We start from the raw sequence: 47788 nt of genomic DNA on the forward strand, positions 1-47788 counted from the left end.
ACCAAGGTTTTTGACAAAGAGCGCCGGGTCAGGAATATCTGCGCCGTTCTGGTCTTTGGCCAGCTTCTCCGCCAGTTTGTTAAGCACCGTGGTCGCAAAATTCGGATCGTTACCGAGGGCATCCGCCAGCTCTTTAAGCGTATCCAGCGTCTCAGGGGCGCTGCCTGCAAGCGCTGCAAGTGCTTTGGCCACAAACTCAGTCGTCGCCAGCTTCTTGCTGTTATCGCTATTTGCAGGCGTGGGCGCTGTTGGCGTGCCGGTGAATGTCGGGCTGGCTTTCGGTGCGTACTGGGTATGCGGGTCTGCTGCCGCGATGTGTTTCGCAAGATCAGAACCGCCTTTTTCAACCTGTTGCATCAGGTACAGCGTGCGGCTGGCCAGTTGTTTACCCTGACGGTTAGAAATTCCGTCAGGCCCACCCAGAACGGGGTCAGAGACCTCAATCTGGTAGATGCCTTCTTCCCACTGCGGGGTTTCAGGTAGGTTTGCCATAATTAACTGCTCCCGTGGTTATAGCTACCGTCATAGTTGACGGTGTTGTTGTAGCGAATGGCGACAGACTGATACTCCAGGCTCGCCAGATGGCAGCGGGCCGGAGCAAAAGCAGCGAGCGTCTGACGTAAAAGTGCTGCCTGATCGTTAGTGATAGGCTGTTGAAGGATGACGCGATAGACCGCCCAGGCTTCCGCATCGCCATGGACGAAAAGCCCGTTGTAAGTGTGTTTGCCGTCGTAGCCAATCTGGCCAGTGCCTTCAATCAGATCCACTTCGCCGAAGCCGAAACGGCGGATAATTTCCCGGATTGACCACGGCGTCCCTTTGTGACGGTGCAGCTCGATAGCGGATTTGATAAGCATGCGGCGAACATCATCCGATTCCGCCAGCTCCCACCCATCGCCGAACAGTGAGAACTGCTCTCCCAGCCATGGCAGCGCGGAACTGTCGACGATATCGACGAGATAGACCATCAGTACGCTCAGGTCGATGTTATCCAGCCGCCCGGCCAGTCTTCCCAGCGTTCTGAGACTGATATCACCCTCAAGCGGCGGCGGGAGTTGTAGCGGCTCAGCCATCAGACACTCCGGTCATGTTAAGAGTGATCGCCGTACAGTTTGCCCATTCGTTTTCTGCCACCACCTTCAGCACCGGTGTCACCAGTTCGACCTGGTAGACCCCGGCAACGGACAGCACGCTGATAATCTGGCTGGGGACAATATCGCGCCCCAGCGTGGCGGTACGGGACGCTACCCAGTTCTGTATGGCGCTGTTGGCGTTGTCCTTTATAGAGTTAGCATCCTGGTCACGATAGATAGTGATGTTGGCTTCAATGGCGTAATCCACCTGCACAGGTGTTTTAGCCCGCACGGTATCAGTGAGCGGCCTGACTTTTTCGTCCGAGCAGAAACTCTCTACAAGCGTAAGGATGCTGTCGTCCGGCAGGCCGGTGCTGAGCAGCGGATACAGTTCTACAGTGCCGGGAACCGGGGAAAGCACGGCAACATCGACAATATTGGGATGGGCCTGCATGGCATGAAAGCGGTATGCCATACGGCTTCCGGCGTTGGTGAATGATTCCGGGGCCAGTTTGATACGCTCGCGGAGCCTGTCATTGTCTTCCTGCTCAGAACCGCCAGAACTGGCTGCCAGATTGGTCACCTGCAGATCGACATTATCAATCTCATCGAGCAACTGACTGACCTGCGCAGGCTGCCAGCCGTTGCCAGCGGCCCCCGGCTCGGTACAGGTGGCCGTGGCATTGACCAGCAGCAATCCGGCTTTCAGTACCACGTCCGTATCGGTGGCAAAAATAATGCTGTCGGAAGCGCTGACGCGGGTGCCTGCCGGAATCAGCACATCAATGGCCAGCGCCTCATCCACGGAGAACTGGAGCGTGGTGGTGGCAGGCTGCGCGGCAAGACGGTATACACCGACCAGTTCACCGAGATAATCAATCATCGGCTCACGGGCAAAGGCGACCAGATTCTGTTTGGCCGCTTCCTGTGCCGCCACCCTGACCAGCATTTCGCGGTATGCCCACAGGTCAATCAACAGGCGCTCAGCCTGAGCGGGGTACAGCGTCTTGCCGGTTGCGGCTTCGTACTGAGCAATCATTTCAGCCGTGATTTTGTCGGCATCACGTTCAATAAAATCGGGTTCTGTCAGCGCCATAGCAACTCCTGAGTCCGGGGCTGTCCGTCAGAGCCTTTCCAGCTCACCCGGAGCGTAAGATGTTCGCCGTCGACGGCGGGTTTGACCGACATAAGCTGGCAGCGAGGCTCCCAGCGGCGGATGGCATCGACGGATTCGCGCACCACATGCGGAATGGCCCGGTCAATAGGCCAGTCGATATAAAGGTGCAGATTGCTGCCGAACTCCGGGCGATGCGGGTCGCTGCCGCGAGGAGTACGCAGGATGATTTGAATGGCCTGCCAGATATCATCCAGCCCCCGGACGATTTCGCCGGGGGCCTGCAGAGCCGGTTGCCAGAATACTGAGGTTGTTTTCATGGGGGCAGTATTGCCCCTGTGCGGGAACGCCGATATTAAAGGTGTTTAAGAAGGTCAGTGGGAGTGATGATTGGAGTTCTGGCCGTCAGAGAGCATGCTGCCTGTCGAGTGGGCATTGCCGTTGATTTCAAGGTCGCCGTTCACCGTGGTGGTGTCAGCGGTCAAATCAATAGTTTTCCCCTTCAGGCTGATACCCACCGCAACCTCGATCACCACATGCTCGATACCGCCTTTAACCGTCAGCGTATGGGTCGCGCGGTTATAGCTGAACTCAGCACCATCAGCGTATTTTGTGCCCCGGACATTTTTGTCGCTGAACGGTGGTTTATCGACGTCTGAGTACACCGCGCCCAGAATGACACCATCCTCGCCGTTGGCATCGAGCAGCACCTCAACCTGCTCCCCCACGTCAGGGAGCCAGTAATCCTTGTTATCCTGGGTATTGCGCTGCAGCACGTTAAGCCAGTTAGTGCGCAGGTTATCGCATTCCGGCAAACGAACTCGGGCCTGAACCTTGTCGGCATCGACGGCGCTGACTGTACCGACCTGACGGGTGACACCTGCCATTATTTCTTCTCCTTTATTACCGTGGAGGTGCTGCCGTCCGGTTTATAGACGGTCAGCGTCTGGGTTTTGCCGGTCTTTTTACCTTTCTTCGCCTTGCCCTGCGTGACCGGCCCTCGTGCCACCTCCAGTTCGGTGATGTAGCCGCTGTTACGGTCAAATGCATGGCGGGCAGTGGTTATCAGCCATGGCCCGGATAACTGACCAAAGCCCACCAGTTCAATTTTGTTGCCTGCAGTCAACTGGGGCGTCCCCATCAGCGTCAGGGAGCCGTTCTGCTGGTATTCGTTATGTCTGGCCAGCGCCGAATCTGCTTTAATCCGGGCGCTGTCCGGGTCACTGACGCGGCTGTTGACCTTCAGTGAGTCGGCACTGGTGACCTTACCGCCTTTGGTTTGTTTGTCGCTTTCGCTGGTGCCGCCATCAGCTTCGTAGACGATCAGCTTTTTATCGCTACTCTTCTGGTGTTTTACCTTTGCGGATTTGTAGACGCGGTTGATGGTGTCACGCAGGGAAAAACTGGCCACATCCTGTGGCTTCAACTGTTTTACCGGCTCCTGACCGCGCAGCGTGGCCAGATGAGAGAAAATCAGCTGGTCGCTGACAACTTTTACGGCATAACCATACTCGCTGGCCAGCCGACGCAGGAAGCCCACGTCCGTTTCAGCGTACTGGGTCACCCGGTCAATTTTGATGGACTCAATGCTGCCAACCATCTTCAGCTGATGCTTTTTGGCAATCCGCCCTGCGATGGCCGCCAGCGTGGTGCTCTCGAAACCACGACTGGATTTAGTCCGCAGGGCGTTGTTGACCGACGTGGCCACACCCCGGATAGCGACAACGGACGCGGGCGAACTCACCTCGATCTCGTCTATCGAGAACGTACCGCAGGACAGCAGCTTCTCGCCCTGATAGCCCATTTTCAGCGTCAGCGTGTCCCCCTTGCCCGGATACCACTTATCCAGCCAGCGGCCATCGGTGTCGTCCAGCTCCACCTCAATGGTATCGGACTCGCTTTTGATGTTATCGCTGTAGGTCACGCGGGTGACATAGGGGGCGATATCGGTGGTGATGTTCTTCTGCAGATACCACAGCGTGAACACCGGACTCAGAACATCACTGACGCCGGTTAACGCTGATGCGGCCTGTGCCGTGCTGTTTATCTCAGCCATGGGGCAATATCCTCTTCTGTGGTGGCTTCTTCAGCCTCGATCACCGGGATCAGTAACAACAACCCGGAGGGCAGCACCGGCGTAATGGCCACGTGCGGATTGGCGGCAATTATCCGGGGATAGCCCAGCGGGTCGCCGTAGTACTGCCATGCCAGAGAATCCCAGCGCTCTCCGTCACGGGTGACATGCTCAAGAAACATCACACACTCCTCGCCAGAATTTTAGCTGCCATGGTGCTTAACCCCGGCGACATCCGGGTGAACGTGGTGCTGGCGGAGTTAAGCTGCCCGGAAACGGCATCCAGCGCCGCTGCGATATTGCTGCCGTCCACTCCGCTCAGCGAAGACTGTGCCTGTTGTACATACGTGGCCGCATCACTGGTGGCTCTGGCCAGACTGATGGCATCAGGCATGGATTCAGAGAGTGCATTAAACGCCGGAACGCTCTGGCCTAACGCCCCGGATAAATTGCCCAGCCCGCTCATCAGCCCCGGTACACGGGTCAGTGCAACGGCGGGGTTATCCTTCATTTTCTGCGCCACCCGAACGGCGCTGATGGTGGTCTGGAGAACAGACTGCGCCTGTTTGGCATAATTGACGCCGTCGCGAACGTACTGCGCCACCCCGGAAGGTGAAGGAACGGCACCGGAGACCGCCCCGACGCCGGGAAATGTTGTGCGTATCGCAGGAGGCTGTAGCGGGTTTTTCGGGTCGCCGATGTACTCCCGGAGAGACGCGGTGGCATTAACGGCCAGCACGTTGCCGGTGCTGTCGGTCTGCTCGCTGGTCGCAGTAACATCGGTAATCACGAACCAGCCGCGATAGTCACCGTTGCCGAAGACCAGCGCCAGCGCCTGATGGGCTTTCATGGCCGTTCTCAGTCTCGCCAGCTCCACGTCGGGCACACAATAATGCTGATGGAAGACCAGGCTTATCTGGATTTCGTCCAGCTTATCGCCGACGAACTGCAGGCCGGGCTTACCCTCGATGCGGGCATGTTCGGCATAATCGACACCGAAAGTGGCCTCAAAGCCGTCCCAGTAGGTAATCAGTTCAAACTCAATATCACCCAGTACCGCAAACATTATTCGTACCCCCGACGTTGTTTCTGAGCCAGCAGACGTTCCAGCATTTTCTCCAGTTCATGCAGGCTCATATTCAGTGCGCCGGTCAGTCCGGCTGGCGCTGCGGTTTCTTTGCCATTGAGGAAAAACTGAGGATTAAAGCTGACCTGAATACCGCCAGACGCTCCGCCACCAGAAGCAGCTGCGCCACGGCCTGAATATCCCGCAGCCATGATTTCCGGCGACGGGATACGGGGAACATCAGGAGTCATCTCTGTTGCCAGGCGTTGTCCGGCAAGCGCTGCCAGCGGTGTGGTGCGCTGCAGGCCGATAGCGGCACCCTGCGCGATGTTGTCACCAAAGCCTATAAACACACGGCTCGGCGAATGAATGCCCAGCTTTTCCTTGAACCAGCCGCCCACGCTGTCGCCCATATCTGTGACGGTGGTTTTGAGCGACTCCCATTTGTTTTTGATGCCGTTTATCAGCCCGTCGATAAGATGGCCACCGAAGTCAGTGAACTTCGCAGGCAGAACAACGCCGAGATATTTCAGCGCAGCCGCAAAGGCTTTGTAGAGCAGACCAACCGGCGACCAGTTAATCAGCAGCTTACCAATCCCCGCGATACCGCCGTTAAAAGCCTCTTTAATGTCAGCCCAGCGCTGTTTGAACCAACTGCTGACAGCCCCCCAGTTGCGATAAATAAGATAAGCCGCCGCCGCGACGGCGGTGATGGCAAGACCAATGGGATTCATCAGCAGCGCCCGACCAATCCAGAGAACGGCACGTCCGGCGATCATAATGCCGCGAACCAGCCCACCTGACAGCACGCCCCCCAGAGTTCTGGCACCCCTGGCGACAACGCTGAAGCCGGTCACCAGCCAGCGGAGTTTACCGCCTTCACCCAGTGCAAGCGTCAGACGAAGCCAGTTGGTTCGCAATAAAATGATGTTTTTCCAGACACTGGTGAAAGGAGAGAACAGCAGATTCAGCCCCAGCTTGAGACCGATAGTGGCCATCTTAAAAGCAAGTAATGCACCGATTACCTGAACCGTACCACTCACGAGTTGCGGATTAGCCGCGATCCATTTTCCAACGCTGTTCATTAATGGGATGAACGTTTCCCCTAACTGGATCAACGCTGGGCGTAATGATTCACCGATACTAATAGCCGAGTCGTTAAAGCCAATCTGCGTTCTGCGCCAGCGCCCTTCGAGCGTATCATTTTGTTTCGCAGCATCCTTGTCCAGCGTCGACATTGCAGAAGGAGTATTCATTTCCTGCTTATTAGACTGGTATTTATCCCAACCCTGACGCATCGACAGCAGATGGTTAACAGTCTGAATATCGGTGAATACTTCCGCCAGTCCGAAGGACTCCATCAGCTTTTGCTGGCCTTCCTGATCGCCTCTTGAGCCTGCAGCTTTCCATTGCTGTACGAATGCCTTGCCTTTACCGTCGATAAATCGGTTGGCAATCATCAGCGAGGCTTCATATTGAGAGAGGCCTTGGGCTACATAATTTTGCATTGACCCCTGGTAATCCACGCCAGCCTTAGCGTATTTCTGCGTGGTATCTCCGCGTCCCATTGCCGCCAGCCAGTTGGACATATTGGTGACAGCTTCTTCCGCTGAGCCGCTGCCTTTACCCACTTCCAGACTGGCGACGATCTGGGTTATGGCGTCTTTACCGTAAATTCCACGAGCAGCGAAGGCTTTGGCCATACCGGGTAATGCTTTCGCCATATCCTTGAGTTCAAACGAGCCGAGCTTGGCCCCGGTTGCCGCAATCCCAAACGCCTGCTCCAGCTCTTTCGCATCGGTAATTTTGAGGGCATCGCTGAAGGCATAGGTCATTTTGGCGAGGTCGGTCATATCCGCTTTGGTAGCCGTGGCCGCTTTACCAAGCATCCCGGCAAAGGTTGCCGCCTGTTGCGGATTCATGCCATCGGCAACCAGTTGACCCACGCCACCCAACAGAGATTCCTGGAGCTGATTGACCTGCAGAGATGCCCGACGAATGGCAGTACCGATGGCCTGTTCCTGCCTTGAATCCAGATCGCCGGTGACACTGATATCTCGTAACTGAGACTCGAATGACGAATATTGTTTGACAGAGGCCATGACCGGTGCGCCCAGCGTTCGGGCGATGCCGTAAGTCTCTGCTCCCTGACCATAGAGCGCCATACGGTTGGACTTCAGCGCATCACTGGTGGCCGACACCGCCGACAGACGGCGCTGCTGGCGCTCAATTTGCTCCATTGTGCGGCTTACCCGCAGCAGCTCGCTGTTGAGGCGCTGCATCCGCGAAGAACCTAACTGGCCATAACGTTCAGTCGCACGGGTTAAGGCGTTCTGGCGCTCCTGCAGGCGTCGGGATGTATCACCCAGGGAATCAAGGGCGCGTCGGGTGCCACTGACGGCTGAGCGGAAGCTGCTCCCGACAATGCCGCCAATAATGACGCCGACTGAAAATTCACTGGCCACGGTGGTTATCCTCTGAAAGCGGAAAAACGGAAGGAAAATGTCTGAAAGCCATGCAGAACAGCCGCGAGTGGCGGCTGTTAAATGATAAGGAGTTACTGATTGTCGCCGAACTCGCTTTTGATTTGCTCTTCAGCCTGCTCCAGCCACATTTCCAGATCGTCAGTGTCGAGGGCATCAATCTCCACAGGCTGAAATCTAAACCACCTCGCCAGCAGCCCCTGCGCCTGCATCAGCGTTTTCGTCGCTCTTGCCCAGCCCAGTGACTTGCTGAAATCGTTTCTGCAGCTCCATATAGTCGGCAAGATCCATGTTATCGAGGTCTTCCGGGAGAATACCGGTACTGCGGGCAATCAGCGGTTCGTCCCAGTCAGCCGGGTCTTTGCTGACTTTGCGCACCTGCTTCAGGTCTTTGACCGTCAGGCGTTTCAGTTCAACCTGCTCAACTCTGGTGCCAGCAGCTGTGGTGAAGGGGAAGGACAGCTTAAAAGTATCGGATTGGGTTTGTGACATGATCGTGCTCCTGTATGGTTTCAGGGCAGTATGTCTGAGTGGGAAGGCGGTGGTTATTAAAGGAAATTAAAGAAAAAGGGGCCGAAGCCCCTTCATGTCATCGAGTGCGAAAGCCTTTGCAGTTACGCAGGAAGGCGATAAGAAGTGCCTTTCCTTCAGATTTGCCTATGCCGGTGAACCAGTGGTCAGGTGGCTCCCATGCCTCAATCAGGTCAGCGAGCTTTCGTGCTTTAGAGCGTGTGCAGTCAATCGGGTCATTGGTTTTACGGGTATTAAAAATGTTCTCCACCCCCGGAATATCGAGGATGGTAAACCAGGTGCCATTCCCCATGCCAATCGAACCACAGTTCCCGCCTTTATCTTCAATCTCGACGGTCACCGTCAGCCCCCGATATTGACACGGTAATCAGTTAACTGGTCAACACCGCCGACGCGGAAGATGTTGGCCAGATAGTCCAGCTCCAGCAGCTCTTCACCATCCAGTACCTGCTTGATGTACGTGCAGGTGAAGCTACTGGAGAACTCGGCGTTCTCGTGCTGTTTGAACGTCCCCAGCGGGTTCTTCTTGAACATAATCGTCAGGAAGGTGACCAGCGGAATTTCGTCAATCAGCCCCTGCGAACTGTAGCGCTGGACGCTGGAGCGACACTGCAGCGCCAGCGACTTATACGGGTTTGCGGCAGACAGCATCGCGTCGCGGTAAAAGCTGTTCCACTTGATCTCGCCCTCAAGCTTGTCGAAGCCTGCCGGGAGTTCCACCTTGCCCACCATCCCCAGCGCCTTATGCTCCTGCATGGTCATGGAGACGTCCGGGAGTTTGACCTCCTCGGCCCGGCCCAGCAGGTTAGCGCCATCCAGGTAGATGTTGGCATTCGTGATGCGGTTGATCTCAATCTTTGCCATCAGCTATTCCCCTTCAGGGTTAACAGGTATTCCGAGGTGATCTCGGTCTCAAACGTCAGTCGCTCCAGCGGTGGTGGTGGCGTGTATTTGTAGCTCAGCAACAGGTGACCGGCGGCAAGCTCCGTCTCTTCGTTGCGGGCCGGATCAAACCAGCAGCTGAAGCCCAGCAGCGCACCGTCGCCAATCAGCTTGCGACCGTAGGCGTTGACCGACTCCGTCAGCGCATCAATCAGCGCCTGGGTAATCGGCATGTCGATGTACTGCTGGCTGAAGTAACGCAGGGACTCGTTGATCACATCACCGGTACGGCGAACGTTCTCAAAGTTGCGCATATGGGTGACCGTTGGCCATGCCGCCATACGGTTGCCCCACAGACGCAGGCCGCTGCCGTAGCTGCTGAAGACCGTGGTGATGCCCTGTTCGTTGAGCAGGTTCACCTCGCTCTGCGGATCGTCAATCATTGCCGACAGCTGGCGCTCCACGCCGGTGATACCCAGAATCTCCTGGTTGGAGGACGACCACCAGTAGCCCTTGTCCAGGTCGACCTTGGCACGCAAACCTGCAGCACGCTGGCTCAGTGGCTCCAGCCGTTCGCTGTTGGTGGCCGCGTCGTATACTTTGACGTGCGGGTAGCACAGACGGACGCGATCGGAGCTGGTATTGAAGTTAATGGTGCCTTTCGGTCCACGCCCTGCCAGTGCCTGCGCAAAAGTGGTACCAATCGGCGCGTCGATGTAGGTCACCGCGCCCAGCTTCTCAGCCATGGCGATAAGCTCAACTGAGACGCTGTTCTGGGTGCAGAAGACCGGGGAAATCAGAATTTTGGCAAAATAGCCAAACAGGTTGAAGCTGTCGTTAAGCAGCTTCATGCCTGTACGGTTGCCTGCGGCGTTAACGGCACCGATGATATCAGCCGGGGTGACTTTGGTCGGATCAGCATAGTTATAGCTGGCCTTCACCGTTGCATCTGCCGCGATGCTCTTACCGAGGTTGGTAATCACCCCGATCTGTGCATCAAGCGAGTAGTCCTGGCCTTCCACATAAGGCTGGCCATCGCTGTCCGGTTTCAGTACCAGCTGCGCGACCACCGGATTAGCCAGCTGTGCCTTGCCCGTCGCCTTGTCGAATGTTACATCTTCATCGGCCACAGCGGTTTTATGCACAGCCGGATCAAGCACGTTAATGACCAGAACGGTGCCTGCCCCATGGTCGTAGATCGCATCCAGTGCCTGCGGAATGGTAAAGCCGGTGAGCTGGTTGCCAAATGCTGCTGCATCTTTCTCGGACAGGCACTGCACCAGCGTATTGACGTCACCCATCGGGGCGGTACCAATCAGACCAATAACGGCAGACTTCACCGTTTTAACCGGGCGGGCACCGTTTTCCACCTCAATGGTTTCGACGCCATGCAGATAGTTAGCTGCCATGGGAGTCCTCCGTTTTCACATCGTTGTCGCCGACGTTCCTGCGCTTTGGTGACTGCACAACCGGTGTGCTGGCGGGTTTAGTCTCTTCAGATACCGGTGTCAGATGCTTCAGCGCCACCAGTACCTTCACATAGTCATGCTCCTCCGGCAGGGAAACATTCTTCCCCGGCCAGAGCAGGATTTCGGTTCCGTCCGACAGCGTGACGCCGCTGGCCGGGCCGGAATAGCGGTATTCTTTCATCACTCGCTTTCCTCATAGTTCACTTCGGTTAACAGCGGGCCGGACGGTAAATCGCTGTCTTCGATAAAGACGCTTTCAGTGGCAAAGTCGAGGGCGTACTGCCACAGCCCCTTGACCTCACCGATAAACACCTCGCGGGTCAGCCAGATGCGACGGCGGCAGTTCGGCGGGGTGTAGCCACCGAGGATGCGACGGATTGCATCCAGAACGTCAATCGCGCCTCTTTTACCGTTGAGCTGCCGGAAGACCACCGTGACGCATAGCTGGATGGTCTGAGCCTGGATAACCGCGCTGGTGTCATTGGGCTTGTCGAAGCGCGACCCGGCATAACTCACCAGCAGCGCTCCTTTCGGATGGTTGAGCCGGTATTCCGCTGGTTTCTCCGGGAAATATTCCACTGCCAGCGTCGGGAGTTTCTCCTTAAGGCGGGCGACAACCGCATCAATAACGGGCAGAACATTCATCAGTATTTCTCCAGTAAGCCATCGCGCCCGCCAAAGGTGGGACGGCGTGCCCGTGCCCGGATTTCACCGGACTCAGGCACATCTTTCTGAGTCGACTGCAGCCCCAGCGTGAGCTTCCCGTCGCGGATAGCCTCCAGTTGCCGCCGTGCCTCTTTGTTGTCGTCCTTGACTGTGTCAGGCAGGTCACCTTCAGGACGGCGGACATACAGGCGGTAACGGGTCAGAGTGATGGCAATGTCGCGCAGAACGGTCGGTACTTCCGTCAGCGGCAGGGTATAGCGCCCACGCAGGTGGGCATCTATCAGTTCACCGGCGTAGCGGATGCAACTCTCAACCACGGTAGCATTGACCGGAGGCTGCTCATCAAAGCCCACCGACTCGTTGGTCAGCTCAATGAGCGTCCTTTCCGGTACTTGTTCAAGTAAATCCGCCAGGGTGCAGTACATGTCACACCCCGCGCAGGATGCGGATAACGTCACCTTCGGCCAGAGCCTCATCCAGCGCAATCCCGGCAGAAATGCCTGCCGGGGTCTCACCGGCTGCGGGGACCTGAGGAACGGCGCAGGCGTTCGCATCCGACTGAACGATCTGCCCTCTGGAGACTGCCGCTCCGGCCTCGACGGCAACAATACCCAGTACGTTGACCGGCGTTACATCACCGGCAGCGGCATCCACCTCTGCCACGCCGAGCGCGACGGCTCCGGCCTGACAGGGGGCGTTATCGGCACCGACAAAGCGCTGTTGCGTCAGCGCTGCGCTGGCCGTCACGGAGGTGGTCAGAATGACCTGTTGAGTTGTACCCATGACCGTCTCCTTATTTCACAATGTTGGTGACGAGATACCCGGCATCGCCACCGACCACGGCGACTTTGTAGATATCGGTATAACGGCAGTACTTCACCTTGCCGCCGATGCCGTCGTATTTATCCGCCACCGGCATCCCTTTACGGCGCAGTGTGTAACCGAATGACGGCTCATTTTCGTCGGCGCTGTCGGTGCCCGGCTGCGGTTTGCCGACGTAATGCAGCATCAGGTTGTCGCTCCAGATATCGGTCGGGACTTTGTCCTTGTTCTGTGCGTCTTTCATGGAGGCCATGGAGACCGGCTCGCCGATCACCACATCTTCCAGCTGGAAAAGGTCTTTCAGAATTTCGATGGTGATACGCTTGCGCTCGTTGGCTCCAATCGCGGCCTGAATAGCCGGGTGGAACTTCAGCAGCGACATGACGCTGGCCCCCATGGTCATCAGGTTCGGACGCAGGCCGGTGGCGTTACGCACCGCTTCGATCCCGCCTTCAATGATGCCAATCGGGTCACCCTTGCCACCACCCCAGCGGTCGGCAGCGGCCAGCGCTTTGACGTTAGCCGCGCGATAGACGTTCTTGTCCTGGGCCAGACGGGCCGCATACAGTTCTCGCTTGAGGTTGACGCCGCTCGTCACACGGCGAATGGCTTTGGCCTCTTCGTTGAACATCGACTCTGCCTGCTCGCGATAGTCCACCGGCGCGGCCAGATCGTGCTCGTTGAGAACCAGGTCCAGCTTGCCGGTTTTCTCGCGCACCAGAACGTTGCTGTCAGCCCCCACGGCACGCTCGGTGTCGTACTCCACAAAAGCGGATTTACCGAAGGTCGGCACGGTCACACCTTCCTTATCGGTAAGGACAATGGGGAAAATGCGCTCACCGATGAACGCGGCATTTTTATAACCGCGAGCGATGCTGGTCAGCACCGGGTCAACGACGCGCTTACCCTTTAAATAGTCAGACATGTTCTCTCCTTAATTACAGGCAGCGGGAGACAGCAGCGTCGTAGCTGATGCCTTCTTTTTTCGACAGTTCCAGCGCTTTCTGATGCAGCGCCAGACGTTCCGGGTCGGCTTCAGCGAACTCCGCTGACGTCGTTTTGATATCCGTGTTCACGCGGTCTTTGGTCGCATGCTCACTGAAATTCAGTACCGGATCAGTGCTGTCCAGCAGCGTCTTAAACGCCGTGACCAGCGGGGTGCGGGTATCGCCTTCGGCAAACTCAACCGGCTTGTCACCTGCAGAGACCGCGTCCAGGATGGCCACGACTACCGACTTCGCTTTGGGGGCCAGTCGGCCATCGCCAACCAGCTTCTCGGCAAAGGAGACGTTCTCCGCGTGCAGTTTGTCCTGCTTGCTCTTCGCTTCCTGTTCTGCCCGCTGGGTGGCTTCCGCTTTCAGACGTGTATTTTCCGCCTGAAGCGCTTTGATTTCTTCTTCAGTCATGGTGCTGTTCTCTTGTTGAGGGTTAGGATTGTGTTCACTGAAGTCCGGTTCAGACTTCCCGGTGTCGCGGTAAGCCTCTTCGCGCAGGGAGTCAACCTGCCATGAAGGAAGCACCTTGTCGGTCTCGTCCAGCCCGAACTGAGCAATCAGAAAATCGCGCAGACGGCCCCATAAAGAGGCATTGGTGATATCACTCCAGTCGGCAAACTCCACGACGCCTTCTTCTTTCTCACCAAACGAGACCTGCTTCAGCCCCTTAATGGAAGGTGGCTGCGCGCCCAGAAAGCCGACATGACGCAGGTAAAGCGTGCCGGGCTTCGGGTTGTTCGGTGAGTCAGGGAGATAGAATGAGGCGGAGACCTTCTTGAAGCGTCCGTTGCCCACCAGTTCGGCAAACTGCGGGTCGAGCTGGTCAGGCTCAGCGAGCAGATCGCCGCCGTTAAGCGACAGGGATTTCACCCAGCCCCACGCCGGGTCTTCCGTTTTGGGGTGGCCAATAACGAGAGGCGCTTCATGGACGGACGGGTCATAGGCTTTCACGCAGGCGGCAAGATCGCTTTGCGTGAACGGCAGTTTCGTGCCGTGCATATCGGTATGAGTACCGGCTTTAAAAATGTGAATAGCTGGCATTTTGCTGTCCCGCGTTACGTTGTCGGGGACAGTCTGTGGAAAAAGCATCAGCAGCGCTTTTAATCTGCTTTAGAAAAAATCGGGGGTATCAGTACGGGGAATGTCACGCTGCAGGCGAATAGTGGCGCAAAGCGGGGACTGTAAAGCCTTTATAAAGGTAATACAGCCCCTCAGCGGCTGGCAATGATAAATCACCCGCCTGCAGAGACAAAACTCAGCGACGGGCCGCTGCTTCAAGATGGCGGACAATCGTATCGAGGATGGGGACAACCACTTCAGGCTGCAGCTCACCGTCCCCTGTCAGCGGCAGGAACGGACGGACCGGAAGTTCAACGGACTCATTACGCCCCGTTTTTCCACCGAACTGGTGAATCGGCCCATAAACGACATTAGTGCCAACCGCTGCCTGCCGGTCGTCATGGTCGGTTGATACTGACCCCATCAGACGCCCGGTATCCTGCAGTGTTTGCCCGTCGCGATCTTCTGCTGCCAGCGAGGGAGTCCACCCCGGACGCCCCTCATCGAGAAAGTTAAACTGCGTCTCCGCCAGCAGGGTTCCGGCGATTTTGCGCATCGCGGGTTCCAGGTCTGTGGCAGCCAGGTCCAGCGCACGGAGGCTCCGGCGCAGGGATTCATCGTTAATGGTGATATTGACCAGGTTATCGGAAGCCATCGTTATCCTCTCAGTTCCTGCTGTGCCAGCGGTTGAAGCGTACCCTGATAGCGGGCAAGGTCGGGACGGTATGCTGCCCCCGGCGCGTAAGACCAGCCGACGTCGGTGGCCACCTTCGTGGTGCCGGTATTGAAGGTGGCGACGTTCTGCATCTCGCCTGTTTTCTCTGAGACCAGCTTCAGCTCCCATCCCATGGCTGAGCCAGAATCTGACACCTTCAGGCCACGGGCACGCACATCGGCTGCGCTCAGGGCAATGACACCACAGCGGCAGCGCCAGCCGTTCGGCGGGTAGAACGCCTGCCAGAACGGGTCATCATAGCGCAGCACCAGACCATGCAGCGCCAGATGGCTCTTGCGGGTATGGCTGTCGTTGATGCCGGTATACATCCAGTACGGCCTGTCGTCTACGTTCTCCATCTGCTCCGCCCAGCGACCGGCACTGTAGAGTACGGACATATTGGTACGAAAGATGGTGTCGAGCCGCCACGGGCTGCCCTGCTGGATGGTGACCGGCTCGCCCGTTACCGGGTCTGTGGTGTCACGTGACCCCCACCATCCCTTGCGCTGCAGCTCCGGCTCCAGCTGCTGGCGGAACCAGCGGTCAGTCTTGCCCTCATCCAGTGCCTGCTGCAGGGCGCTCCTGATATCTTCCAGGATATCAAGGCGGGTCACTTTGGCGACGGTAAAGGCGCGGGCATGGGCATCCTGCCACATCTCCTCCCAGTCCCACGTGAAGCTATACCCTTTGGACTTCAGGTAGCTGACAGCCCGTTTTGGGGGCAGCGTCATGCAGTACGCCAGTTCAGCCGTTGTCACGCTCATGCAGACGCCCCCAGACAGTTGCAACAAACATGATACGGGCCAGCCGTTCCTGCAGGTCATCCGCATTCATCTGCGGGTACAGTTCAGCCAGCGCCCCCAGCAGCTCAGACGGGTTAACGCCGTCTTTCACCTGGTTAAAGAGCGGCTCCAGCACCGGCGCAAGTACGCCGTTTAAGGTGCCACCGTTCATCAGAATATCCAGCGCATCATCGAGATCCTGCTGGGCCTGAATATCGGCATCTATGGCCTCGGCGAACGACAGCGGCAGCGTGTTCTTCTGGCGCTCTGACGGTGGTGTCTCGTCAATATCGCCGTCCTGCAGCTGGTACTCACGCTTGAAGTATTGCGGGGTGAAGACCACACCGGCGCGGCTGAGTTTCTCGTCGCGGGTTGCCTGAGTATCGTCGACCGTTCCCTGTTCCCACATTTTCCAGACGGGGCTGGCCACATCGCCAAAGTTCATTGATACCGCCATCCTGATGGCCTGATTCACCGCGCTTTCCACGATATCAGCGTCAGCGTCACGGATATCATCGGTGACCTCCAGTCCGGCCTGCGCGGAGGCGCGGTTACTGTTGGCCTCGGTGGTCTGGTTCTGCCCCAGCAGGGCGATGGAGATTTCACTGCGGGCAAGCGTAATCAGGTTCTGATAAATATCGCTGCTGTCGGCCTTGCCTGCGGCCTCCTTGATTTCAATGGAGGAATCGTCAGGGATGGCGGCCACCGCGTCTTCTACCATTGCCTCCATGGAGTCCAGCAGCAGGTCAATCTCACCCTGGGCCGTCCCGCGCGGATGCTTGCCGATGACCCACGGTGAACCGTATTTCTCGGCAAAACGCACCCAGAATTTCATGCCGCCTTTTTTGAATGTCACGGGCCAGAAACACATCGACAGATCAGGGAAGCCATACGGGTTGTCGTAGGTCGCATCCTGACGCGGTACCACGAACTTGTTCAGCGGTACCGGCTCGCCTTCCAGCCCGGCGTCTTTTGCCCGAAAGCGCAGCAGGTTGTCATTGTTGAACTGGAACCACTCTGGCGGCTTACCCACGATATCGGCGATGCCCCAGGATTTAACAGAACGCCCCCACATGATCTCACAGGGCTGATACCCGTAGAGAACGGCGTCGGTCATCTCGCCGATGATGCGTGACAAATCCAGATCGTCGAGCATATCCCGGATGAAGCTGAATACCCGCGCCGGGGCATGACCGCGCTCAAGACCACGCTCCAGCGACTTGACCGCCGCCTTACGCCTGCGGATGCAGCCACCAACCAGCGGGTCGGTACGCAGTTCACGATAGATGCGGATATCCCGGCCCTGAGATTTCAGAATGGGGTCAGGGTTAGGCAGGTACATTCCCAGCCCGAAGAAGTCGATGGAGCGGCTGCGCGAGGCGATCTGCTCCGTCAGCGTTTTATTGGGTTCGGCAAAAGAGACAAACTCATTGGGTGAAACCCAGAGTCCACGGGACATCAGTAATCCTCCAGCATACGGGCCGCCTGACGACGACGGCGTGAGCTTGCCTTCACCGGCCCTTTGTTAATTTCACGGCTGGCGAAGTACGCCAGCGCCAGCGCGATGGCTGAATCCCCGTGACGTTTGCCACTGTCAGACTTCGCTTTTGAGCGCTGTTCCGGCACGCGGGGAACGCCGTTTACCACCTGAACGGCCCGCAGGTCGTCCAGCGTGTCTTCATCCTTCGGTAAATCCACTAGGTTGCCATCTTCCAGCGCAGCCTTGACCGGCGGCATATGCTCGCGATACCAGTTTTCAGTAGGCATGACCTGCTTAACCCGGCTGGAGCCGTAGCGCTGCATGGCGTATTCGGCGAGGTAAGAGCCGTTACCACGGGCATCGAGCGCCGCGCCCATCAGGTTTGGCAGGCCGTCCATCAGATACCACGCGATTTGCTCCTGCTGTTTGAACGGCACGTTGCGCAGCTCCAGCACGAACGGTACGCGGCGTACTAGGTTCTTCTCCTGCAGCAGGGGATAGTCCACCGACAGATCACCGCTGCGCCCAAAGTCGCGCCCCAGGAAAGAACGTGCGTCAGCAGGCAGAGCTTCCAGCAACGGTTTGAGGTGTTCGTCCAGCCAGTCCTGCGTCTCGCTCCAGCGGACGTCATCGGGCTTCAGCTCGTAGCCCTCCGGGCAGGTCAGGCGCAACACCGGTGTGTCAGCCGACATACGGGACTCAATCAGGGCGCGGGACAGCCAGGCGCCGCCACCGTTGGCCGGGACACAGTCAAGCTCCTCCGATGCACCGGCACCGTAGAATTTGTACACCGATGCCATCCACGCCTGCTCGGACGCTTCCGACCATTCTTTCCCGGTACGCAGGCAGACGCGGTGGAACAATCCCTCCGACACAGCCTCCTGGAAAGTAATGCGGTGTACGCTGCCCCCCTGACGCCCGGCCCGGATATCACCGATAAGCGTATTGAACGGGTTATCGTCACCGTCATGGGTGGAGATAACCCGCACCTTGCCACCCCAGATAAGCATCGCCAGCGCCGCCTTCAGCAGTTCATCCAGTTGCTCATGGAACGCCGCTTCGTCGATAACGATGATGCCCTGACGGCCACGCAGGTTAGACGGGCGGCTTGAGAGCGCAACAACGCGGAAGCCTGAATCAGGGAATTTGATGGTGTAGGTCTTGATGTGTTTGTCGTCTTCGTCTTCTTCCCAGAAACCCTCTTCGATTTCACTGGCGGCATAGTTGAATGCCCGCGCCCACATCGCACACGCCTGGATATATTCGACGGTCATGTCCTGGTTATAGGCGATGTAATACACGTTCATCCCGCCCGCAGGCGCTGAAGAGGCTGCGGTCAGCACATCATCGGACGCCTCAGCCCAGGTGATACCGGTTCGGCGGCTCTTCTCAATCACCTTGAGCGGCGACGTATCAGCCACCCAGCGCTGCTGGTAAGGCATCAGAACGGCGGGGATATCCAGCGCCGAGGTATCAGGCAAAACGGGGGCAAGCTGACTCATGTGGCAATCCCCAGAATTTCACGACGCAGCGCCTGTACTGCATCGGTTGACAGTCCACCCTTACGGGCAATTTTCTCGGCGTTGCTGGCCGCCTGCTGCGCTCTGGCCCGGACTTCAGACTGGAACTTCTTGAGGTTGACGGACGCGCGGGACAGCGTGGCCACGTTCTTCGCCACCTTCGACAGCAGCGCCACGCGCTCTTTGGGGTCGACTTCGCCTTCTTCCGCTTCCTGCAGCTGAACGATACTCTCGAACAGCTCGGTCTGAATCAGGGCGATCACCGCCTCTGAACGCGCATCCTGATCGTCAGCAGCTCCCTCGGTCAACATACGTGCCGCTTCTGTCGCCGCACGGATGGCACCATAGCGGCGCTCAATCTTCTGACCATAGCGATGGATAGCCGATTTGCTGATGACGTAACCCTGCTCACGCAGCAGGGACTCCAGCTCGTTATATCCGCTGAAGCCGGATTCAGTCAGCGCCCGCTCAAGCCAGCGACGCACGTCTTCCGGCAGCTTTTCTATCGTGCTGCGTCTGGCCATCATTCACTCCAGTACTTTTCCGGGCGGGCGATGCCAGGGCCGCATTCCACGGTGTATTCCACCAGGTCAACGCCGAGGCGGGTCAGGTCAGCAAACCAGTCACCGGAAGGCTTCTTCTCCAGATCAACCATCTTGCGGTCGGCCAGATAATCCAGCTCACGGCGCAGCTCCAGCGGCGTGGTGTCCGGGTAGATGGCGCGGGATACATCCAGCAGCAGCGTCTCGCTGGCGGTATACGGGCGGGTTTTGTTCAGAGCAACCAGCAGACTCCAGCGCAGGGATTCCCGGCGCACGCGGGCGATATCAACCATGGTGACCTCCTGTATGACGGTACTGCTGTACCACTTCCAGTTTGTTGTAGAGTGCGTCCAGCTTGGCCTCGATGACCGTCTGGCCACGGATGTAATCCTCGCGGCGGACGTAGTTCAGCGGTAAATCCGCCTTAAACCGCATAAATTCTTTTTCCAGCTCGCCCCAGTTGGAGGCGGACTGTTGCAGCGACTGCTCAAGGGAGGCGAACCGCGCCGCCTGACGCTCCTCCGCTTTACTGAACAGCCACTTGGCCATACCGCCGACAAAGCTCATGAAGGTGATGAGAAAGCCCACCACCGTCCAGAATTCAACCTGCAACGTCATTTCTGTAATCCTTCCCGTTCGTCCAGCAGCTGGTTTATCTGGCTGCGCCAGATGCGGCACTGCTTCGCGTTGTCGATGATGTTGGCGAGGACGTCACGCTGGGAGACGCCTGAGTCGCGTAGCCAGGCGTCAGCGGCTTCAGGTTGCCCGGACGCTGCGCGAGCGCCGGTGCCAGCGGCGGCAGTTGTGTCTGAATGACCGGTGTCGACGGATGCGTTGTCATATCCGAGCGCGGTGTTGTACTGGCGCACGAAACCGCGAGTAAACACGCACTCAATGGGATGGCTCTTACCTTTTTCATCAATCCAGCGCTGTGTGACATCGTTAATTTGCCCCTGTAGTTGTTTGTTCTGGCTCTCAAGCTGAGCAATCTGCTCAAGGTAACTGGCTTCGGCCTGATGGCCTGCGGCAACCTGCTCCTGATACCGCTTTGCCCAGGCCCGCAGCGCTGCGTTCTCAAGCGTGGTCTGTTCGGTTTTGTAGGTATCAAACGCTGACTGCAGCCGACTGAGCGCTGCGTCACCGTCACGTTTTGCGTCCTCAGAACCGTCGTGATAGCCCCAGCGGTTCAGCCCATAAAGAGCAGCCACCAGAACAAGCGCCAGCACCATGCCGCGCCACGGCAATCTTTTAACCAGGTTCCACACAGCTGCTGCCTCCCCATGTGAGATAGCGCGGAGCCAGCTCCCGCAGGATGCGCTGCGGATAGTGGCGGTTCTCCCGCCAGTTGGCGGCGCTACGTCCGGCATTCACCGTGGCGACATGGCCAAACCAGCGGGCACTGTCCAGCCCCTGCTGTGAGGCCAGCCGTTTGTCCCGCTGTACCCAGCCCAGACCGCCGTTATAGCCGGACAGCGTCATGGCCATACGTTCGCAGCCGTTGGCGGCGCTGACACGCTGCCACAGCCAGCGGTCATAGCTGACCAGCGCCCGGATGGCCCATGCCGGATTAAACGGATCACGGCTGTTAAGCTCCGGCATCAGCTGACTTATCCAGTCAGCGGTAGCGGGCATAAACTGCGCCAGCCCCTGAGCGCCAACCGGCGAGACCGCATCAGGTCGCCAGCCGCTTTCCTGATGCAGCTGTGCGGCGAAGTCGGCCACCGGCGCTGACATTCCCCATTCAAGCCGGGCATTACGGATCACATCGTCGCGATACTGCAGAGCAGCCTGTGGCGGCTGAGCTGCGCGGGCTTGACTAAAGAAACCGCCACACCAGAGCAGCCAGGAAATAACCAGGTTACCAGCGAGCTGCCACCAGAAGCTGTATTTATCATTGCGTAGCTCGCCATGCTTGATGGCGGTTACGCCCAGACCAAAGGCAAGCAGGATGATGAGAGTGATTTGAGGCCAGTTCATGGTTACAGTCCCATCGCTACGGCCAGACAGACTGCGGCAACAATCAGCGCACGACGGATTAGCGCAGCGGAAAAGACCAGGTGAAGGCCAGTCTGGACGGGGAAGCGACCATCAGCCATCAGCCTGTCATCGTGCTTCAGATACTGACCGGGGCGGGCTTTGGGGAAAAGCGAACGGTCAAGCCAGTAGCCCAGCACAGCCGCCAGCGTGATGAGCGACAGCTTGTAGACAACCACCGGCAGCTGCTGGGGCGAGACCAGACCGATGGTGCCGAGCAACAGCACAGAGGTCAGCAGCCAGCCGCTGAGACGGGGCTTTTTAACAGGGGGAATGAATTTTTTCAGGTTTTTCATGGTGCGTCTCCTTGTGTGGTGGAGACAGCATCACAAATGGTCGGGGAAAGGGATTTTAAACAGCGTTAATAGTGAGGATGCGAACGAGAACCGCATGATGGCTTTGAAAGAACGACCAGCCCGGTGCGGTAACACCAGGCTGGTCATCAACCCACAGGTATGCACTGTGAGCCGACCAGGGTTCAGTCAGTCTCGCGAGACCAGACTAGCCTGCCATATTTTCATTGATTGCAAAAGGCTTACGGATAATGAAAGAACAATCTTTACCCATCGTCACATGGATTGGTGGTAAACGTCGTCTGGCGAAGCATATTTTACCGTTGTTTCCGGCCCATACCTGCTATGTGGAGCCGTTCTGCGGGGCAGCTGCGCTCTATTTCCTAAAGACTCCCAGCAAGACCGAAGTCATTAACGATATCAACGGGGAACTGGTGAACCTCTATCGGGTGGTCAAGCATCATCTGGAAGAATTTATTCGCCAGTTTAAATGGGCGCTGGTCAGCCGTCAGATATACAAGTGGCTGCAGGATACGCCGGAAGAAACGCTCACTGACATTCAGCGGGCGGCCCGGTTCTACTACCTACAGAAACAGGCGTTTGGAGGCAAGGTCGCCGATCACACGTTCGGGACCTCTACAACCAGTGCGCCGCGCTTCAATCTCCTGCGTATTGAGGAAGAACTGTCGATGGCACACCTGCGCCTGTCCAGAACGCTGATAGAACATCTGGACTGGCACCAGTGCATAGAGAGATATGATCGCCCGCATACGCTATTCTACTGTGACCCACCGTACTGGGGAACGGAAGGCTATGGTGTAGAGTTCGGGCTGGAAAACTATGAGCACATGGCAGATTTGGCGCACAGGATCAAAGGGAAGATGATTATATCGGTGAACGATATCCCGGAAATGCGACAGGCATTCAATGGTCTGAACATGCTGTCGGTTGATATCAGCTACAACCTTAAGGTAACTGGCAAATCCAGTCGCAAGAAGGAACTCATTATTCTCAATTTTTGACCGAATGATAAGACTTCATGCAGTCAATCAAGTACTGCATGAAGTCAAGAGCTGGCTTTGTGTACCAAAAATAAACCGTGATCGCAGTGATGATTCCCATAACCAGAACACCGCGGATGATCCAGAACGTACGTTTCTGCGTCGCTAGTCGTGCAGAAATACTGCGAAATACACCAGCTACATCATCTTTGATGAAAGAATATTCTTTATTAATCTGCTTTTCTTTGTATTCAATTTCTTCGCCCAAGGCCTTTATAGATTGCATCTGGTTTGAAAGTGCCAGCCAGATTAACGTCGCAGCAAAAATGCATCCCAGAAGGATTATCGTGTTTGTTATCCCCTGGCCCGACCATCTCGTAGCTACTTTGAATTGGGTAGCCACAATAACTGAGGCAACAGGAATGCCAAGTATATGGTTCTGGATATCCGAAAACGCCTTGTGGATTTTACCCATTTCTTCGACTTTTGCGGCACGCAACTGATCCATGACTTTGTCATAAGAGAATCCAGAAGAGTATATACGATACCCTTTCAGGAACTTTTCATGTAGACGCTGAATATTGTCCAGTAAAAATGCGAATACTCGTGGTGAATCAACTCCATCACTAACGGCCTGGATACTTTCAATCAGAATATCCAGCTTCTGATCCTTATGGGTATCATCGTTGAAACAAGCTAAAAGATTATCAAGATGCTCACGATGCAAATTTTGTACGTTTTCAGCAGCGAAGTGTGGCAATAGCTTGATAACTTCTTTTTTCAGAAAAACCAGCTGACAAGTTGAGCTGTCAAAGTAGGCAGCGGCCTCTTTTAGCAGGTTAACGAACTCCAGAATCTTCCGGTAATTGCTGATGAAAACGGGGATATCTTCATCATCATTACGAAATTTTGTTTCAAGGATGAAGTAATTAGCTGGTTCCAGGCACTGATGCTTTGGAGCATTTAGTAATTTTTCGTGTGTGGCAAACACAAGTCCCAGTCCACTCCGTGGTGGCGTAACACGTAGGTTGATCGTGTTGCCTGGAGCGACAGTCCCTGTATCAATAGAAAGCCCATACTCACGTGGATCATCGAGCAAGGTATTCATCTGGTCACAATCTGACTGATCTGAGAGCAACAGCGTACCGACACGGAACTCCTCCTGGAATACCATGCGACGGTACAGTGCTGTCAGCATCTCAAACGAAATCGTCACGATTAAACCTCTGTCATCCACATTTCCCTGAACTCATCAGGCACATTACGTAGGGTGATAATATTTGTTGCCGGATCATAATCAATATAGCCTTCAGTTTTCCCTTCCCGGTCAAACTTAAGCTCCCAGTATTTGGACTTGCCTTTAAAAGATACCAAAGCGCGGATGACGCGACCATCAGGAACAAAGCCATCCGATAACTCCAGCTCTTCGGCAGCAAGTTTACCAGATAACTCCTCTGGAGCCTGGGGCCAAACGGCATTAACAAAGGTTTCCAGACTAAGTGGCTCATTAGCCTTACTTAACGCATGTAAGTGTTCAAACGCGCTCTTAAGAAACGCGTCTTTTTCAGCGCCGTCAAGCTCTTTCTCTGCTGCAAATGCTTTTAAAACATCACGTAACTTTTCAGACTCTCGTTTGGCGATTAAAACATCATTACAGCCGAGGAATTGTTTAAAGTAGTTTGAAACATTCCCTTGTCCCTTAAGAAAACTGATATAGCGTTCTGCATCACTTTTCCATGCGGTTAAGTCAATGCGCCCAGCCATGCGCAGCTTAGCGATATCAAGATAGGTACTGTCCTGGATGTTAAAATCATCAGTGACAGTTGACCCGATGGTGGCACTCACAATAGCTATCAGCAGGTGTTCATTGTGTCCTATCACGATGTTTGCAAAAAGAACATAACCACCAGTAGCCATGTTTTCTCGCTGTGAGCGTTCCGTCAGGTGATGCATCATCCGGCAGGAACTTTGGTAGAAATCATCAACACCTTCCAGAAAATCCCCAGCCATGCGTTCCATCGGATAGTTATCCGTATCGCCTTCAAAATAGCCATAACCTTTACCTGTGCGTCCTGCGTATTTTGCACAGATATCGTTTATAAGGCGCTGGGAGGCCTCAGTAACCAGTCCTTCTTCAGGACTCAATCTCTCAGAAGCGTCTCCATTTTGTTGCTTGTCCAAAATGTGAACTACGACGTGTTTAACTTCAATGGCCTGCTCAGACATTGACTATTCACCTTATTTTTTATTGTTAAATGGCAAACACTTACTGCTGTGTGTTCTCGTTAGGAACACATTAACCCACATTTTTTAACCGCTCAATCGTTGCGGATAATTCCTTCAGTTGTTTTTCCATCTCAATCACACGCTGTTTTTCTTCAGCGCCTCGCATGAGGTCTCGCCGAACCTCAGGATCTAACTGGTTTAGAAGTTCAAGCATTTTAAGGTCTGACTGGCTGAATTGATGCTGTGTTGGCACAGCGATAATTTCTTCAGATGGAATCTGTTCTCTACCAGTAAGAAGCCAATCTATTGATATACCCAAATGAGTGCTTAACGCAACAAGAGCCTCCGCATTGGGTTCTCTCTCACCACGCAGATAGTTTTGAAGTGAGCGATATGGAATTTTTGACAGGTCAGACAATGCTTTAATCGTCAACCCCTTAGTATCCATCGCTTCGCGTAATCTCTCTTTTATACTCATTTGAACATATCTCAATTTGACATACCCGTTTGGGTGCGTACAATAGACCCAATAGAGTACATCATAACCCAACAGGAACACGGTGCATATGAACAAACAACAAGTTCGGGCACGGCTGGTTGAGCGAGGCAGTAGCCTGCGCCAGTTTGCGCTTAACGCGGGCTATGAGCCACGAACAGTCACCCAGGCTGTCAGCCGCTGGGCAGGCAAAAGCGAACTTCCACGCGGTCGTTTGACTTATCGGATTTTGCGAGACCTTTCGGTCGCAATAGGCAAAGAAGTTACCCCCGGCATCCTCAAGGAGGCGTCATGAGTAAACCAAATACATCAAGCTCAGGTACCCGTATTTTGCGTGTCCTTAAGGCTTTACGCGGTCATGCTCTGAACGGTGTTTCTAACGGTGAACTGGCATCGGCTCTGGGCGAGTCACCGGCGAATATCAATCGTGCGCTGAACACCCTTATCGAAGAAGGTCTGGCCCTGAAACTGGATAACGGGCGTTTTGCCCCTGGAGTCCAGCTCTTACAAATCGCCATGGCGCACAGTACCGAAATGGCGCGGGCGCAGGATCGTATCAATGAAATTAACCAGCGCGTTATGGCTGGCAGTCGCTAAGGAGTTGAAATGGGACGCACAAAATCACAACCAGTTGAACTAGTGGAAGATGCACCGCTGAGTGATGGCCTCAACGTTAATATTAATGCCATGACCGAACATCGCCTCGAAATCATGCAGCAGTTCGGTGATGGTCTGCCGTATGAACGTGATCGTATCGTTCACGAAACACGGTTTTATATGGCGCAGAGTGCTGAGGCCATGCTGGAAGCAGGTAAACGCCTTGTAATTCTTAAAGAAAATGAACCTCACGGCGATTTTATAAATATTCTCGAAAATGACCTCGGCCTTGAGCCGCGCGTCGCACGCCGCATGATGCAGGCCAGCGTGAAATTTTTGGGTAATGGCGATCAAAATTCAAAACGGACAGCGCTGACCGTTTTAGGTAAGACCAAGTTGTATGAACTGATGGTTCTGGATGACGAAGAACTCGACGCATTGGCTGATGGTGGAACCGTCGCCGGGGCAACGCTTGATGATATTGATCGCATGACCAGCCGCGAACTGAAGGCAGCCCTACGTGAAGCCCGCGAAACCAACGCTGCGCAACAACGCGTACTCGCCGACAAAAACGAAAAAATCGACACTCTCTCCACCAAACTGGAGAAGAAATCCCGTATCCAGCCGCCTAAGCCTGACGAAGAGGTGAAGAAGATGCGGGCAGAAGTGACGGCGTTAGCGGTTGAGGCGGAATCTGCCATCGCGGTTCGACTGTCCAGCGCCTTTGAGACCCTGTGCGCATACTGCGCTGAAAACATGATTGATACCCCCAGAGACTTTATGGCCGGTCTGGTCTGCCAGCTGGAAAGCACCGCGCGTGGCCTGCGCTCCACATTTGACCTGCCGGACGAGCCGACAGGCAACGCCGCCCCTTCATGGCTGACTGACCCGACGCCACAGATTAACGGGCAGGAGGCATAACCCATGAGTGCCGCCCTGACTGAACGACTGGTTTATGTTGCCCGCGCGGCACGTGACGCGGGGCATGGTAAGCGCGGTGCGATATACGATGCCGCCTGCGCTGAACTGGGCATGTCCCGCGCCACCCTGCTGCGCAAGCTGAAGGAGGTATCAGTGACTGACAAACGCAAAAAACGCGCCGATGCCGGGCGCAGCGCCCTGAGCCGCGACGAAGCCGCGCTGATATCTGCCACGCTGCGCGAGGCCACCCGTAAGAACGGTAAGCGCCTGTATTCCATCGCGGATGCGGTGGAGACCCTGCGTTCAAACGGCTTTATCACTGCAGGCAGAACGGACGAGGCCACAGGCGAGTTTTTCCCGCTGTCCGAGGACACCATCAGCCGCGCCCTGCGTAACTATGGCCTTCACCCGGAACAGCTTGACGCACCGGCACCGTCGTCCGAGATGGCCAGCCTGCATCCCAACCACGTCTGGGAGATTGATGCCTCACTTTGTACGCTTTACTACCTGAGCAACGGCCATAAAGGGCTGCAGGTGATGGACAGCACGAAGTTCTACAAGAACAAGCCTGCCAACATCGCACGCATCGCCAGTGACCGCGTGTGGAGTTACGAGATTACCGACCATACCAGCGGCTGGATTTACGTTGAGTACGTGATGGGCGCGGAATCCGGTGAGAACCTCTGTTCTGTTCTTATCAACGCCATGCAGGAGCGTGGTGGCGCTGACGTGCTGCACGGCGTGCCGAAAATACTCTACCTCGACCCCGGCTCGGCGAACACCGCTGGCATGACGAAAAATATGTGCCGCTCGCTGGGCATCGACCTGATAGCGCACAAGCCGCATAACGCCCGCGCCACCGGACAGGTGGAAAAAGCCCGTGACATTATCGAACGCAAGCTGGAGCCGGGTCTCAAGTTCCAGCCGGTTCACAGCCTGGAAGAGCTGAACGCGCTGGCGGTGAAATGGCGCAGCCACTTTAACGCCACGGCAGTTCACAGCCGCCACGGTAAAACCCGCACGGATATCTGGCTGAAAATTACCGCTGACCAGCTGAAGAAAGCGCCATCCGTTGAGGTATGCCGGGAGCTGGCAGTGGCCGCGCCGGAAAGCCGTAAGGTCACATCAAAACTGCGTGTGCCATTCCGGGGTAGCGAATTTGATGTTTCGACGGTGCCGGGCGTACTGGTCGGCGAAAAACTGATGATTACCCGTAACCCGTGGCGCAGCGATGTGGCGCAGGTGGTGCTGACCGGCGAAGACGGCCACGAGACGTTCTTCTTGGTCGAAGAGGTCAGAAAGAACGAGTTTGGCTTTGCCGAAAGCGCGGCGGTATTTGGCGAAAACTACAAAGCCCTGCCGGAGACCCCGGCGCAGACGGCGGCAAAAGAAATCGAAGTGCTGGTCACCGGCACCGATAACGCCACCGATGCAGCTGCTGCACGCAAGGCGAAGGCGCTGCCGTTTGGCGGGCGACTTGACCCGTATAAACATATCGACGACACCACGCTTCCGGCCTATATGCCGAAGCGCGGTCAGGCTTCAGACGTGCGCGGCCCGCGTATTGAGCAGCGTCCGCTGACCCATGTGGAGGCCGCGAAAGCCCTGCGCGAGAAGTTCAGCGCGAACGGCCATACCTGGACGCCGGAACATTACCGCCAGTTAACGGCACGGTACCCGGATGGCGTACCGGAAGCCGCGCTGGATGAGGTGATGGTCACCCTGACCACTCCGGCCCGCAGCAGCGTTATCAGCATCGTTAACGGCAACTGAGGAGGAAGACATGCTGGTACTGAAGCAACAACTGAAAGAGGCCCGCATCCCGCAGGCGGTGGTGGCAAGAGCCGTCGCCGTTTCCGAGGCCACGCTGGCCCAGATTGTGAACCATAACGAGTGGCCCCGCACCAGCCCCGAAGAGGTACGCCAGCGTCTGGCGTTGTATCTGGAAAGTCAGGGGATTGATACAGCGAAGAGTTTTGATGCTGTACAGGGCGCAGCCACGCCCCGTACAGCGGGTACTACCGATAAAACCAACCTCAGCGAGGCAGAGAACATGTTACTCAAAAAGCAGGTGTTATTTCCAGCAACCAAAAAAGCGTTTGGCCTTTTCCGTGACCCTTTCGCCGATGAGGCCATGCAGGGCGCGGACGATGTGTTCACCACACCGGATATCCGCTACGTGCGCGAGGCACTGTTCCAGACCGCCCGTCACGGTGGCTTTCTGGCGGTTATCGGCGAGTCCGGCGCGGGTAAATCCACGCTGCGCCGCGATCTGATTGAACGCGTCAACCGCGAGAACGCGCCGGTGATTGTTATCGAGCCATACATCATAGCCATGGAAGACAACGACGTGAAGGGCAAAACCCTGAAGGCGGCTGCTATCGCCGAGGCCATTATCAGCACCATCGCGCCGCTGGAGAGCATCAAGCGCAGCCAGGACGCCCGCTTCCGCCAGTTGCACCGCGTCCTGAAGGACAGCAGCCAGGCGGGCTTCAGCCACGTTCTGGTGATTGAGGAGGCCCACAGCCTGCCCATCCCGACGCTGAAGCACCTCAAACGCTTCTTCGAGCTGGAATCAGGCTTTAAAAAACTGCTGTCCATCGTGCTGATTGGCCAGCCTGAACTGGCGGACAAACTGTCCGAACGCAACATGGAAGTCCGTGAGGTCGTCCAGCGCTGCGAGGTGGTTGAACTGCTGCCGCTGGACAACAGCCTGGAAGAGTTTCTGGCGTTCAAACTGCAACGCGCCGGTAAGCAGCTGGCTGACATCATGGACGCCAGCGCAGTGGAGGCCATCCGCGCCCGCCTGAGCAATCTGGGCAGTAACCGTAAAAGCATGGTCAGCCTGCTGTATCCGCTGGCCGTCAGTAACCTGGTGATAGCCGCCATGAATCTGGCTGCTGAAATCGGGGTTCCGCAGGTCAACGCCGACGTCGTCAAGGGGGTTTAACCATGAAATCCATCGCCGATATCAACCAGCAGATGAGCAAGGTGCAGTCTGCCATTATGGCGCTCAACGCCATGAACACCACCGTACAGAGCGTCATGATTGCTGGCAGTAAGCCAGTTATCCGTATCGCCCGCAACGGGCACTGTGCCCGCCTGCTGGAGCAGGGCAAGGCAAGTTATACCCATGTTGGTCATGACGGCTCAGGGCGCTTTCGTCAGGGCGTCTTTGAACTGCATGGCTGCCGTATTACCTGGTCAGAGTCATTACATTAACCATAAGGTGAACAGAGATGAGCGAAGTAAATAAAGAAGACTACATGAAAGACCGCAAGGGGCGTCTGGTGCCGGTTGACCAGGTGTCTGACTATGACCTTGCGATGGACTCTTTCGTTAAAGAACAGGTTGCCGCTGCGAAGGTTAAACGCGACGAACTCAGCGACTTCAAGCGTCGAGCCTTTGACGAGTGCTATGCCTGGCTTGACCTTGTGGCCGAGAAGTACGGCAGAACGCGCGGCGGTGCCAAAGGCAACGTGACCTTCAGCAGCTTCGACGGTGCTCAGCAGATCACCATTCGCGTGCAGGAAACCCTGACCTTCGGGCCAGAGCTGCAGATTGCCAAAGACTTGATAGACGAGTGCGTCACCGAGTGGTCGGAAGGCGCGAACGCCAACCTGCGGGCCATCATCAGCGATGCTTTCCAGGTGGACAAAGAGGGCCAGCTTAATACCGGACGCATTCTTTCCCTGCGCCGCGTCAAGATTCAGGACGAGCGCTGGAACCGGGCAATGGAGGCCATATCGGAATCACTGCAGGTGGCAATGTCCAAAACCTATATTAATTTCCGGGAGAAAGATAAACACGGGAAGCTAATTAATATTCCGTTAGATATCGCTGCCATTTAATTTTAATTCACTTTCTTTTTATTTCGGCGTCAGCGCCGTGGGCTTTTGCACGCCGAAAACAGCATTGAGGAATAAATCATGTCCATCAAATGTACCAACTGCCAGAAAGGTATCACCACCCTGAAATTCAGCGACGCCAGCGTCATTACCTCCGGTAAGTACCGTGTGCCAGCCGTCCTCATCACGCTGGTATGCCCGCACTGCAGCCAGCATTACTACACCGAAGTCCCGGCCATGGAGTTCATCCCCTGCGAGGCAAAACAATGAAAGGCATGAAATTATATAACCGTTCGACGATCTACAATCTGGCCCTTAAAACCTTTGGCCCTGAAGCACAGGCGCTGAAGCTGATGGAAGAAGCCGCCGAACTGGCCGCTGCCGCTGCCCGCAACATGAACGGACTGGGCAATGAAGTTGATCTTGCTGGCGAACTGGCTGACGTTGAAATCATGATTGAACAGTTCCGTCTCAACGGGATGGGCCTGATGATTGACTTTCATAAGCAGAAAAAGCTGGAACGCCTTGCTGAACGTCTGGGGGTGACTTATGCCGCAGAATAATGAAAAGCTGCTGGAGAAGTTAAAAAAGCTGCTGGCGCTGGCTAAATCCGATAATCCCCATGAAGCGGCATTGGCCCTGCAACGCGCCCAGAAACTGATGCAGGCCTATAACATCACCCAGGCTGAACTCGCACTCAGTGATATTGATGAAAGCGTCAGTCACTACTGGGCTGCAGGTAGCGTTAATCCGCCACGTTATATGCTGGGTCTGCTGGATATTATCCAGGTGGCATTTGGCGTTAAGTCTATTATTCACTCCGGCTTTAAACCCAGCGTTGGCTTTTACGGTAATAAAGACCGGGTTGAACTGGCCTCATATACATGGGAGGTACTGGCCAGACAGTTAATCATGGCCCGTAAAAACTATATTCGGCAGCAGAATAAAAGGATCAAAAACACGACCAAGACCAGCCGTGGTGACAAATTTGCCGAAGGCTGGGTTCTGGCCGTGCGCAGCGAGGTTCATTTATTTGCTATGTCCCGCGAAGAACGTGAGCTGGCAAGCCTCTGGCTTGAACAAAAATATCCTGATTCAGGAACAACCTCTGGCCGCAAAGCCGGTAAATCCCGTGACGCGGACATGTCCCGCCACATCGGTTACAGAGAAGGGGAAAACGTCCGCCTGCATCAGCCTGTCAGCGGGCAGGAACAGCGGAAGCTGGGGAGTGGTTTATGATGGCTGAATCTATTGTATGTGCCCTGTTCTGGTATGGTCTCGTGGGGTGGTGTACTGCTGAACTGCACCGCCGCTCAGGTTTTTACTCACGTTACAGCGGTGCCGGACACTGGATCAGTTGGGCCGTTATGTTCATGTGCTGGCCTGTTGCGCTTCCTTTATATGTCGATTATATCGGTGGCGCAGGTAAAAGGAGCGACGATGATGACTAAGCAGCGTCTTATTCAACTCATCCATATTGCCCGCAATGACCTCCAGATGGATGAGGACACCTACCGCCAGATGCTACAGGGGCTGACCGGCAAAGCCTCAACCAAAGGGATGGATACCCCACAGCTAAACCGTGTTCTGGAATCTATGAAAAAGAAAGGTTTTCGCGTTAAGCCTGCCGGAAAAGCCAGGTCCGGCTTACCGCTGGATAACCATCCCCAGTCAAAGAAAATCCGTGCGCTTTGGCTTGAAATGGCAGCGGCGGGTACCGTCCGAGACAGTTCAGAGCAGGCGCTGGCGCTGTGGGTTAAACGGGAAACAGGCATCAGCGCGTTACGCTGGCTCAGCAATGAGCAGGCAAGTAGCGTGATTGAGAAACTGAAGAAGTGGCAGCGCAGAGCTGCGGGGGTGAAGCAATGAGCGACCTGAATCAGTTTCGTAGTAAAGGGCCGGAACTGTTGGTGGAACTGGCACAGCATACCTCTGAGACCGTCCGCGAGATTATTGATATCGAACCCGCAGTTGCCGACCAGATTGGTCAGGCCGTCGCGAACCGCATGATGCAGGTCTGGGGTGGGCAAAACGTCTATTTTCCGATGGGCATGGTCTGGAAGGTCAGCCAGCGCGACCGGGAAATCTTCCTGGAGTTTGACGGACGCAACCATCATGAACTGGCCCGCAAATTCGGTGTTTCGCTACAGTGGGTTTACAGCGTGGTGAAGCGGGTCAGAAAAGAAGAACTGGATCGGATGCAGGGCAAACTGTTTGATGGTGAACCCGATGCCGATACGGGGAAAAAGGAGTAACATCTGCAATCAGGCTGGTGCGAGTTCTGTTTTTTTTCGGGCCGGTCTGATTTTCACATACTGTAAGGTTATTGCATATTCCATCCAGTTTCTTCCCATGTTGACCCAGTTCTTCCCATAATTATCTCACTTATTCCCTGTCATTTATCTCAAGTCTAATCAACTGACTCATCTGACGGAAAAACTCCTCGAAGCGATCGCCATAATCCTGATTGATAATAAATCCCTGCACGCGCAGGCGTTTGCGCAGAATCGCGTTCTGGAACAGCGGTAAACGATCGCCGCCCTGCGGCAGCTCGCCGCTGCTGTTATAGTCGGCAATCAGGCCGCAGACCGGAATACGGCCTTTGGTGTTCATCAGCGGCAGCACGGCGTTAAACACTTTGCCGCCGACGCTTTCAAAATAGACGTCGATGCCGTCAGGGCAGTGCTGCTTTAGCTGCGCGGCCAGATCGTCCTGACGATGATCGAGGCAGCGATCGAAGCCCAGTTTCTCTTCGGCATAGCGACACTTCTCTTCGCCGCCGGCGATGCCGACCACGCGGCAGCCCTTCAGTTTGGCAATCTGTCCCACCACCGAGCCGACGGCGCCGGTCGCGGCGGCCACCACCACGGTTTCGCCCGGCTGCGGATCGCCAATATCCAGCAGCCCCATATAGGCGGTAAAGCCGGTCATCCCCAGCAGGCCCAGCGCCCAGGAGGGATGTTTCAGCACCGGGCCCTGCAGTTTAAACAGGCCGCGTCCGTCCGACAGCGCGTAGTCCTGCCAGCCGCTCTGGCTCACTACCCAGTCGCCCTGGCGATAGTCGGCGTGGTTAGAGCGCTCGACAATCGCCACCGTACCGCCGCCCAGCACTTCATCGACGGCAAAAGGAGCGACGTAGGAGGGCGCGTCGCTCATGCGGCCGCGCATATAGGGATCGAGCGACAGATAAACCGTGCGCAACAGTATCTCGCCGTCGCCGGGCTTCGGCACCGGCTGCGTCTCAAAACGAAAATTCGCCTCGGTCGGCGCGCCTGTAGGGCGCGAGGCTAAGATCACGCGGCGGTTACGTTCTTTCTCTTGTGGCATCACTCACTCCTTTGCTAACGGGGATGCTAAAAGCGTAGTGCATCACGCCGCCGCATGCTTTGCGGTGCTTCGCCTTCAGGCGGATAAAAACAGATCGGGGCGATCCAGTGCGGCGCGTATGGCCTCGCTTAGCCGGGCCAGACTGTCGGCATCAATCACATAAGGCGGCATCAGATAGATCAGCCGCCCAAAGGGGCGAATCCAGACGCCGCGATCGACAAAAAAGCGCTGGATGGCCGCCATATTCACCGGCCGACGGCTTTCGATCACGCCGATTGCGCCCAGCACGCGCGCCTCCTTAACCTGCGGATGCGCCGCCAGCGGCAACAGGGCTTCACTTAGCTGGCGCGCGATGGCGGCTACCTGCTGCGGCCAGCGTCCTTCCTGTAACAGCGCCAGGCTGGCGTCGGCTACCGCGCAGGCGAGCGCATTGCCCATAAAGGTTGGGCCGTGCATAAAGCAGCCCGCCGCGCCGTTGCTGATGGTATTCGCCACCTCACGCGTGGTCAGGGCGGCGGACAGCGTCAGGGCGCCGCCGGTCAGCGCCTTACCCAGGCAGAGAATATCGGGCGCGATGCCGGCATGATCGCAGGCAAACAGTTTGCCGGTACGTCCAAAACCGGTAGCGATTTCATCGGCGATCAGTAATACCTGATGGCGATCGCACAGCTCGCGCACCCGTTGCAGATAGCGCGGATGATAAAAGCGCATGCCGCCCGCTCCCTGCACAATCGGCTCCAGAATCACGGCGGCGATAGCGCCCCGATGCTGCGCTATCAGCGCGGCGAATTCAGCGATATCCGCCTCATCCCACTCATCATCAAAGCGGCGCTGCGGCGCGGGCGCGAACAGATGCGTCGGCAGATAGCCCTGCCACAGGCTGTGCATCGAGTTATCCGGGTCGCATACCGACATGGCGGAGAAGGTATCGCCATGATAGCCGCGGCGCAGCGTCAAAAAGCGCTGCCGCCGTTCTCCGCGCGCCTGCCAGTACTGCAGCGCCATCTTCATCGCTACCTCCACCGCTACCGAGCCGGAATCGGCAAGAAACACGCATTCCAGCGGCGCAGGCGTCATCGCCACCAGCCGACGACAAAGCGCCACGGCGGCGGGATGAGTGATGCCGCCGAACATCACGTGGGACATTTGCGCCATTTGCGTTTGCAGCGCCTGGTTGAGGCGCGGGTGATTGTAGCCATGTATCGCCGCCCACCACGAGGACATACCGTCGATCAGCTGACGGCCATCGGCCAGCCGCAGATGAACGCCCTGCGCGCCGACCACGGGATAGCAGGGCAGGGGATCGCTCATGGAGGTGTAAGGGTGCCAGATATGGTCACGGTCGAAGGCGAGATCGTCTGAATTCATGATCGCTTGTAAACCAAAATAAAAAGATTTAGTTTACAAGTATAATTCGGTTCCACAATAAAAACGACACTTTCTGGAGTAAGCAATGGCGATGCGCTGGACGCTGGCACAGGCTCAGGCCCTGTTTGATAAACCTTTTCTTGAACTGATGTTTGAAGCGCAGCAGGTACACCGGCAGCACTTCGATCCGCGACAGGTGCAGGTCAGTACGCTGCTGTCGATAAAAACCGGCGCCTGCCCGGAAGACTGCAAATATTGCCCGCAGAGCGCGCGCTATAAAACCGGCCTTGAGGCGGAGCGGCTGATGGAGGTAGAGGAGGTGCTCGCCTCGGCGCGTAAGGCGAAGGCGGCGGGATCGTCGCGCTTCTGCATGGGCGCGGCGTGGAAAAACCCCAGCGATCGCGATATGCCTTACCTGGAAAAGATGGTGCAGGGCGTCAAGGCGCTGGGCATGGAAACCTGCATGACGCTGGGAACCCTGAGCGATGCGCAGGCGCAGCGGCTGGGAGAGGCGGGGCTGGACTTCTACAACCATAACCTGGACACCTCGCCGGAGTTCTACGGCAATATCATCACAACCCGCACTTATCAGGAGCGTCTCGATACGCTGGAAAAAGTGCGCGAGGCGGGCATCAAAGTCTGCTCCGGCGGCATCGTCGGACTGGGCGAAGAGGTCAGGGATCGCGCCGCGCTGCTGGTGCAGCTGGCAAACCTGCCGGTGGCGCCGGAAAGCGTGCCGATCAATATGCTGGTAAAGGTAAAGGGCACGCCGCTGGCGGAAAACGACGATGTCGATCCCTTCGATTTTATTCGCACCATTGCGGTGGCGCGTATCATGATGCCCACCTCCCACGTGCGGCTCTCCGCCGGGCGCGAACAGATGAGCGAGCAGACGCAGGCGATGTGTTTTATGGCGGGCGCCAACTCCATTTTCTACGGCTGCAAGCTGCTGACCACCCCCAACCCGGAAGAGGATAAAGATCTGCTGCTGTTCCGCAAGCTTGGCCTTAACCCGGAGCATACCCATACCGATGCGGGCGATAACGCGCAGCAGCAGGCGCTGACGCGGCAGCTGGTCAACGCCGACAGCGCGCGCTATTACAACGCGGCGCCGTAATGAGCTGGTCACAACGCGTTGGGGCGGCGCTGGATGAGCGCCGTCGGCAGCAGCGCTGGCGGCAGCGCACGCTGCTGAGCGTAAACCGCGCAGGCTGGTTACAGCACGACGGCAGGCGCTATCGCAACTTCGCCAGCAATGACTATCTCGGCCTGAGCGACGATGCGCGGATTATCGCCGCCTGGCAGCAGGGCGCGGCGCGCTATGGCGTCGGCGCGGGCGCTTCCGGCCACGTTACCGGCTATGCGCAGCCGCACGGCGAGCTGGAGGCGGAGCTGGCGCAGTGGCTGAGCTATCCACGCGCGCTGCTGTTTAACTCCGGCTACGCCGCCAACCAGGCGGCGATCGGCGCGCTGGCCGCCGTCGGCGATCGCATCCTGGCGGACAAGCTGGCGCACGCCTCGCTGCTGGAGGCCGCCAGCCTCAGTCCGGCGACGCTGCGCCGCTTCGCTCACAACCAGGCGACCAGCCTGCAGCGGCTGCTGGCGGCGCCGTGCGCCGGCGAAACCCTGGTGGTTACCGAGGGCGTGTTCAGCATGGATGGCGACAGCGCGCCGCTGGCGGAGCTGCATACGCTGACGCAGCAGGCGGGCGGCTGGCTGCTGGTGGATGACGCGCACGGCATCGGCGTACAGGGCGAACAGGGGCGCGGCAGCTGCTGGCGGCAGCGCATCCGACCGGAGCTGCTGGTGATTACCTTTGGTAAAGCCTTCGGCGTCAGCGGCGCGGCGCTGCTGTGCGATGAGCCGACCGCCGACTATCTGCTGCAGTTCGCGCGTCATCTGATCTACAGCACGGCGATGCCGCCCGCGCAGGCGGAGGCGCTGCGGGCCGCGCTGCGGGCGGTGCAGCAGGGTGACGATCTGCGCGGGAGGCTGGCGGCGAATATCGTCCGCTTCCGTCAGGGCGCGCAGCAGCTCGGCCTGCCGCTGCTCCCCTCTGCTACCGCCATCCAGCCGCTGCTGGTGGGCGATGAGGGAAAGGCGCTGGCGTTCTCTGACTACCTGCGGCAGCGCGGCTGCTGGGTAACGGCAATCCGTCCGCCGACGGTGCCGCCCGGTACGGCAAGATTGCGTATTACCCTGACGGCGCGGCACGCGGCGCACGATATCGATAACCTGCTGGAGGCGCTGTATGACGCACCGGGTAAATAAACAGGCGGTGGCGCAGGCGTTTGGCCGCGCCGCCGGCGGCTACGAGCGCTACGCCGATTTCCAGCGCGCCAGCGGCGAGCGTTTGCTGAAGCTGCTGCCGGCCACGACGGGCGGGACGGTACTGGATGCGGGCTGCGGCACCGGCTGGTTCAGCCGCCGCTGGCAGCAGCGCGGACATCAGGTTATCGCACTCGATCTGTCGCCGGGCATGCTGGCGCAGGCGCGCCGCGATAACTCTGCGCATCACTATCTGCTGGGCGATATTGAGGCGCTGCCGCTGCGCAGCCGCAGCGTCGATATCAGCTGGAGCAATCTGGCGCTGCAGTGGTGCGGCAGCCTGAAGCAGGGCATCGATGAGCTGTGCCGGGTAACGCGGCCCGGCGGCAGGGTGCTGTTCTCCACGCTGGCGGACGCCTCGTTAAGCGAAATGCGCAGCGCCTGGCAGGCGCTGGATGCGTATCAGCATACGAACAGCTTCTTATCCGAGGCGGCGATTGACCAGGCGTGCGCGGGCCGTTCGCGGCAGCTGTACAGCGCCAGGATAGAACAATATTTTCCCGACGTGCCGGGCGCCCTGCAGTCGCTGAAGGGCATCGGCGCGACCCATATCCATCAGGGCCGCGCCAGCGGTCTGCTGACCCGCCAGCGGCTGCAGCGGCTGGCGCATCACTGGCCGCACGATGAGCGTGGCTATCTGTTATCCTGGCAACTGATTACCGGAGTGATTAACTGTGAGTAACTGCTGGTTCCTGACCGGAACCGATACCGAAGTAGGTAAAACCGTCGCCGGCAGCGCGCTGCTGCAGGCGGCGAACCGTGCCGGCCTGCGCACCGCGGGCTATAAGCCGGTAGCGTCGGGCAGCGAGCTGACGCCAGAGGGCATTCGCAACGGCGACGCGCTGGCGCTACAGCGTAACAGCAGCCTGCCGCTGCGCTATGAGGAGGTCAATCCGCTGGCGTTTCTGGAGCCGACTTCGCCGCATATTGTCAGCGCCGCTACCGGACAGCCGATCGCCTTTGCGCAGCTCTCCGCCGGGCTGGCGGCGCTGCGGGCGAAGGCGGAGTGGGTGCTGGTAGAGGGCGCAGGCGGCTGGTATACGCCGCTCTCTGAGCAGCAGACCTATGCGGAGTGGGTAAAGCAGGAACAGCTGCCGGTTATTCTGGTGGTGGGCGTCAGGCTGGGCTGCATCAACCACGCGCTGCTGACCGCCGACGCGGTGCGGAGCGCCGGGCTGCCGCTGGCGGGCTGGATCGCTAATGATGTGCAGCCGCCCGGCAAACGGCACCGGGAGTATCTGGCGACCCTGCGTCAGCGCCTGCCGGCGCCGCTGCTGGGGGAAATCCCCTGGCTGGCGGATATCGATAACGCGCCGCTGGGGGAGTATCTGCGTCTGCCGCAATAATATAGCGGCATCAGCCAGGCGCCAGCCACTCATCTACCGCACCGCTATCCAGTTCAGCAACGTGGCCCTGCGCCACGTTGCGCCCATGATGCAGCAGTAAAAAGGCGTTCGCTGTCCGTCGAATCACCGCAGTATGCCGTGCAATTAACAGCAGCGTCAGCCCATATTCGTGGTTAAGCTGATGCAGCCGTTCGCCGGTTTCTTCCGCCTGCGCTGACGGCATTCCCGCCGTTGGCTCATCGACAATCAGCAGATCCGGCTGCGGCGCCAGCGCTCTCGCCAGCATCAGCTGCTGCTGTAACGCAAGCGGCAACGCGCCGCTGCGCAGATGACGCCGCTGCCACAGCGCGGGAAACAGATGACTAACCAGCGTTGGCAGCACAGGATGGCCCGCTTGCTGCCCGGCCAGCAGCGCAATCAATAAATTTTCCTCCACGCTAAGCTGAGAGAATAGCTGGCAGCCCTGCGGCAGATAGCTGATACCCAGCCGTGCCCGCGCTTCGGCGGGCTGCGCCTGTAAATCCTCAGCGCGCGCGCCGCGCTGCTGCCAGACCATGCTGCCGCCGCCGATCGGCAGATGGCCCATAATACAGTTCGCCAGCGTGGTTTTTCCCATGCCGGGCTGGCCGATAATGCCGGTAGCGCTGCCGTGCGGCAGCTCAAGATCTACATTCCACAGCACCTGTCTGTCGCCATAGAACTGGCTGATCGAGCGTAAACGTAGCATTACCTTCTCCTTCCGTCGCCTTTAACGCCTGCTGCTGGCCCGTCGTTCAGGAGCAACGGATAGCAATAGCGCATGGGAACAGCCGCGTTTCCGCGCCGGTAGCGCGCCGCCAGCCATGCTTGCAAAGCGCAGGCCAGGCTAAAGGCAACAGGCGAAAACCGAGGCGCAGCAGCCCTGATAAGTCGGAGGATTGTTGAATAATGCTTAATAATTTAAGCCGGTAACGGACCGGCTGCACTTTAATGGTGCCGGAAGAGCCGCATTTATGGTGCAGCTGAACGCCGATAAGGCAGTAAAATTTATTAATTGCGCGCTAAAGAGATGGGCGTAAAAGTTTCCACAGCGCCGTACAGCGGGCGCCAGAGGTAAAAATTGAGGCGCAGAGGAGCGGCAAAAGCGCGAAAAAAAAATATTTCAGCCTGATGACGGCGCCGGGATCTTTTTTATCCATCCCCGATGTTGCGGGGCCTGTAAACAGTTATCCACTATTCCTGTGGATAACCATGTGCATTACCGAGTGAAAACAGCTGGCAGACCAGAGCGGGCGCGGCTTGTTCCTGAACTGGCGTTAAACTGGACTTTATTTATATGTCATTTATTTTCAGCACGTTAAACAAAATCAAGCCTGCCAGAGCGCCGGCTTTTTTGCCGCGCGCGTTTTACGTTGCGCCTATTGACAAATGTTAAATGGCGAGCTCAGTTGGGGATAACCTTGCGCCCCTTAATATTATCGCTGCGTAATGATAAGCCTTAAAATCTCCTGTTTGCCTTTTTTGCCCAGCCAGGGCAAAATAACTGATTATTTATCCAGTGTTCCGCGCTGGAAAAATCATCGAAGCGGAGTAAAATTACCATCCTGTCCGTGCAATCCTTCAGCAGAGACCTTCATAATGAGTAAAGCTTTTAAACTTAACTCCGCCTTTCAGCCCTCCGGCGATCAGCCTGAGGCGATACGCCGTTTGAAAGAGGGGCTTGAGGACGGTCTGGCGCACCAGACGCTGCTGGGGGTGACCGGCTCCGGGAAAACCTTTACCGTTGCCAATGTGATCGCCGATCTTAACCGGCCAACGATGGTGCTGGCGCCGAACAAAACGCTGGCCGCTCAGCTTTATGGCGAAATGAAGGAGTTCTTTCCCGATAACGCCGTGGAGTACTTCGTCTCTTACTATGATTACTATCAGCCGGAAGCCTACGTGCCCAGCTCCGATACCTTTATCGAGAAGGATGCTTCGGTTAACGAACATATCGAACAGATGCGTCTCTCCGCCACCAAGGCGCTGCTGGAGCGGCGCGATGTGATCGTGGTGGCGTCGGTGTCGGCGATTTACGGCCTTGGCGATCCCGATCTCTATCTGAAGATGATGCTGCACCTGTCGCGCGGCATGATTATCGATCAGCGCAGCATTCTGCGCCGGCTGGCCGAGCTGCAGTACAGCCGTAACGATCAGGCGTTCCAGCGCGGCACCTTCCGCGTACGCGGCGAAGTGATCGATATCTTCCCCGCTGAATCGGACGATATCGCGCTGCGCGTCGAGCTGTTTGACGAAGAAGTCGAGCGGCTGTCGCTGTTTGATCCGCTCACTGGGCAGATCGATTCCGTGGTGCCGCGCTTTACCATCTATCCGAAAACGCACTACGTTACGCCGCGTGAGCGCATCGTACAGGCGATGGAAGAAATTAAGGTGGAGCTGGCCGATCGGCGTAAAAACCTGCTGGCGAATAACAAGCTGCTGGAAGAACAGCGTATTACCCAGCGTACCCAGTTCGATCTGGAGATGATGAACGAGCTGGGCTACTGTTCCGGCATCGAAAACTATTCGCGCTATCTCTCCGGGCGCGGGCCGGGCCAGCCGCCGCCGACGCTGTTTGACTACCTGCCGGCCGACGGTCTGCTGGTGGTGGATGAATCGCACGTTACCATCCCGCAAATCGGCGGCATGTATCGCGGCGACCGCGCGCGTAAAGAGACGCTGGTGGAGTATGGTTTCCGTCTGCCTTCGGCGCTTGATAACCGTCCGCTGAAGTTTGAAGAGTTTGAGGCGCTGGCGCCGCAAACCATCTACGTCTCCGCCACGCCGGGCAACTATGAGCTGGAAAAATCGGGCGGCGAAGTGATCGATCAGGTGGTGCGCCCCACCGGCCTGCTCGATCCGATCATCGAGGTGCGCCCGGTAGCGACGCAGGTGGACGATCTGCTGTCGGAGATCCGCCAGCGCGTGACGATCAACGAACGCGTGCTGGTTACCACGCTGACCAAGCGCATGGCGGAAGATTTAACGGAATATCTGGAGGAGCACGGCGAGAAGGTGCGCTACCTGCACTCCGATATCGACACCGTAGAGCGTATGGAGATTATCCGCGATCTGCGTCTCGGCGAGTTTGACGTGCTGGTGGGCATCAACCTGCTGCGTGAGGGGCTGGATATGCCGGAGGTGTCGCTGGTGGCGATCCTCGATGCGGATAAAGAGGGCTTCCTGCGCTCTGAACGTTCGCTGATTCAGACCATCGGGCGTGCGGCGCGTAACGTGAACGGCAAGGCGATCCTCTACGGCGATAAAATTACGCCCTCAATGGCGCGCGCTATTAGCGAAACCGAGCGCCGCCGCGAGAAGCAGATCGAATACAACGCCGAGCATGGTATTGTGCCGCAGGGGCTTAACAAGAAAATCACCGATATTCTGGAGCTGGGCAAAAGCGTTACCAAAGGTAAGACGCGCGGCAAATCCACCAGCCGCAGCGCCGCGGAAACCGACGCCAGCTATATGGCGCTGTCGCCGCAGGCGCTGCAGAAGAAAATCCATCAGCTGGAGAACGAGATGCAGCAGCATGCGCAGAATCTGGAGTTTGAAGAGGCGGCCAGGGTACGCGATCGGCTGCACGAGCTGCGCGAACTCTTTATTGCCGCGTCGTAGCGCGGCTGAACGCGGGGCAGGCCACAGAAAGCCTGCCAGCCGCTATTGGCTGACGGCGGCAGAAGGGCGGCCAGCCGTTAGCCGAGCGACAGCACCGCTTTTTCCAGCGCCAGGCGCAGCAGCTGACGATCGTGGCGGTAGGGGATATCCGCCGCCTCCAGCGGCTGCTGAATAATCAAACGATCGCGTACGCCCTGGGTATCGACGCCGGGTCCCACCACCAGCGCATCGATAACTCTTTTTCCGATCCTTTTTTCCAGCAGCGCCAGCTTATCCTCCAGCCGCAGGCTGGCGGCCGCCGGGCTTAGCTCCCGCCCCAGATTGCCGATATAAATCAGCGGCGCGGGCGAGCGACGCAGCGCCTGGGTCATCTCCTCCATCAGCAGCAGCGGCATCAGGCTGGTAAAGAAGCTGCCGGGGCCGATCAGCAGCAGATCGGCATCGGCAACGGCTTCAAGCGCCTCGCGCGTCGGGGCGACGCTGGGATGCAGCATCAGCTCCTGCGGCGGCAGCTTCAGCGTATCGATCTCCGTCTCGCCATACACCATATGGCCTTCGCTGTCGGTGGCGAGCAGATCCACCGGCTGCTCCGACATTGGAATTAAAAAGGCGTCCACCTTCAGTAGATTACGGATCAGGTTGATCGCCTCCAGCGGGCGCACGCTGAGATGATCCAGCGCCTTCAGCATCAGATTGCCGAGATTATGCCCGGCCAGCTCGCCGTTGCCGGTAAAGCGGTACTCGAACATTGCCGAGGCGACGCCGGGTTCGGTAATCAGCTGGTTAAGGCAGTTACGCATATCTCCCCAGGCGATGCCGCCTTCGGAACGGCGAATACGTCCGGTAGAGCCGCCGTTGTCGGTAGTGGTGACAATGCCGGTAAGGCGCGAGCCGAGCGGGGCCAGAGCCGACATCACGCGGCCCAGGCCATGACCGCCGCCGAGGGCGACCACCCGATCCAGATCCGCAAGGGTACGATTACGCATAATTCTCCTGACAGTTAAACGTGCTGACCGCGTCGTCAGCAGCGCACAGGATAATGGTTTCCTCGCGCCTTTAACATATCGCCGCGCGCCAGAAAGGGTTAAACCAGCGAATAACTGACATTTCTGAGTGATTACCTCGATGACCTATATTGTATAACCGCGCTGCGCCGATCAGGCGGTCAAACATGGCGCGATTATGCAGCAATATGCAGAGAAAATTCGGTATGTATACGGTTATATAACGAAATTTGACGTGGCATAGCTTGGCAAATAACGCTACTATTTGGCAATTCCTGCCTGGCAGGCACAACCACACTCAAGCCTTTACGCCTACGTCATTTGATAGGGTGTACTGGCCGCAGCCGCGAGCTGCCAGGGTGCAGAAAGAAATGACTGCATCTCCCATTTTGGAAAGGTGTTCTGGTGACGCAATTTATTGATTCTTATGCACGCAAGTTTTATTACCTGCGTCTGTCGATTACAGATGTGTGCAATTTTCGTTGCACCTACTGTCTGCCCGATGGCTATAAGCCGCAGGGCACCACCAACAAAAGCTTCCTCTCGCTGGATGAGATCCGGCGCGTCACGCGCGCGTTCGCCAACGCCGGCACGGAGAAGGTACGCCTCACCGGCGGCGAGCCGAGCCTGCGCCGCGACTTTGTCGATATCATTGCGGCGGTGCGCGAAAATCCGGGCATTACCCAGCTGGCGGTGACCACCAACGGCTATCGCATGGCGCGTGACGTCGCGCGCTGGCGCGCGGCGGGGCTGACCTCGATTAACGTCAGCGTCGACAGCCTTGACGCCCGTCAATTTCATGCCATCACCGGCCAGGATAAATTTCACCAGGTGATGCGCGGTATCGATGCCGCTTTCGAGGCGGGGTTCAGCAAGATAAAAGTCAACAGCGTGCTGATGCGCGATGTGAACCATCACAGCCTGCACACCTTTCTCGACTGGATTCGCCATCGTCCGATTCAGCTGCGTTTTATTGAGCTGATGGAAACCGGCGAGGGCAGCGATCTCTTCCGGCGCCACCATCTTTCCGGCGAGGTAATCCGCGACCAGCTGATTATGCAGGGCTGGCAGCGCCAGCTGCGCGAGCGCAGCGACGGTCCGGCACAGGTGTTCCGTCATCCTGACTATCAGGGCGAAATCGGTCTGATCATGCCCTACGAGAAAGATTTTTGCGCCAGCTGCAACCGTCTGCGCGTCTCGGCCATCGGCAACCTGCACCTTTGCCTGTTCGGCGATAGCGGCGTGCCGCTGCGCGATCTGCTGGCGTCGGATGAACAGCAGGATGAGCTGCAGGCGCGCATTGCCGCCAGCCTCGGCCGCAAAAAGCAGACTCATTTCCTGCATCAGGGCAATACCGGCATCACGCAGAATCTTTCATTTATCGGCGGCTAACGCGGAGAAAAGCATGAGCAAAGCCAATCTCGAATTTCAGGCGACACGCATCGCGGTTCTGACCGTATCCGATCGTCGTGACGCCTCCGACGACACCTCCGGCGACTACTTGCGCGAGGCGGCGAGCGAAGCGGGCCATCAGGTGATCGATCACGCTATCGTTCCCGATAATCTTTACCGTATCCGCGCGGTGGTCTCCAGCTGGATCGCCAGTGATGATGTGCAGGTAATTTTAATCAACGGCGGCACCGGCTTTTACAGCAAAAACAGTACGCCGGAAGCGCTGCTGCCGCTGTTTGACCGCGAAGTGGAAGGCTTTGGCGAAGTGTTTCGCATGCTCTCCTGGGAGGAGATCGGTTCCGCCGCGCTGCAGTCACGCGCCGTCGCCGGCATGGCGAATCAGACGCTGATCTTCGCCGTGCCCGGTTCAACCTCCGCCTGCCGTACCGCCTGGGAGCGCATTATCTGCGAGCAGCTTGATGCGCGCACTCGTCCCTGCCAGTTTGTTTCCCACCTGAAAAAAGCGTAACTATGTCGCAATTAACCCATATTAACGCCGCCGGCGAAGCGCATATGGTTGATGTATCGGCCAAAAACGAAACGCTGCGCGAGGCGCGCGCGGAAGCCTGCGTGGTGATGTCGCCCGCCACGCTGCAAATGATTATCGAAGGGCGCCACCATAAGGGCGACGTGTTCGCCACCGCACGCATTGCCGGGATCCAGGCGGCGAAACGCACCTGGGAACTGATCCCGCTCTGCCATCCGCTAATGCTAAGCAAAGTGGAAGTGGAGCTGGTAGCCGAGCCGGAAAAAAACCGGGTGCGCATTACCTCGCTTTGTCGGCTAACCGGTAAAACCGGCGTCGAAATGGAGGCGCTGACCGCCGCTTCGGTGGCCGCGCTGACCATCTACGACATGTGTAAAGCGGTACAGAAAGATATGGTGATTGAAACGGTGCGCCTGCTGCATAAAAGCGGCGGCAAATCGGGCGATTTTCAGGTGGTGGATCATGATTAACGTGCTGTTCTTCGCGCAGGTGCGCGAGCTGGTGGCTACCTCATCGCTGACGCTGGCCGCCGAGTACGCCACGGTCGAGGATCTGCGTGTGGCGCTGGCCGCGCGCGGCGATCGCTGGGCGCTGGCGCTGAACGCCGGCAAGCTGCTGGCCTCGGTCAATCAGACGCTGGTTTCGCTCCAGCATCCGCTTCAGGATGGCGATGAAGTCGCCTTCTTCCCGCCGGTCACCGGAGGCTGATATGACTAGCCGAATTCGCGTCGGTGAAGCGCCGTTTAGCATGGCTGACGAATACGCGTGGCTCTCCGCCTGCGATGATGATGGCGCGGTGGTCACTTTTACCGGCAAGGTGCGCAATCACAACCTGGGCGATAATGTCTCCGCGCTGACGCTGGAACACTATCCCGGCATGACGGAAAAAGCGCTGAGGGAGATCGCCGACGAGGCGCGCACGCGCTGGGCGCTTCAGCGCATCAGCATTGTCCATCGCGTTGGCGCGCTCTATCCCGGCGATGAGATTGTCTTGGTCGGCGTCAGCGCCGCACACCGCAGCGGCGCCTTCGAGGCCGCCGAGTTTATTATGGACTACCTGAAAACCCGCGCGCCGTTCTGGAAGCGGGAAGCGACGCCGCAGGGCGACCGCTGGGTCGATGCACGCGACAGCGATCGCCAGGCCGCCGAGCGCTGGGATTAATGCCGCTGGCGCTTCGTCTGCTCTGAGACGCCAGACTGCGTATTGCCGTGGGCGTGCTCGCCGCCGCCCTCTACGCGCTGCAGCTGAATAACGTCGCCATCCTGCCAGGCGTTGGCGCCCTTAACCACAGGATTGGCGATAATATCGGCGCGCTGCTGGCGTATTTTGCCGCTGTCGATAGCGAAACGCTTATCGCGATCCTGCAGCAGCCGCCGATCGAGCTGGCCGTCGGCGGTAAAGCCCATCATCAGCGTCGGAATACCGAGCGGCAGACTCTGGTCACGATCGGTATGCCAGGTGTGCCAGGTTTTGCCGTAGGTGTTCACCAGTTTGGTCATTAACGCCTTATCCGCCGCGTCCGGCAGACCGGGCGCTACCAGCGTGCCTGATTTCACCTCATAGCTGTGGCTGTGCCATAGCTTCTTTTCTTCCGGCGGCAGCGTTTTGTACAGCCGCTCGCTGATAATATATTCCACGCCCATCAACCGTGCGTTGCGCGTATTGCCGTCATAAATCACCGCCTGCATCACATCGTCATTCAGAACGGTAACGTAATGGTGCGCTTCCATCTGGCCGTTTTTATCACCGCTGTAAAAATGGAAACCGTCGAGGTAGGCGTTAATGGCGTCAATCGGCGGACGCGACTGCATTGCCGCTGCGCCGCTGTCCAGCAGCTTCATTTTGGTTGAGGTCGGCGCACCTGGCGTCTGCACCTGCGCCGGCGTATTGTTGCCGCCGCAGCCGGCAAGCGTTAATGCGGTTACCAGCGGCAGCCATGCTGTTTTCATGATCTCACTCCTGTCATAATCATTAGCAAAAGTTAACGTTAGTCCAAATTACTGAAAGTGAAAGGTGACAGAATCATCCGGCGCGGCGCTGGCAATTTCCGCTTAGGGTGGTAAGGTGCGTTATCTTCCGCAAACGGGGACAGGTATGTCATTCAGGCGATTTCCTTTTTTTTCGCTGCTGGCGCTGCTGGCGCTGGC

Annotated in this window: 59 protein-coding genes, 2 pseudogenes and 1 riboswitch; of the genes and pseudogenes, 24 read left to right on the plus strand and 37 right to left on the minus strand. The window is 57.3% G+C overall.

Annotated elements, in window-relative coordinates:
- The 29 genes and pseudogenes from FKM52_RS19850 to FKM52_RS19995 form a co-directional block, all read right to left on the minus strand.
- Positions 1 to 492: pseudogene (locus FKM52_RS19850) on the minus strand (phage tail protein); the annotation flags it as partial.
- 2 nt (positions 493 to 494) lie between these two features.
- Complete coding sequence (locus FKM52_RS19855) at positions 495 to 1073, minus strand: phage tail protein I (protein ID WP_063945692.1); 579 nt, start codon at positions 1071 to 1073, stop codon at positions 495 to 497.
- On the minus strand, positions 1066 to 2169 hold the full coding sequence (locus tag FKM52_RS19860) for a baseplate assembly protein (RefSeq protein WP_006122457.1): 1104 nt from the start codon (positions 2167 to 2169) through the stop codon (positions 1066 to 1068). Before FKM52_RS19860 ends, FKM52_RS19855 begins: the two co-directional genes overlap by 8 nt.
- Entirely contained in the window at positions 2160 to 2507 is a 348-nt protein-coding gene (locus FKM52_RS19865) for a GPW/gp25 family protein (RefSeq protein ID WP_000859115.1), read from the minus strand. The genes FKM52_RS19860 and FKM52_RS19865 overlap by 10 nt, the downstream gene beginning before the upstream one ends.
- A gap of 54 nt (positions 2508 to 2561) precedes the next feature.
- On the minus strand, positions 2562 to 3074 hold the full coding sequence (locus FKM52_RS19870) for a phage baseplate assembly protein V (RefSeq protein WP_048994544.1): 513 nt from the start codon (positions 3072 to 3074) through the stop codon (positions 2562 to 2564).
- Positions 3074 to 4243, minus strand: coding sequence for a phage late control D family protein (locus tag FKM52_RS19875; RefSeq protein ID WP_141177884.1), 1170 nt, complete (start codon positions 4241 to 4243; stop codon positions 3074 to 3076). The genes FKM52_RS19870 and FKM52_RS19875 overlap by 1 nt, the downstream gene beginning before the upstream one ends.
- The gene (locus FKM52_RS19880) at positions 4231 to 4443 is read right to left on the minus strand and encodes a tail protein X (protein WP_000478225.1); all 213 of its coding nucleotides are present in this window, start codon (positions 4441 to 4443) and stop codon (positions 4231 to 4233) included. Before FKM52_RS19880 ends, FKM52_RS19875 begins: the two co-directional genes overlap by 13 nt.
- Positions 4443 to 5327 (minus strand): phage tail protein, encoded by an 885-nt coding sequence (locus FKM52_RS19885; RefSeq protein WP_141177885.1) that lies wholly within the window; start codon positions 5325 to 5327, stop codon positions 4443 to 4445. Before FKM52_RS19885 ends, FKM52_RS19880 begins: the two co-directional genes overlap by 1 nt.
- The gene (locus tag FKM52_RS19890; protein ID WP_141177886.1) at positions 5327 to 7792 is read right to left on the minus strand and encodes a phage tail tape measure protein; all 2466 of its coding nucleotides are present in this window, start codon (positions 7790 to 7792) and stop codon (positions 5327 to 5329) included. The genes FKM52_RS19885 and FKM52_RS19890 overlap by 1 nt, the downstream gene beginning before the upstream one ends.
- A 195-nt stretch (positions 7793 to 7987) precedes the next feature.
- Entirely contained in the window at positions 7988 to 8302 is a 315-nt protein-coding gene (locus FKM52_RS19900; RefSeq protein ID WP_141177888.1) for a phage tail assembly protein, read from the minus strand.
- A gap of 97 nt (positions 8303 to 8399) precedes the next feature.
- Complete coding sequence (locus FKM52_RS19905; protein ID WP_049110760.1) at positions 8400 to 8681, minus strand: hypothetical protein; 282 nt, start codon at positions 8679 to 8681, stop codon at positions 8400 to 8402.
- A gap of 2 nt (positions 8682 to 8683) precedes the next feature.
- Complete coding sequence (locus FKM52_RS19910; protein ID WP_165450822.1) at positions 8684 to 9208, minus strand: phage major tail tube protein; 525 nt, start codon at positions 9206 to 9208, stop codon at positions 8684 to 8686.
- Positions 9205 to 10632, minus strand: coding sequence for a phage tail sheath subtilisin-like domain-containing protein (locus FKM52_RS19915; RefSeq protein ID WP_141177889.1), 1428 nt, complete (start codon positions 10630 to 10632; stop codon positions 9205 to 9207). The genes FKM52_RS19910 and FKM52_RS19915 overlap by 4 nt, the downstream gene beginning before the upstream one ends.
- A complete protein-coding gene (locus tag FKM52_RS19920) occupies positions 10622 to 10873 on the minus strand; it encodes a hypothetical protein (RefSeq protein WP_006122445.1) in 252 nt (83 codons plus the stop codon). The genes FKM52_RS19915 and FKM52_RS19920 overlap by 11 nt, the downstream gene beginning before the upstream one ends.
- Positions 10873 to 11337, minus strand: a complete 465-nt coding sequence (locus tag FKM52_RS19925; protein WP_141177890.1) for a Gp37 family protein — start codon at positions 11335 to 11337, stop codon at positions 10873 to 10875. Before FKM52_RS19925 ends, FKM52_RS19920 begins: the two co-directional genes overlap by 1 nt.
- Positions 11337 to 11783 carry a gp436 family protein gene (locus FKM52_RS19930; protein ID WP_006122443.1) on the minus strand — a complete coding sequence of 149 codons (447 nt, stop codon included), beginning with the start codon at positions 11781 to 11783 and terminating at the stop codon, positions 11337 to 11339. The genes FKM52_RS19925 and FKM52_RS19930 overlap by 1 nt, the downstream gene beginning before the upstream one ends.
- A gap of 1 nt (position 11784) precedes the next feature.
- The gene (locus FKM52_RS19935) at positions 11785 to 12141 is read right to left on the minus strand and encodes a DUF2190 family protein (RefSeq protein ID WP_141177891.1); all 357 of its coding nucleotides are present in this window, start codon (positions 12139 to 12141) and stop codon (positions 11785 to 11787) included.
- A 10-nt stretch (positions 12142 to 12151) separates the two neighbouring features.
- Complete coding sequence (locus tag FKM52_RS19940) at positions 12152 to 13105, minus strand: hypothetical protein (RefSeq protein WP_141177892.1); 954 nt, start codon at positions 13103 to 13105, stop codon at positions 12152 to 12154.
- Between the two features lie 13 nt (positions 13106 to 13118).
- Positions 13119 to 14216 (minus strand): peptidase, encoded by a 1098-nt coding sequence (locus FKM52_RS19945; RefSeq protein WP_141177893.1) that lies wholly within the window; start codon positions 14214 to 14216, stop codon positions 13119 to 13121.
- A 214-nt stretch (positions 14217 to 14430) separates the two neighbouring features.
- Positions 14431 to 14889, minus strand: coding sequence for a phage virion morphogenesis protein (locus FKM52_RS19950; protein WP_141177894.1), 459 nt, complete (start codon positions 14887 to 14889; stop codon positions 14431 to 14433).
- A gap of 2 nt (positions 14890 to 14891) precedes the next feature.
- The gene (locus tag FKM52_RS19955; protein WP_141177895.1) at positions 14892 to 15713 is read right to left on the minus strand and encodes a phage head morphogenesis protein; all 822 of its coding nucleotides are present in this window, start codon (positions 15711 to 15713) and stop codon (positions 14892 to 14894) included.
- A complete protein-coding gene (locus FKM52_RS19960) occupies positions 15694 to 17190 on the minus strand; it encodes a DUF935 domain-containing protein (protein WP_141177896.1) in 1497 nt (498 codons plus the stop codon). The genes FKM52_RS19955 and FKM52_RS19960 overlap by 20 nt, the downstream gene beginning before the upstream one ends.
- Positions 17190 to 18713 (minus strand): hypothetical protein, encoded by a 1524-nt coding sequence (locus tag FKM52_RS19965; protein ID WP_141177897.1) that lies wholly within the window; start codon positions 18711 to 18713, stop codon positions 17190 to 17192. Before FKM52_RS19965 ends, FKM52_RS19960 begins: the two co-directional genes overlap by 1 nt.
- Complete coding sequence (locus FKM52_RS19970) at positions 18710 to 19255, minus strand: DUF3486 family protein (RefSeq protein ID WP_011410682.1); 546 nt, start codon at positions 19253 to 19255, stop codon at positions 18710 to 18712. Before FKM52_RS19970 ends, FKM52_RS19965 begins: the two co-directional genes overlap by 4 nt.
- Positions 19255 to 19566: a hypothetical protein gene (locus tag FKM52_RS19975; RefSeq protein ID WP_006122433.1), complete on the minus strand. Its 312-nt coding sequence runs from the start codon at positions 19564 to 19566 to the stop codon at positions 19255 to 19257. The genes FKM52_RS19970 and FKM52_RS19975 overlap by 1 nt, the downstream gene beginning before the upstream one ends.
- Positions 19559 to 19891, minus strand: a complete 333-nt coding sequence (locus FKM52_RS19980) for a hypothetical protein (RefSeq protein WP_000175096.1) — start codon at positions 19889 to 19891, stop codon at positions 19559 to 19561. Before FKM52_RS19980 ends, FKM52_RS19975 begins: the two co-directional genes overlap by 8 nt.
- Positions 19888 to 20538, minus strand: coding sequence for a lysis system spanin subunit (locus tag FKM52_RS19985; RefSeq protein WP_080189909.1), 651 nt, complete (start codon positions 20536 to 20538; stop codon positions 19888 to 19890). Before FKM52_RS19985 ends, FKM52_RS19980 begins: the two co-directional genes overlap by 4 nt.
- Positions 20522 to 21250 (minus strand): transglycosylase SLT domain-containing protein, encoded by a 729-nt coding sequence (locus FKM52_RS19990; protein WP_080189911.1) that lies wholly within the window; start codon positions 21248 to 21250, stop codon positions 20522 to 20524. The genes FKM52_RS19985 and FKM52_RS19990 overlap by 17 nt, the downstream gene beginning before the upstream one ends.
- A gap of 2 nt (positions 21251 to 21252) precedes the next feature.
- Positions 21253 to 21603 (minus strand): putative holin, encoded by a 351-nt coding sequence (locus tag FKM52_RS19995; protein WP_023229458.1) that lies wholly within the window; start codon positions 21601 to 21603, stop codon positions 21253 to 21255.
- 248 nt (positions 21604 to 21851) lie between these two features.
- On the opposite strand from FKM52_RS19995, the gene FKM52_RS20000 reads away from it, so the two are divergent.
- Positions 21852 to 22622: a DNA adenine methylase gene (locus tag FKM52_RS20000; RefSeq protein WP_141177898.1), complete on the plus strand. Its 771-nt coding sequence runs from the start codon at positions 21852 to 21854 to the stop codon at positions 22620 to 22622.
- Here the strand turns inward: FKM52_RS20000 and FKM52_RS20005 are convergent.
- From FKM52_RS20005 to FKM52_RS20015, 3 genes are all read right to left on the minus strand, one after another.
- Positions 22612 to 23817, minus strand: a complete 1206-nt coding sequence (locus tag FKM52_RS20005; protein WP_061494385.1) for a hypothetical protein — start codon at positions 23815 to 23817, stop codon at positions 22612 to 22614. The two genes, FKM52_RS20000 and FKM52_RS20005, sit on opposite strands and share 11 nt — an antisense overlap.
- A gap of 2 nt (positions 23818 to 23819) precedes the next feature.
- Complete coding sequence (locus FKM52_RS20010) at positions 23820 to 24827, minus strand: nucleoid-associated protein (RefSeq protein WP_080189917.1); 1008 nt, start codon at positions 24825 to 24827, stop codon at positions 23820 to 23822.
- Between the two features lie 70 nt (positions 24828 to 24897).
- On the minus strand, positions 24898 to 25305 hold the full coding sequence (locus tag FKM52_RS20015; RefSeq protein WP_061494387.1) for a helix-turn-helix domain-containing protein: 408 nt from the start codon (positions 25303 to 25305) through the stop codon (positions 24898 to 24900).
- Between the two features lie 88 nt (positions 25306 to 25393).
- Here FKM52_RS20015 and FKM52_RS20020 point away from each other — a divergent pair, with 88 nt between their 5' ends.
- The 13 genes from FKM52_RS20020 to FKM52_RS20080 all read left to right on the plus strand — a co-directional run bounded on the left by FKM52_RS20020 (position 25394) and on the right by FKM52_RS20080 (position 32944).
- A complete protein-coding gene (locus tag FKM52_RS20020; protein ID WP_001041677.1) occupies positions 25394 to 25618 on the plus strand; it encodes a hypothetical protein in 225 nt (74 codons plus the stop codon).
- A complete protein-coding gene (locus FKM52_RS20025; RefSeq protein ID WP_000042842.1) occupies positions 25615 to 25920 on the plus strand; it encodes a helix-turn-helix domain-containing protein in 306 nt (101 codons plus the stop codon). Before FKM52_RS20020 ends, FKM52_RS20025 begins: the two co-directional genes overlap by 4 nt.
- 9 nt (positions 25921 to 25929) lie before the next feature.
- Positions 25930 to 26841: a DUF3102 domain-containing protein gene (locus FKM52_RS20030; protein ID WP_080189923.1), complete on the plus strand. Its 912-nt coding sequence runs from the start codon at positions 25930 to 25932 to the stop codon at positions 26839 to 26841.
- 3 nt (positions 26842 to 26844) lie between these two features.
- Positions 26845 to 28614, plus strand: a complete 1770-nt coding sequence (locus tag FKM52_RS20035) for an integrase catalytic domain-containing protein (protein WP_141177899.1) — start codon at positions 26845 to 26847, stop codon at positions 28612 to 28614.
- A gap of 10 nt (positions 28615 to 28624) precedes the next feature.
- Complete coding sequence (locus FKM52_RS20040; protein WP_141177900.1) at positions 28625 to 29791, plus strand: ExeA family protein; 1167 nt, start codon at positions 28625 to 28627, stop codon at positions 29789 to 29791.
- 2 nt (positions 29792 to 29793) lie between these two features.
- A complete protein-coding gene (locus FKM52_RS20045; protein ID WP_023214064.1) occupies positions 29794 to 30063 on the plus strand; it encodes a hypothetical protein in 270 nt (89 codons plus the stop codon).
- 17 nt (positions 30064 to 30080) lie between these two features.
- A complete protein-coding gene (locus tag FKM52_RS20050; RefSeq protein WP_006118595.1) occupies positions 30081 to 30692 on the plus strand; it encodes a DUF3164 family protein in 612 nt (203 codons plus the stop codon).
- Positions 30693 to 30770: 78 nt separating this feature from the next.
- Positions 30771 to 30959 carry a hypothetical protein gene (locus FKM52_RS22150; protein WP_063930246.1) on the plus strand — a complete coding sequence of 63 codons (189 nt, stop codon included), beginning with the start codon at positions 30771 to 30773 and terminating at the stop codon, positions 30957 to 30959.
- On the plus strand, positions 30956 to 31252 hold the full coding sequence (locus FKM52_RS20060; RefSeq protein WP_001569383.1) for a nucleoside triphosphate pyrophosphohydrolase family protein: 297 nt from the start codon (positions 30956 to 30958) through the stop codon (positions 31250 to 31252). The genes FKM52_RS22150 and FKM52_RS20060 overlap by 4 nt, the downstream gene beginning before the upstream one ends.
- On the plus strand, positions 31239 to 31928 hold the full coding sequence (locus FKM52_RS20065) for a DUF2786 domain-containing protein (RefSeq protein ID WP_061494392.1): 690 nt from the start codon (positions 31239 to 31241) through the stop codon (positions 31926 to 31928). Before FKM52_RS20060 ends, FKM52_RS20065 begins: the two co-directional genes overlap by 14 nt.
- Positions 31925 to 32140, plus strand: coding sequence for a hypothetical protein (locus FKM52_RS20070; RefSeq protein ID WP_045285386.1), 216 nt, complete (start codon positions 31925 to 31927; stop codon positions 32138 to 32140). The genes FKM52_RS20065 and FKM52_RS20070 overlap by 4 nt, the downstream gene beginning before the upstream one ends.
- A complete protein-coding gene (locus tag FKM52_RS20075) occupies positions 32130 to 32558 on the plus strand; it encodes a gp16 family protein (RefSeq protein WP_246085563.1) in 429 nt (142 codons plus the stop codon). Before FKM52_RS20070 ends, FKM52_RS20075 begins: the two co-directional genes overlap by 11 nt.
- A complete protein-coding gene (locus tag FKM52_RS20080; protein ID WP_001281697.1) occupies positions 32555 to 32944 on the plus strand; it encodes a Mor transcription activator family protein in 390 nt (129 codons plus the stop codon). The genes FKM52_RS20075 and FKM52_RS20080 overlap by 4 nt, the downstream gene beginning before the upstream one ends.
- Positions 32945 to 33098: 154 nt before the next feature.
- Here the strand turns inward: FKM52_RS20080 and FKM52_RS20085 are convergent.
- Positions 33099 to 34016 (minus strand): annotated as a pseudogene (locus tag FKM52_RS20085) (NADP-dependent oxidoreductase); the annotation flags it as partial.
- A 75-nt stretch (positions 34017 to 34091) separates the two neighbouring features.
- A complete protein-coding gene (bioA, locus tag FKM52_RS20090; RefSeq protein WP_141177902.1) occupies positions 34092 to 35384 on the minus strand; it encodes an adenosylmethionine--8-amino-7-oxononanoate transaminase in 1293 nt (430 codons plus the stop codon).
- Between the two features lie 85 nt (positions 35385 to 35469).
- Here bioA and bioB point away from each other — a divergent pair, with 85 nt between their 5' ends.
- Genes bioB through bioD form a run of 4 tightly spaced genes read left to right on the plus strand, consistent with a single transcriptional unit; the run spans position 35470 to position 39058 of the window.
- Positions 35470 to 36501, plus strand: coding sequence for a biotin synthase BioB (bioB, locus tag FKM52_RS20095; RefSeq protein WP_141177903.1), 1032 nt, complete (start codon positions 35470 to 35472; stop codon positions 36499 to 36501).
- On the plus strand, positions 36501 to 37655 hold the full coding sequence (bioF, locus tag FKM52_RS20100; protein ID WP_141177904.1) for an 8-amino-7-oxononanoate synthase: 1155 nt from the start codon (positions 36501 to 36503) through the stop codon (positions 37653 to 37655). Before bioB ends, bioF begins: the two co-directional genes overlap by 1 nt.
- On the plus strand, positions 37636 to 38394 hold the full coding sequence (gene bioC, locus FKM52_RS20105) for a malonyl-ACP O-methyltransferase BioC (protein WP_141177905.1): 759 nt from the start codon (positions 37636 to 37638) through the stop codon (positions 38392 to 38394). Before bioF ends, bioC begins: the two co-directional genes overlap by 20 nt.
- Positions 38387 to 39058 (plus strand): dethiobiotin synthase, encoded by a 672-nt coding sequence (gene bioD, locus FKM52_RS20110; RefSeq protein WP_141177906.1) that lies wholly within the window; start codon positions 38387 to 38389, stop codon positions 39056 to 39058. Before bioC ends, bioD begins: the two co-directional genes overlap by 8 nt.
- Before the next feature lie 10 nt (positions 39059 to 39068).
- On the opposite strand, the gene FKM52_RS20115 is transcribed toward bioD, so the two are convergent.
- Positions 39069 to 39785, minus strand: a complete 717-nt coding sequence (locus tag FKM52_RS20115) for an ATP-binding cassette domain-containing protein (protein WP_141177907.1) — start codon at positions 39783 to 39785, stop codon at positions 39069 to 39071.
- An 890-nt stretch (positions 39786 to 40675) separates the two neighbouring features.
- Here FKM52_RS20115 and uvrB point away from each other — a divergent pair.
- The gene (gene uvrB, locus FKM52_RS20120; protein WP_141177908.1) at positions 40676 to 42697 is read left to right on the plus strand and encodes an excinuclease ABC subunit UvrB; all 2022 of its coding nucleotides are present in this window, start codon (positions 40676 to 40678) and stop codon (positions 42695 to 42697) included.
- Between the two features lie 77 nt (positions 42698 to 42774).
- Here the strand turns inward: uvrB and FKM52_RS20125 are convergent, their stop codons facing one another.
- Positions 42775 to 43683 carry a gluconeogenesis factor YvcK family protein gene (locus FKM52_RS20125; RefSeq protein ID WP_141177909.1) on the minus strand — a complete coding sequence of 303 codons (909 nt, stop codon included), beginning with the start codon at positions 43681 to 43683 and terminating at the stop codon, positions 42775 to 42777.
- A 301-nt stretch (positions 43684 to 43984) separates the two neighbouring features.
- Positions 43985 to 44117: riboswitch (molybdenum cofactor riboswitch) on the plus strand.
- Here FKM52_RS20125 and moaA point away from each other — a divergent pair.
- From moaA to moaE, 5 genes are all read left to right on the plus strand, one after another.
- Positions 44107 to 45093, plus strand: coding sequence for a GTP 3',8-cyclase MoaA (gene moaA / locus FKM52_RS20130; RefSeq protein ID WP_377091012.1), 987 nt, complete (start codon positions 44107 to 44109; stop codon positions 45091 to 45093). (Overlaps the previous riboswitch by 11 nt.)
- 13 nt (positions 45094 to 45106) lie before the next feature.
- The gene (moaB, locus tag FKM52_RS20135) at positions 45107 to 45622 is read left to right on the plus strand and encodes a molybdenum cofactor biosynthesis protein B (protein ID WP_141177911.1); all 516 of its coding nucleotides are present in this window, start codon (positions 45107 to 45109) and stop codon (positions 45620 to 45622) included.
- Between the two features lie 2 nt (positions 45623 to 45624).
- Complete coding sequence (gene moaC, locus FKM52_RS20140) at positions 45625 to 46110, plus strand: cyclic pyranopterin monophosphate synthase MoaC (RefSeq protein ID WP_141177912.1); 486 nt, start codon at positions 45625 to 45627, stop codon at positions 46108 to 46110.
- Positions 46103 to 46348, plus strand: coding sequence for a molybdopterin synthase sulfur carrier subunit (gene moaD / locus FKM52_RS20145; RefSeq protein ID WP_141177913.1), 246 nt, complete (start codon positions 46103 to 46105; stop codon positions 46346 to 46348). Before moaC ends, moaD begins: the two co-directional genes overlap by 8 nt.
- A gap of 1 nt (position 46349) precedes the next feature.
- A complete protein-coding gene (moaE, locus tag FKM52_RS20150; protein WP_141177914.1) occupies positions 46350 to 46802 on the plus strand; it encodes a molybdopterin synthase catalytic subunit MoaE in 453 nt (150 codons plus the stop codon).
- Here moaE and FKM52_RS20155 read toward each other — a convergent pair.
- Positions 46799 to 47590, minus strand: coding sequence for an OBAP family protein (locus FKM52_RS20155; RefSeq protein ID WP_141177915.1), 792 nt, complete (start codon positions 47588 to 47590; stop codon positions 46799 to 46801). The genes moaE and FKM52_RS20155 overlap by 4 nt on opposite strands.
- Positions 47591 to 47788: the final 198 nt, after the last annotated feature.

Source organism: Mixta tenebrionis (genome assembly GCF_006517625.1).
Lineage (GTDB): Bacteria > Pseudomonadota > Gammaproteobacteria > Enterobacterales > Enterobacteriaceae > Mixta > Mixta tenebrionis.

What these genes read in the sequence shown, in the direction of transcription:
- FKM52_RS19855 (WP_063945692.1), bottom strand. Translation starts at nt 1,073, where the DNA reads ATGGCTGAGCCGCTACAACTCCCGCCGCCGCTTGAGGGTGATATCAGT.
- FKM52_RS19860 (WP_006122457.1), bottom strand. Translation starts at nt 2,169, where the DNA reads ATGGCGCTGACAGAACCCGATTTTATTGAACGTGATGCCGACAAAATC.
- FKM52_RS19865 (WP_000859115.1), bottom strand. Translation starts at nt 2,507, where the DNA reads ATGAAAACAACCTCAGTATTCTGGCAACCGGCTCTGCAGGCCCCCGGC.
- FKM52_RS19870 (WP_048994544.1), bottom strand. Translation starts at nt 3,074, where the DNA reads ATGGCAGGTGTCACCCGTCAGGTCGGTACAGTCAGCGCCGTCGATGCC.
- FKM52_RS19875 (WP_141177884.1), bottom strand. Translation starts at nt 4,243, where the DNA reads ATGGCTGAGATAAACAGCACGGCACAGGCCGCATCAGCGTTAACCGGC.
- FKM52_RS19880 (WP_000478225.1), bottom strand. Translation starts at nt 4,443, where the DNA reads ATGTTTCTTGAGCATGTCACCCGTGACGGAGAGCGCTGGGATTCTCTG.
- FKM52_RS19885 (WP_141177885.1), bottom strand. Translation starts at nt 5,327, where the DNA reads ATGTTTGCGGTACTGGGTGATATTGAGTTTGAACTGATTACCTACTGG.
- FKM52_RS19900 (WP_141177888.1), bottom strand. Translation starts at nt 8,302, where the DNA reads ATGTCACAAACCCAATCCGATACTTTTAAGCTGTCCTTCCCCTTCACC.
- FKM52_RS19915 (WP_141177889.1), bottom strand. Translation starts at nt 10,632, where the DNA reads ATGGCAGCTAACTATCTGCATGGCGTCGAAACCATTGAGGTGGAAAAC.
- FKM52_RS19920 (WP_006122445.1), bottom strand. Translation starts at nt 10,873, where the DNA reads ATGAAAGAATACCGCTATTCCGGCCCGGCCAGCGGCGTCACGCTGTCG.
- FKM52_RS19925 (WP_141177890.1), bottom strand. Translation starts at nt 11,337, where the DNA reads ATGAATGTTCTGCCCGTTATTGATGCGGTTGTCGCCCGCCTTAAGGAG.
- FKM52_RS19930 (WP_006122443.1), bottom strand. Translation starts at nt 11,783, where the DNA reads ATGTACTGCACCCTGGCGGATTTACTTGAACAAGTACCGGAAAGGACG.
- FKM52_RS19935 (WP_141177891.1), bottom strand. Translation starts at nt 12,141, where the DNA reads ATGGGTACAACTCAACAGGTCATTCTGACCACCTCCGTGACGGCCAGC.
- FKM52_RS19940 (WP_141177892.1), bottom strand. Translation starts at nt 13,105, where the DNA reads ATGTCTGACTATTTAAAGGGTAAGCGCGTCGTTGACCCGGTGCTGACC.
- FKM52_RS19945 (WP_141177893.1), bottom strand. Translation starts at nt 14,216, where the DNA reads ATGCCAGCTATTCACATTTTTAAAGCCGGTACTCATACCGATATGCAC.
- FKM52_RS19950 (WP_141177894.1), bottom strand. Translation starts at nt 14,889, where the DNA reads ATGGCTTCCGATAACCTGGTCAATATCACCATTAACGATGAATCCCTG.
- FKM52_RS19955 (WP_141177895.1), bottom strand. Translation starts at nt 15,713, where the DNA reads ATGAGCGTGACAACGGCTGAACTGGCGTACTGCATGACGCTGCCCCCA.
- FKM52_RS19960 (WP_141177896.1), bottom strand. Translation starts at nt 17,190, where the DNA reads ATGTCCCGTGGACTCTGGGTTTCACCCAATGAGTTTGTCTCTTTTGCC.
- FKM52_RS19965 (WP_141177897.1), bottom strand. Translation starts at nt 18,713, where the DNA reads ATGAGTCAGCTTGCCCCCGTTTTGCCTGATACCTCGGCGCTGGATATC.
- FKM52_RS19970 (WP_011410682.1), bottom strand. Translation starts at nt 19,255, where the DNA reads ATGGCCAGACGCAGCACGATAGAAAAGCTGCCGGAAGACGTGCGTCGC.
- FKM52_RS19975 (WP_006122433.1), bottom strand. Translation starts at nt 19,566, where the DNA reads ATGGTTGATATCGCCCGCGTGCGCCGGGAATCCCTGCGCTGGAGTCTG.
- FKM52_RS19980 (WP_000175096.1), bottom strand. Translation starts at nt 19,891, where the DNA reads ATGACGTTGCAGGTTGAATTCTGGACGGTGGTGGGCTTTCTCATCACC.
- FKM52_RS19990 (WP_080189911.1), bottom strand. Translation starts at nt 21,250, where the DNA reads ATGAACTGGCCTCAAATCACTCTCATCATCCTGCTTGCCTTTGGTCTG.
- FKM52_RS19995 (WP_023229458.1), bottom strand. Translation starts at nt 21,603, where the DNA reads ATGAAAAACCTGAAAAAATTCATTCCCCCTGTTAAAAAGCCCCGTCTC.
- FKM52_RS20000 (WP_141177898.1), top strand. Translation starts at nt 21,852, where the DNA reads ATGAAAGAACAATCTTTACCCATCGTCACATGGATTGGTGGTAAACGT.
- FKM52_RS20010 (WP_080189917.1), bottom strand. Translation starts at nt 24,827, where the DNA reads ATGTCTGAGCAGGCCATTGAAGTTAAACACGTCGTAGTTCACATTTTG.
- FKM52_RS20015 (WP_061494387.1), bottom strand. Translation starts at nt 25,305, where the DNA reads ATGAGTATAAAAGAGAGATTACGCGAAGCGATGGATACTAAGGGGTTG.
- FKM52_RS20020 (WP_001041677.1), top strand. Translation starts at nt 25,394, where the DNA reads ATGAACAAACAACAAGTTCGGGCACGGCTGGTTGAGCGAGGCAGTAGC.
- FKM52_RS20025 (WP_000042842.1), top strand. Translation starts at nt 25,615, where the DNA reads ATGAGTAAACCAAATACATCAAGCTCAGGTACCCGTATTTTGCGTGTC.
- FKM52_RS20030 (WP_080189923.1), top strand. Translation starts at nt 25,930, where the DNA reads ATGGGACGCACAAAATCACAACCAGTTGAACTAGTGGAAGATGCACCG.
- FKM52_RS20035 (WP_141177899.1), top strand. Translation starts at nt 26,845, where the DNA reads ATGAGTGCCGCCCTGACTGAACGACTGGTTTATGTTGCCCGCGCGGCA.
- FKM52_RS20040 (WP_141177900.1), top strand. Translation starts at nt 28,625, where the DNA reads ATGCTGGTACTGAAGCAACAACTGAAAGAGGCCCGCATCCCGCAGGCG.
- FKM52_RS20045 (WP_023214064.1), top strand. Translation starts at nt 29,794, where the DNA reads ATGAAATCCATCGCCGATATCAACCAGCAGATGAGCAAGGTGCAGTCT.
- FKM52_RS20050 (WP_006118595.1), top strand. Translation starts at nt 30,081, where the DNA reads ATGAGCGAAGTAAATAAAGAAGACTACATGAAAGACCGCAAGGGGCGT.
- FKM52_RS22150 (WP_063930246.1), top strand. Translation starts at nt 30,771, where the DNA reads ATGTCCATCAAATGTACCAACTGCCAGAAAGGTATCACCACCCTGAAA.
- FKM52_RS20060 (WP_001569383.1), top strand. Translation starts at nt 30,956, where the DNA reads ATGAAAGGCATGAAATTATATAACCGTTCGACGATCTACAATCTGGCC.
- FKM52_RS20065 (WP_061494392.1), top strand. Translation starts at nt 31,239, where the DNA reads ATGCCGCAGAATAATGAAAAGCTGCTGGAGAAGTTAAAAAAGCTGCTG.
- FKM52_RS20070 (WP_045285386.1), top strand. Translation starts at nt 31,925, where the DNA reads ATGATGGCTGAATCTATTGTATGTGCCCTGTTCTGGTATGGTCTCGTG.
- FKM52_RS20075 (WP_246085563.1), top strand. Translation starts at nt 32,130, where the DNA reads ATGATGACTAAGCAGCGTCTTATTCAACTCATCCATATTGCCCGCAAT.
- FKM52_RS20080 (WP_001281697.1), top strand. Translation starts at nt 32,555, where the DNA reads ATGAGCGACCTGAATCAGTTTCGTAGTAAAGGGCCGGAACTGTTGGTG.
- bioA (WP_141177902.1), bottom strand. Translation starts at nt 35,384, where the DNA reads ATGAATTCAGACGATCTCGCCTTCGACCGTGACCATATCTGGCACCCT.
- bioB (WP_141177903.1), top strand. Translation starts at nt 35,470, where the DNA reads ATGGCGATGCGCTGGACGCTGGCACAGGCTCAGGCCCTGTTTGATAAA.
- bioF (WP_141177904.1), top strand. Translation starts at nt 36,501, where the DNA reads ATGAGCTGGTCACAACGCGTTGGGGCGGCGCTGGATGAGCGCCGTCGG.
- bioC (WP_141177905.1), top strand. Translation starts at nt 37,636, where the DNA reads ATGACGCACCGGGTAAATAAACAGGCGGTGGCGCAGGCGTTTGGCCGC.
- FKM52_RS20115 (WP_141177907.1), bottom strand. Translation starts at nt 39,785, where the DNA reads ATGCTACGTTTACGCTCGATCAGCCAGTTCTATGGCGACAGACAGGTG.
- uvrB (WP_141177908.1), top strand. Translation starts at nt 40,676, where the DNA reads ATGAGTAAAGCTTTTAAACTTAACTCCGCCTTTCAGCCCTCCGGCGAT.
- FKM52_RS20125 (WP_141177909.1), bottom strand. Translation starts at nt 43,683, where the DNA reads ATGCGTAATCGTACCCTTGCGGATCTGGATCGGGTGGTCGCCCTCGGC.
- moaB (WP_141177911.1), top strand. Translation starts at nt 45,107, where the DNA reads ATGAGCAAAGCCAATCTCGAATTTCAGGCGACACGCATCGCGGTTCTG.
- moaC (WP_141177912.1), top strand. Translation starts at nt 45,625, where the DNA reads ATGTCGCAATTAACCCATATTAACGCCGCCGGCGAAGCGCATATGGTT.
- moaD (WP_141177913.1), top strand. Translation starts at nt 46,103, where the DNA reads ATGATTAACGTGCTGTTCTTCGCGCAGGTGCGCGAGCTGGTGGCTACC.
- moaE (WP_141177914.1), top strand. Translation starts at nt 46,350, where the DNA reads ATGACTAGCCGAATTCGCGTCGGTGAAGCGCCGTTTAGCATGGCTGAC.
- FKM52_RS20155 (WP_141177915.1), bottom strand. Translation starts at nt 47,590, where the DNA reads ATGAAAACAGCATGGCTGCCGCTGGTAACCGCATTAACGCTTGCCGGC.